The 55,717-nt window shown below is 60.5% G+C and carries 56 protein-coding genes (1 of these 56 cut by a window edge); 40 read left to right on the top strand and 16 right to left on the bottom strand.

Going from position 1 to position 55,717, the window contains the following annotated elements:
• Both HMPREF2807_RS00270 and HMPREF2807_RS13795 read right to left on the bottom strand, forming a co-directional pair.
• On the bottom strand, positions 1-204 hold the 5' portion of the coding sequence (locus tag HMPREF2807_RS00270) for an ASCH domain-containing protein (RefSeq protein WP_070509538.1). 264 nt of this gene lie to the left of the window's left edge; the window shows 204 of its 468 coding nt (coding positions 1-204); the start codon lies at positions 202-204; its stop codon lies off the left edge, out of view.
• Positions 205-611: 407 nt separating this feature from the next.
• Positions 612-755 (bottom strand): hypothetical protein, encoded by a 144-nt coding sequence (locus HMPREF2807_RS13795; protein ID WP_158010511.1) that lies wholly within the window; start codon positions 753-755, stop codon positions 612-614.
• A gap of 171 nt (positions 756-926) precedes the next feature.
• Here HMPREF2807_RS13795 and HMPREF2807_RS00265 point away from each other — a divergent pair, with 171 nt between their 5' ends.
• From HMPREF2807_RS00265 to HMPREF2807_RS00240, 6 genes are all read left to right on the top strand, one after another.
• Positions 927-2,174 (top strand): arginine deiminase, encoded by a 1,248-nt coding sequence (locus tag HMPREF2807_RS00265; protein WP_070509537.1) that lies wholly within the window; start codon positions 927-929, stop codon positions 2,172-2,174.
• A gap of 505 nt (positions 2,175-2,679) precedes the next feature.
• Complete coding sequence (locus HMPREF2807_RS00260) at positions 2,680-3,918, top strand: hypothetical protein (RefSeq protein WP_198531353.1); 1,239 nt, start codon at positions 2,680-2,682, stop codon at positions 3,916-3,918.
• A 30-nt stretch (positions 3,919-3,948) separates the two neighbouring features.
• The gene (locus HMPREF2807_RS00255; RefSeq protein ID WP_049155910.1) at positions 3,949-4,521 is read left to right on the top strand and encodes a hypothetical protein; all 573 of its coding nucleotides are present in this window, start codon (positions 3,949-3,951) and stop codon (positions 4,519-4,521) included.
• Positions 4,522-4,524: 3 nt separating this feature from the next.
• A complete protein-coding gene (locus HMPREF2807_RS00250) occupies positions 4,525-5,106 on the top strand; it encodes a hypothetical protein (protein WP_049155907.1) in 582 nt (193 codons plus the stop codon).
• 210 nt (positions 5,107-5,316) lie between these two features.
• Positions 5,317-6,570 (top strand): ATP-binding protein, encoded by a 1,254-nt coding sequence (locus HMPREF2807_RS00245; RefSeq protein ID WP_049155904.1) that lies wholly within the window; start codon positions 5,317-5,319, stop codon positions 6,568-6,570.
• Between the two features lie 56 nt (positions 6,571-6,626).
• Complete coding sequence (locus HMPREF2807_RS00240) at positions 6,627-6,974, top strand: DUF2200 domain-containing protein (protein ID WP_070509534.1); 348 nt, start codon at positions 6,627-6,629, stop codon at positions 6,972-6,974.
• A 34-nt stretch (positions 6,975-7,008) separates the two neighbouring features.
• On the opposite strand, the gene HMPREF2807_RS00235 is transcribed toward HMPREF2807_RS00240, so the two are convergent.
• The gene (locus tag HMPREF2807_RS00235; protein ID WP_039674063.1) at positions 7,009-7,239 is read right to left on the bottom strand and encodes a hypothetical protein; all 231 of its coding nucleotides are present in this window, start codon (positions 7,237-7,239) and stop codon (positions 7,009-7,011) included.
• Between the two features lies 1 nt (position 7,240).
• Positions 7,241-8,038 (bottom strand): nucleotidyltransferase family protein, encoded by a 798-nt coding sequence (locus tag HMPREF2807_RS00230; protein WP_070509533.1) that lies wholly within the window; start codon positions 8,036-8,038, stop codon positions 7,241-7,243.
• A 293-nt stretch (positions 8,039-8,331) separates the two neighbouring features.
• Here HMPREF2807_RS00230 and HMPREF2807_RS00225 point away from each other — a divergent pair, with 293 nt between their 5' ends.
• From HMPREF2807_RS00225 to HMPREF2807_RS00210, 4 genes are all read left to right on the top strand, one after another.
• The gene (locus tag HMPREF2807_RS00225; RefSeq protein WP_070509531.1) at positions 8,332-9,285 is read left to right on the top strand and encodes a DUF2891 family protein; all 954 of its coding nucleotides are present in this window, start codon (positions 8,332-8,334) and stop codon (positions 9,283-9,285) included.
• Between the two features lie 40 nt (positions 9,286-9,325).
• On the top strand, positions 9,326-10,183 hold the full coding sequence (locus HMPREF2807_RS00220; protein WP_070509529.1) for a sortase family protein: 858 nt from the start codon (positions 9,326-9,328) through the stop codon (positions 10,181-10,183).
• Between the two features lie 290 nt (positions 10,184-10,473).
• Positions 10,474-11,382, top strand: coding sequence for a hypothetical protein (locus HMPREF2807_RS00215; RefSeq protein WP_070509527.1), 909 nt, complete (start codon positions 10,474-10,476; stop codon positions 11,380-11,382).
• 177 nt (positions 11,383-11,559) lie between these two features.
• On the top strand, positions 11,560-12,162 hold the full coding sequence (locus HMPREF2807_RS00210) for a hypothetical protein (RefSeq protein WP_070509526.1): 603 nt from the start codon (positions 11,560-11,562) through the stop codon (positions 12,160-12,162).
• 80 nt (positions 12,163-12,242) lie between these two features.
• On the opposite strand, the gene HMPREF2807_RS00205 is transcribed toward HMPREF2807_RS00210, so the two are convergent.
• Complete coding sequence (locus tag HMPREF2807_RS00205) at positions 12,243-13,823, bottom strand: peptide ABC transporter substrate-binding protein (protein ID WP_070509524.1); 1,581 nt, start codon at positions 13,821-13,823, stop codon at positions 12,243-12,245.
• Between the two features lie 413 nt (positions 13,824-14,236).
• Here HMPREF2807_RS00205 and HMPREF2807_RS00200 point away from each other — a divergent pair, with 413 nt between their 5' ends.
• From HMPREF2807_RS00200 to HMPREF2807_RS00170, 7 genes are all read left to right on the top strand, one after another.
• Positions 14,237-14,737, top strand: coding sequence for a hypothetical protein (locus HMPREF2807_RS00200; protein ID WP_070509522.1), 501 nt, complete (start codon positions 14,237-14,239; stop codon positions 14,735-14,737).
• Between the two features lie 246 nt (positions 14,738-14,983).
• On the top strand, positions 14,984-15,679 hold the full coding sequence (locus HMPREF2807_RS14080) for a hypothetical protein (RefSeq protein ID WP_070509521.1): 696 nt from the start codon (positions 14,984-14,986) through the stop codon (positions 15,677-15,679).
• A 266-nt stretch (positions 15,680-15,945) separates the two neighbouring features.
• Complete coding sequence (locus HMPREF2807_RS00190) at positions 15,946-16,509, top strand: hypothetical protein (RefSeq protein WP_070509519.1); 564 nt, start codon at positions 15,946-15,948, stop codon at positions 16,507-16,509.
• Positions 16,510-16,703: 194 nt separating this feature from the next.
• Entirely contained in the window at positions 16,704-17,465 is a 762-nt protein-coding gene (locus tag HMPREF2807_RS00185) for a 5-oxoprolinase subunit PxpA (protein ID WP_070509517.1), read from the top strand.
• Positions 17,465-19,012, top strand: a complete 1,548-nt coding sequence (locus HMPREF2807_RS00180) for a 5-oxoprolinase subunit B/C family protein (protein ID WP_070509515.1) — start codon at positions 17,465-17,467, stop codon at positions 19,010-19,012. Before HMPREF2807_RS00185 ends, HMPREF2807_RS00180 begins: the two co-directional genes overlap by 1 nt.
• A gap of 24 nt (positions 19,013-19,036) precedes the next feature.
• Entirely contained in the window at positions 19,037-20,794 is a 1,758-nt protein-coding gene (locus HMPREF2807_RS00175; RefSeq protein WP_070509514.1) for an acetyl/propionyl/methylcrotonyl-CoA carboxylase subunit alpha, read from the top strand.
• A gap of 22 nt (positions 20,795-20,816) precedes the next feature.
• Complete coding sequence (locus tag HMPREF2807_RS00170; RefSeq protein ID WP_070509513.1) at positions 20,817-21,416, top strand: GntR family transcriptional regulator; 600 nt, start codon at positions 20,817-20,819, stop codon at positions 21,414-21,416.
• Between the two features lie 226 nt (positions 21,417-21,642).
• On the opposite strand, the gene HMPREF2807_RS00165 is transcribed toward HMPREF2807_RS00170, so the two are convergent.
• Together HMPREF2807_RS00165 and HMPREF2807_RS00160 are read right to left on the bottom strand one after the other, a co-directional pair.
• Entirely contained in the window at positions 21,643-22,422 is a 780-nt protein-coding gene (locus HMPREF2807_RS00165) for a putative hydro-lyase (RefSeq protein ID WP_369816128.1), read from the bottom strand.
• Positions 22,413-23,666 carry an NRAMP family divalent metal transporter gene (locus tag HMPREF2807_RS00160; protein ID WP_070509512.1) on the bottom strand — a complete coding sequence of 418 codons (1,254 nt, stop codon included), beginning with the start codon at positions 23,664-23,666 and terminating at the stop codon, positions 22,413-22,415. The genes HMPREF2807_RS00165 and HMPREF2807_RS00160 overlap by 10 nt, the downstream gene beginning before the upstream one ends.
• A 217-nt stretch (positions 23,667-23,883) precedes the next feature.
• Between HMPREF2807_RS00160 and HMPREF2807_RS00155 the strand changes: the two genes are divergently transcribed.
• Both HMPREF2807_RS00155 and HMPREF2807_RS00150 read left to right on the top strand, forming a co-directional pair.
• A complete protein-coding gene (locus tag HMPREF2807_RS00155) occupies positions 23,884-25,044 on the top strand; it encodes an acetyl-CoA C-acyltransferase (RefSeq protein WP_070509554.1) in 1,161 nt (386 codons plus the stop codon).
• The gene (locus tag HMPREF2807_RS00150) at positions 25,045-27,291 is read left to right on the top strand and encodes a 3-hydroxyacyl-CoA dehydrogenase/enoyl-CoA hydratase family protein (protein WP_070509511.1); all 2,247 of its coding nucleotides are present in this window, start codon (positions 25,045-25,047) and stop codon (positions 27,289-27,291) included.
• 347 nt (positions 27,292-27,638) lie between these two features.
• Here HMPREF2807_RS00150 and HMPREF2807_RS13280 read toward each other — a convergent pair whose 3' ends face one another.
• Together HMPREF2807_RS13280 and HMPREF2807_RS00145 are read right to left on the bottom strand one after the other, a co-directional pair.
• Positions 27,639-28,553 carry a DUF559 domain-containing protein gene (locus tag HMPREF2807_RS13280; protein ID WP_083306644.1) on the bottom strand — a complete coding sequence of 305 codons (915 nt, stop codon included), beginning with the start codon at positions 28,551-28,553 and terminating at the stop codon, positions 27,639-27,641.
• Positions 28,554-29,001: 448 nt separating this feature from the next.
• Positions 29,002-30,177, bottom strand: coding sequence for an acyl-CoA dehydrogenase family protein (locus tag HMPREF2807_RS00145; protein ID WP_070509510.1), 1,176 nt, complete (start codon positions 30,175-30,177; stop codon positions 29,002-29,004).
• Positions 30,178-30,421: 244 nt separating this feature from the next.
• Here HMPREF2807_RS00145 and HMPREF2807_RS00140 point away from each other — a divergent pair, with 244 nt between their 5' ends.
• On the top strand, positions 30,422-30,979 hold the full coding sequence (locus tag HMPREF2807_RS00140; RefSeq protein ID WP_046647001.1) for a TetR/AcrR family transcriptional regulator: 558 nt from the start codon (positions 30,422-30,424) through the stop codon (positions 30,977-30,979).
• Here the strand turns inward: HMPREF2807_RS00140 and HMPREF2807_RS00135 are convergent.
• Together HMPREF2807_RS00135 and HMPREF2807_RS00130 are read right to left on the bottom strand one after the other, a co-directional pair.
• A complete protein-coding gene (locus HMPREF2807_RS00135) occupies positions 30,976-32,025 on the bottom strand; it encodes a hypothetical protein (RefSeq protein WP_070509508.1) in 1,050 nt (349 codons plus the stop codon). The two genes, HMPREF2807_RS00140 and HMPREF2807_RS00135, sit on opposite strands and share 4 nt — an antisense overlap.
• Positions 32,018-32,512 (bottom strand): RNA polymerase sigma factor, encoded by a 495-nt coding sequence (locus HMPREF2807_RS00130; RefSeq protein WP_046647003.1) that lies wholly within the window; start codon positions 32,510-32,512, stop codon positions 32,018-32,020. The genes HMPREF2807_RS00135 and HMPREF2807_RS00130 overlap by 8 nt, the downstream gene beginning before the upstream one ends.
• 95 nt (positions 32,513-32,607) lie before the next feature.
• On the opposite strand from HMPREF2807_RS00130, the gene HMPREF2807_RS00125 reads away from it, so the two are divergent.
• Entirely contained in the window at positions 32,608-33,648 is a 1,041-nt protein-coding gene (locus HMPREF2807_RS00125; protein WP_070509506.1) for a ribonuclease HI, read from the top strand.
• A 38-nt stretch (positions 33,649-33,686) separates the two neighbouring features.
• A complete protein-coding gene (locus tag HMPREF2807_RS00120; RefSeq protein ID WP_070509505.1) occupies positions 33,687-34,148 on the top strand; it encodes a hypothetical protein in 462 nt (153 codons plus the stop codon).
• On the opposite strand, the gene HMPREF2807_RS00115 is transcribed toward HMPREF2807_RS00120, so the two are convergent.
• The 3 genes from HMPREF2807_RS00115 to HMPREF2807_RS00105 all read right to left on the bottom strand — a co-directional run bounded on the left by HMPREF2807_RS00115 (position 34,129) and on the right by HMPREF2807_RS00105 (position 36,491).
• Entirely contained in the window at positions 34,129-34,599 is a 471-nt protein-coding gene (locus tag HMPREF2807_RS00115) for a YdcF family protein (RefSeq protein ID WP_070509553.1), read from the bottom strand. The two genes, HMPREF2807_RS00120 and HMPREF2807_RS00115, sit on opposite strands and share 20 nt — an antisense overlap.
• Before the next feature lie 86 nt (positions 34,600-34,685).
• Positions 34,686-35,186, bottom strand: a complete 501-nt coding sequence (purE, locus tag HMPREF2807_RS00110; RefSeq protein WP_046647007.1) for a 5-(carboxyamino)imidazole ribonucleotide mutase — start codon at positions 35,184-35,186, stop codon at positions 34,686-34,688.
• A gap of 42 nt (positions 35,187-35,228) precedes the next feature.
• Positions 35,229-36,491 (bottom strand): 5-(carboxyamino)imidazole ribonucleotide synthase, encoded by a 1,263-nt coding sequence (locus HMPREF2807_RS00105; RefSeq protein ID WP_070509503.1) that lies wholly within the window; start codon positions 36,489-36,491, stop codon positions 35,229-35,231.
• On the opposite strand from HMPREF2807_RS00105, the gene budA reads away from it, so the two are divergent.
• Positions 36,477-37,196 (top strand): acetolactate decarboxylase, encoded by a 720-nt coding sequence (budA, locus tag HMPREF2807_RS00100; protein WP_070509501.1) that lies wholly within the window; start codon positions 36,477-36,479, stop codon positions 37,194-37,196. The two genes, HMPREF2807_RS00105 and budA, sit on opposite strands and share 15 nt — an antisense overlap.
• Here budA and HMPREF2807_RS00095 read toward each other — a convergent pair.
• Positions 37,193-37,636 (bottom strand): hypothetical protein, encoded by a 444-nt coding sequence (locus tag HMPREF2807_RS00095; protein WP_049156384.1) that lies wholly within the window; start codon positions 37,634-37,636, stop codon positions 37,193-37,195. The two genes, budA and HMPREF2807_RS00095, sit on opposite strands and share 4 nt — an antisense overlap.
• Before the next feature lie 465 nt (positions 37,637-38,101).
• Between HMPREF2807_RS00095 and HMPREF2807_RS00090 the strand changes: the two genes are divergently transcribed.
• From HMPREF2807_RS00090 to rbsD, 6 genes are read left to right on the top strand one after another with little or no spacing between them, the layout of a single operon-like run.
• The gene (locus tag HMPREF2807_RS00090) at positions 38,102-39,091 is read left to right on the top strand and encodes a LacI family DNA-binding transcriptional regulator (RefSeq protein WP_046647010.1); all 990 of its coding nucleotides are present in this window, start codon (positions 38,102-38,104) and stop codon (positions 39,089-39,091) included.
• A complete protein-coding gene (locus HMPREF2807_RS00085) occupies positions 39,088-40,626 on the top strand; it encodes a sugar ABC transporter ATP-binding protein (protein WP_070509498.1) in 1,539 nt (512 codons plus the stop codon). Before HMPREF2807_RS00090 ends, HMPREF2807_RS00085 begins: the two co-directional genes overlap by 4 nt.
• Before the next feature lie 2 nt (positions 40,627-40,628).
• Positions 40,629-41,570: an ABC transporter permease gene (locus HMPREF2807_RS00080; protein WP_046647012.1), complete on the top strand. Its 942-nt coding sequence runs from the start codon at positions 40,629-40,631 to the stop codon at positions 41,568-41,570.
• 12 nt (positions 41,571-41,582) lie between these two features.
• Positions 41,583-42,497 (top strand): D-ribose ABC transporter substrate-binding protein, encoded by a 915-nt coding sequence (locus HMPREF2807_RS00075; protein ID WP_070509497.1) that lies wholly within the window; start codon positions 41,583-41,585, stop codon positions 42,495-42,497.
• The gene (locus tag HMPREF2807_RS00070) at positions 42,494-43,402 is read left to right on the top strand and encodes a ribokinase (protein WP_049156354.1); all 909 of its coding nucleotides are present in this window, start codon (positions 42,494-42,496) and stop codon (positions 43,400-43,402) included. Before HMPREF2807_RS00075 ends, HMPREF2807_RS00070 begins: the two co-directional genes overlap by 4 nt.
• Positions 43,395-43,769: a D-ribose pyranase gene (rbsD, locus tag HMPREF2807_RS00065; protein WP_049156355.1), complete on the top strand. Its 375-nt coding sequence runs from the start codon at positions 43,395-43,397 to the stop codon at positions 43,767-43,769. The genes HMPREF2807_RS00070 and rbsD overlap by 8 nt, the downstream gene beginning before the upstream one ends.
• Positions 43,770-43,811: 42 nt before the next feature.
• On the opposite strand, the gene HMPREF2807_RS00060 is transcribed toward rbsD, so the two are convergent.
• Positions 43,812-44,717, bottom strand: a complete 906-nt coding sequence (locus tag HMPREF2807_RS00060) for a biotin--[acetyl-CoA-carboxylase] ligase (protein WP_070509495.1) — start codon at positions 44,715-44,717, stop codon at positions 43,812-43,814.
• 71 nt (positions 44,718-44,788) lie between these two features.
• On the opposite strand from HMPREF2807_RS00060, the gene HMPREF2807_RS00055 reads away from it, so the two are divergent.
• The 11 genes from HMPREF2807_RS00055 (at position 44,789) to HMPREF2807_RS00005 (ending at position 55,296) form a co-directional block, all read left to right on the top strand.
• The gene (locus HMPREF2807_RS00055) at positions 44,789-45,778 is read left to right on the top strand and encodes an ABC transporter ATP-binding protein (protein WP_049156360.1); all 990 of its coding nucleotides are present in this window, start codon (positions 44,789-44,791) and stop codon (positions 45,776-45,778) included.
• Positions 45,779-45,897: 119 nt separating this feature from the next.
• Complete coding sequence (locus HMPREF2807_RS00050) at positions 45,898-47,187, top strand: ABC transporter substrate-binding protein (RefSeq protein WP_070509493.1); 1,290 nt, start codon at positions 45,898-45,900, stop codon at positions 47,185-47,187.
• A gap of 165 nt (positions 47,188-47,352) precedes the next feature.
• Entirely contained in the window at positions 47,353-48,330 is a 978-nt protein-coding gene (locus HMPREF2807_RS00045; protein WP_070509492.1) for a carbohydrate ABC transporter permease, read from the top strand.
• A complete protein-coding gene (locus HMPREF2807_RS00040) occupies positions 48,327-49,148 on the top strand; it encodes a carbohydrate ABC transporter permease (RefSeq protein WP_049156365.1) in 822 nt (273 codons plus the stop codon). Before HMPREF2807_RS00045 ends, HMPREF2807_RS00040 begins: the two co-directional genes overlap by 4 nt.
• Complete coding sequence (locus HMPREF2807_RS00035) at positions 49,148-49,333, top strand: hypothetical protein (protein WP_046647019.1); 186 nt, start codon at positions 49,148-49,150, stop codon at positions 49,331-49,333. Before HMPREF2807_RS00040 ends, HMPREF2807_RS00035 begins: the two co-directional genes overlap by 1 nt.
• Complete coding sequence (gene treS / locus HMPREF2807_RS00030) at positions 49,330-50,832, top strand: maltose alpha-D-glucosyltransferase (RefSeq protein WP_070509490.1); 1,503 nt, start codon at positions 49,330-49,332, stop codon at positions 50,830-50,832. The genes HMPREF2807_RS00035 and treS overlap by 4 nt, the downstream gene beginning before the upstream one ends.
• Positions 50,833-50,993: 161 nt before the next feature.
• Positions 50,994-51,257 carry a hypothetical protein gene (locus HMPREF2807_RS00025; protein WP_046647021.1) on the top strand — a complete coding sequence of 88 codons (264 nt, stop codon included), beginning with the start codon at positions 50,994-50,996 and terminating at the stop codon, positions 51,255-51,257.
• A gap of 235 nt (positions 51,258-51,492) precedes the next feature.
• Positions 51,493-53,106 (top strand): acyl-CoA carboxylase subunit beta, encoded by a 1,614-nt coding sequence (locus HMPREF2807_RS00020; protein WP_046647022.1) that lies wholly within the window; start codon positions 51,493-51,495, stop codon positions 53,104-53,106.
• A 59-nt stretch (positions 53,107-53,165) separates the two neighbouring features.
• Positions 53,166-54,497, top strand: coding sequence for a carboxyl transferase domain-containing protein (locus HMPREF2807_RS00015; protein WP_046647023.1), 1,332 nt, complete (start codon positions 53,166-53,168; stop codon positions 54,495-54,497).
• Positions 54,498-54,506: 9 nt separating this feature from the next.
• Complete coding sequence (locus HMPREF2807_RS00010) at positions 54,507-54,701, top strand: acyl-CoA carboxylase subunit epsilon (RefSeq protein ID WP_046647024.1); 195 nt, start codon at positions 54,507-54,509, stop codon at positions 54,699-54,701.
• Positions 54,702-54,705: 4 nt separating this feature from the next.
• A complete protein-coding gene (locus HMPREF2807_RS00005) occupies positions 54,706-55,296 on the top strand; it encodes a Maf family protein (protein WP_070509489.1) in 591 nt (196 codons plus the stop codon).
• Positions 55,297-55,717: the final 421 nt, after the last annotated feature.

The raw sequence follows: 55,717 nt of genomic DNA, 5'->3' as shown, positions 1-55,717 counted from the left end.
GTTGTCGTGTGAATCGAGGACGGCCTCAAGGGTACCCACATCCTCCTGCGGGTCGTGGTCACGCGGGTGCTCAACCAGCAAAGACGTCGTAGTGGTCTTGACGCCGTCAAGGATGGCGGTGACGAGGGCGTCGCGAAGCGGGCCGGGAAAGGCAAACTCGCCGCGGGGCAACTCCGATATAGGTTCCAAAGCATCCTGAGTCATACGTTTACAGTACGTGGCTCATGAATGCTGCTGACCGAGCACGTGCTTGCTTCCTGTTTCGCCCGACTGGACGTTCGATCCGCGTGTTCGAATCATTCGCAGCGATGTCCGGCCCCTCTCCTAATGTCAACGATGCCCCTACACGAAAAGACTGGGATTCAAGGCTGAGATTCCGCCCTTCTTCCCTATCACTCCGGGGCCGTGCTGCCACTTCCCATTGCCTAGCGGCGCGGCCCCTCTTTCAAACTTCAAAGCTCTTCATAAACTTCAAAGAATTCACAAAATTCATAAACTTCACAAGTCTTCAAAAGCTCTTTGGTTGGATTCGCGCAACGGGTCGTGGGAGGGCATGAGAAAATCTCCCCTTTCTACTATTCGCGCAGAGTTTTCATTCCCTCCGTCTTTATTCATTCGACTTCCGGTTGGGGCACGATGACCTTCGGCGTCGGTGTTGCCGCAGTGATGGAGGGATGGGCGTCGGCAAGCGCGGCGTGGAACCGCACCATGCGAGCGCCGGGACCGCGTGAATAAACGCGGATAATAGTATGCACACAGCCGCAAAACCTACTCTTACGTGGACTTTCCTCAGTGCCGGGGAGCTTGAAAAAGTTCAAACTTATCTTAGAATTGTCATCTGGTTCACAATCATCTCTTGCGGTGCTACCCCTCACTACACAAGTTGCGGACACGGTTCACCGCGCGCAAAGAAAGGTTCACGGCAGATGACAACTCCCCCGCTGGGCGTGTGGTCCGAGGTTGGCAAGCTCCACCAGGTTATGGTGTGCGCACCTGGGCTCGCACACGAAAGGCTGACTCCCCGCAACTGTGCGGAGCTGCTTTTCGATGACGTCCTCTGGGTCGACGAAGCCAAGAAGCATCACGCGGAGTTCGTCGCCCAGCTGCGCAGCTACGGCGTCGAGGTGCTGGAGATGCACAAACTCTTGAAGGAAACCCTGGACACCCCAGGCGGGCGGGATTTTATCCTCGACTTCAAGCTGCTGGATAAGAACGTCGGTGTCGGTATCGGCGGCGAGTTGCGCCACTGGTTCAACGAGATGTCCAACGCGCGCCTAGCCGAGCTCCTCATTGGCGGTCTGCCTTTCGCCGAAATCCCGAAGGGCCTCGGCCACGGCACCATCGACGCCATGCGCGAGGTCTACGGACCTGACGCTTTTGCGCTGCGCCCGCTGCCCAATACGCAGTACGCGCGCGATAACTCGGCGTGGATTTATGGCGGGGTCTCACTCAACCCTATGCGCATGCCGGCACGCCACCAGGAAACACTGCTGACCCGGGCTATCTACAACTATCACCCGCGGTTTGCGCAGGCGGATTTTAAGTTCTGGTACGGAAATACCGATGAGGAACCGGGACTCGCAGCACTGGAGGGCGGTGACATCATGCCGATTGGCAAGGGCATCGTCCTCGTCGGCATGGGTGAGCGCACCACGTGGCAAGGCGTAAGCCAGCTGGCCATGCGGCTCTTCGAGGAAGGCGCGGCCGAGAAGATCATCATCGCGGCGATGGCCGCCGACCGCGCCTCGATGCACCTCGACACCGTCCTGACCTTCCTGGATGCGGATAAAGTCACCGCCTACCCCAAGGTCGTGGACACTATCCGGCCCATCGTTTTGCACCCCTCCACGAGCACGGCGCCTTTCGACGTCGAACTGCCCACCGATTCCTTCCTCGATGTCGTCGCCCAGGCACTCGGCATCGGAAGCTTCGAGGTCATCGAAACCGGCGGGGATGTTTATACCGCCGCCCGCGAGCAGTGGGACGACGCCAATAATGTCGTAGCCATTGAGCCCGGCGTGGTGGTGGCTTATGACCGTAACAAGCACACCAACAAGAAACTGCGAGCTGCCGGCATCGAGGTCGTCGAGATCGGCTCCGCTGAGTTGGGCCGCGGCCGCGGCGGCGGGCACTGCATGACCTGCCCCATTGTTCGCGAGGCGGTGAATTACTAACAGCACGATGGGAATGCATTTTCGCATCGACCAACGCGCACCCCGCCCTGCATAAGAGAGGGCCACGAGGGAGACGAGGGGGGCGTCGCCAAGCACGGCCCCAATCCCACCACGGCGGCAGCCACACACCCCTCACCCCAGGGTGAGCAATGCGGACATGACAGGACCTTCAGCGCCCTCAGTCTCACGGTGGGAAACGGACTGAGTGAAGCCCGCTGCCAGCAGGTTTGACTGAAAACCGCAGATTTCGACTCCCCCACATAGGGTTAATCAAATTATGGTGCACGAAAGGTCAAAACACTGGCAGCCCCCATATTGACATCACTAACTTCCCGGCAGCCCTAGGAAATATTGTCCCTACTTTTCCTAGGAGTGCGCTTCTGACACCTAAGATTGTTTCAGGATTAAATTAGTTCCTCATCATTCTTTGAGTTTCTTTAAGGACGGTATCCAGGTGCACATCAAGGGACTCCGCGCACTCGCGCCGCTGGCCGCTACAGCTGCGATGGCGAGCGTGGCCTTCATCGCGCCCGTGGCACAGGCGGCCAGCATTCCGCCCATGCCGCAGGCCTACCCCATCACAAACCTTTACAAGAGCTGCAGCGCAGCAGGTGAAGATAACGCCACGCCCGAGTGGCACTTCGCAGAAACCGGCCGCCGTTATTTGAGCGACGGCACCCTGCAGTTCAAGAACACCACTGACCAGGAGGTGCCGTACACCGCTTCGGTGGAAACGGGCACCAACCACAAGATTTCGGCCAACTCCAAGGCCGCGATGCCTTCCGGGTGGGACACCACCGCCAAGTCCGATATCGGGTTGAAGCTGAGCAACGGCTGGCAGGAGAAGGAAACCTTCGGCCCCATCACGCTCAAGCCGGGCGAATCTTTCCGCGTGGAATACGGCGTGGTGGAAAAGGACTTCATCTCCATGTTCGTCGGCTGCAACGATGACCGCCTGGAGAACCTGCCGGGTGCCAACGTTATCCGCGGCAAGGGCCCGGCCGAGCGCTATGCCTTTGCCTACATCATCAAGGCTGATGGCTCCATTTCGGACCTGGCCATGGAGATTCCCTCCCGCTCCCCGGGCGCGAACTCCAAGCCCATCGAAGGCAACTACACCTCCGTGTCCGGCCCCAGCCTGGAGAAGATCGCGGACCCGAAGAAGGACGAAATCATGCAACCTTCCGAGGACCTGCAGCGCGATCCATCTTGGCCGAAGGAGGGCGAGACCTGCGAGGGCCGCGATAGCTCCTGGTATCCGCTGGATATCACTGCGGTTAAGCCCACCTTCCGCAAGCCGGGCTACTCCACGGACTTCCTCAACTGGTCCAAGGGCGACTACGAGTACGCACCGGTCACCGACTTCGTCGTCGGTGCGGAGCACTCCCCCTACACCAACTGGCAGGGCAACCGCGGCGATATCCCGAAGGGCTGGCTGGAGTCCGTCGGTGCGGTCAAGCGCGCCTACATGCCGGTAGGAACTGAGCTCGAGCACATCGACCTGGCTCCCGGCGAGCGCGTGCGCGTGGAGTACGGCACCACCATGACCCGCATCAACTACCGCGAGATCCACTGCGGTAAGGACGGAAAGTACAGCCTGACCTCCAACTACAAGCAGACCACCGCTCCCAGCGGTTTCTGGGCGGAGGCCACCATCACCAGCAAGGACGGCTCCACCCGCACCGAGGACGTCACCCCGGAGGAGTACCGCGAACTCCCAGTCCCGACCCAGACCATCTACTAATCCCCCTTTACTTCCCAAGGAGAGATCACCATGTTCAAGACCAAGATTGCTTCCACCACCGCTGCCGTGGCCATTGCCTGCGGCCTGATCGCTGCCCCGGCCGCCAACGCCCTCCCGGCACGTGACCTGGGCCCGGCCAACCCGACCACCATCGGCGAGCACTGCGCCAACCCGGGTGACACCGGCCAGACCGTTAAGATCAAGCGCACCTACTTCGACGGCTCCGCCGGTTCCTGGACCATCTCCAACTACAACGACGAGCCGCTGCCGGTCACCCGCTCCATCAAGGAAACCAAGACCAAGACCTGGAACGTTTCCGCCGGCGTTGACTTCAAGCTGCTGGATCTCATCAACTTCACCTTCTCTTCCAGCTACACCGATTCCCAGTCCTACGAGGTGGGCGAGCAGGTCGGCCCGTACAACATTGCTCCGGGCAAGACCGCCGTCATGCGCGCCGGCTGGGTGGTTTCCGACTTCGAGGGTCAGAAGACCATCTGCGGTTCCGATAACACCTGGCAGGCCAACGGCGAGACCTTCACTGCTACCCTGCCGAAGGAGCGCCACGTGGAGGTCTCCACCCGCGACAACAACGATTGGGGCTAAGACGTGCTGAAGAAGTCCATCGCGAGCGCTTTCGCCGCGCTCAGCCTATTGGCGGCCGCTCCTGTGGCCCACGCCGCTGACTTCGGCGGGGACTTCGAGCTGCCCCAGCGCTGGAATGATGATTTCAAGCCGGGCACGTACTGCTCGACGCCCGGTGAGAACGGCACCTATGTCACCGCCACCCGCCGGTGGTTCAAGCAGACGGATGCCACCAGCGTGGCCAACCGCAATGATGAGCCCGTGCCGGTCAGCCACACCGTGACCCAGGCCCGCACGCAGACCATCGAGGTCTCCGGCTCCATCAAGGGCGAGGGCGAGCTGGCCAAGGTTCTGACCCAGACCTACGGTTTCAACTACGTGCACGAGCAGCACTGGAAGCTGAACCAGGAGGTTGGCCCGTACACGTTGCCGGCGAACTCCCAGGGCAAGCTGGTGTGGGGCTTTACCATGCTCGACACCGACGGTCAGGACGTGCGTTGCAATACCGACCAGGAATGGGAGGCCGTGGGCAAGCCCTACTCCGCCACCGTTCCGGAGGCGCGCTACTCTGAGCTGCAGCTTGGCGACGCCCCCGTCTGGGACTAGCTCGCCTCCTCCAGGCCTCACAGAAGAGGGCACCCCAAGCCGTTTCACGACGGCTGCGGGTGCCCTCTTTTTGGCGTTCCACAGCGTGATCAAACGGCAGCGGGAGCATTGCAGAACGGCAACGAAGTCCTTGCAGAACAGCAGTGAGATCATTGCAGAACGGCAGTGTGAGCATTGCAGAACCGCAACAGTGCAGGTAGATTGACTGTCATGACTGATTCTTTTCTACATAGAAACGCACAAGATCTGGCGGAAGAAGTTCTGTCGGATACACCTGTGCTGACTATTTCCGGCGCGCGCCAAGTAGGAAAGAGTACCCTCGTCCATCAATTGCTCGAAGGTAGAGATCATAGGTTCTTTAACCTTGATGAGAGCGCTTCGCTGGCCTCTGCAAAAGCGGACCCAGACGGGTTTGTCAGACAGCTCCCCGAGGGGACACTAGCCATTGATGAAATTCAGCGCGCACCAGAGTTGTTTCGCGCGATTAAAGGCGCACTCGAAGAAGATCGACGGCCGGGGCGTTTTATCCTTACCGGATCATCCAACCTCCTCAGTCTCACGGGAGCTGAAGAATCTCTCGCTGGCCGCGCAGAAACTATTCGCCTTCACGGCCTCAGCGTGGGCGAACGTTTAGGCATCCACGAAGACTTTGCCGGCCTAATGTGGTCATTAAAAGATGCAGGCGTACAACCCACATCTACCCCTTCCCGGACCGACTACTTCCAGCTCTTCTGCACGCCGAGTTTTCCAGGGCTTAGGGATTCTACTCGGCGGCGGCAACACCGATGGTTCGATGCCTATATTGAGCGAGTCTTGTCAAAAGACGCTGCCGAGCTCTACGGCATTCAATTCCCTGACCGCTTACACAATCTTCTCGACAAGTTTGCTGCACAAGGGACCGCGGAACTTGTAGCGGCGCACATTGGGCGTGCACTCGACATTCCCGAACGCTCAGTCCCCACCTATGTAACTGCGCTGAGTGATGTTTTCTTGATTAACCAATTGCCATCATGGGGAACAAATCTTGAAAAGCGGGCTATTTCTAAGCCCAAGGTCTTCCTTTCAGATACGGCGCTTGCTACAAGCCTGGCAGGCCTCGAGCCAGAAGCATTGGAGATGAACATTTCCAGCACGCTTACCGGCGGGATCTGCGAAGCCTTCGTTGCCAACGAGCTTCTGAAGCAGAAGGCATGGTCATCGGTTGACTATCGCCTCTTCCACTTTCGGACCTCTACCGGCAAAGAGGTTGACCTTGTGCTGGAATCACGATCCCGGGACGTTGTTGGCGTGGAAGTCAAAGCCGCGATGTCGATCCAGCCGAAGGACTTTGCTGGCCTGCGCTATCTTCAGCAGGTAGCTGGTGATTCTTTCCGCGCAGGAATTGTCTTGTACACAGGCAAGGACGTCTTGCCGATGGGTGAAAACCTTTGGGCAATGCCAATTTCGACGCTCTGGCACGGCTAAATCCGCGACAACGAACGGCCTCCTCACACCATGAGGCTCACGGATATACTGCACCCATGTCTCACCGCATCTTTTCCGTCCCCTTCGCCGATATTTATCCGCACTACGTTAAGAAGGTAGAGCGCAAAGGCAGGACAGTCAGCGAGCTCCACGAGGTCATCACTTGGCTTACCGGCTACTCGGTTGAGGAGCTCGGACGGGTCCGGGAGCAAAAGGTCACCCTCGAGGATTTCTTCGAGCAGGCCCCGCACCTGAACCCATCCCGCTCCCTCATCACCGGCAGCATCTGCGGGCATCGTGTCCAGGACATCGAGGACCCGCTGATGCAAAATATTCGGTACATGGACAAGCTCGTTGACGAGCTAGCCAAAGGAAAGGCCATGGAGAAAATCCTTCGCGGCTAGCCTTCGCCAGCTGCGCCATTTAAAGCTTCCAGCTTTAAGCCACAAAAGGATACGGCGGCGCGGTCTTCTCACGGAAGAAGTAGCGCGCGTGCGTATGCCGGACGGACTCTAAGTTCTTTGCACCAATGGCAACGAGTTCAACGTCTGGGTCATCGTTGATTTGATCGAGATCATGGCGGGCCAGAGTTGCCTCAGTCAAGGTTTCAAACTCGGTGACATTCAATGCACCCGTCGGACGGTGATACTTGATGAGAAAAGCCGGCATTCTATTTACTCCCTTCCGACTCATTGTCTGCCCGTCTCTTGTCGAGCTCACTAATGAGCCTATCCAACATCGTAGAAGTCCTTTTCCGCAATAGGCGGGCTTCACGCAACTCCACCGTTTCAACAGGGTGCTCGACAAAAGGAGAAGAGAGCACATCGAAGTACTTCTCTACTCTATGCACCACTTCCGAAAGCTCATGGAGTGAGCGAACTTGGGTGTCGAATTGCAGCGGTACGCGCTCTCCAAATTCTAAGTATCGGATAGCGCGACCGTACAAGTCACCAGCAAGTTCGTAAAGGTTGGCCCATCGCGACTGGAGTGCCGTCCGGAGCTGAAACTCGGCGCGACCGGCTGGAGAATAGATGTGCAGATGTATCGCCCTATACCCAGAATGCGGCTGTTCTCTCATGTCCTGGATTCTGACGCGGTTGGCTCCCCTTTCTTCCAAATCCTGCGCAAGTAACTCCGCCAGCCTTGATTGTTCAGAGAGCGTCACATCGAAGTCCATTCGCACTCCCGAAAAGTCTTGGATACTCTCCAGCGGGAAGCTCGGCATTCTCCTCAGTTTCTCAACGAGCACTGGCCGAGTCTTGACCCTCGAACCTATAAAGAATCGATTCGAATCCGGTTCCACTACGGCATCTGTCGCGCGCTCCAGCGGCACGCCCAGTTCACTCAGTGTCGAAACTGCCAAAGACTCAAGATGATCACAGAGAGCAGACTGGTGAATCAGAATGTGCCGATAGAGCTCTTCATCGATCTCTTGCCCAGCGCGCAACGCGCTACCTAACTTGTGCACTTGTCTCTTACTAAACGCCGTCGGCTTGTGTTCTAAGAACCTCAAGGTTCCCCCTTAATAGTTGTGCGCAACCCCCACGACGAGGTGTTGCCTGTAGTTCCAGACACCCCTGCTAGACCGCGTGCGTACGGCCCGTGCATCCCCCACCTCATGGATGCCTGCCCCGAAGACTACAAGAGCGGCCGGACATCAGAGCTAGAAATCGCTCATTTGTTCGATTTCGTGTTGCGACGCACACCCCTCAGTGGCTAACAGCAGGCATCCTCCACCTTCGGCTCTGCCATACTTGACACATGACCACGCTAGAGACTTGGGCCAGAACCTGGGCGGAGACAATTGTGGACGCCCTCGAGCGCGAATTTCCCGCCGCAATGCACCACACGAGCAGCTCAACTGATGATTGCACTGTGCGCCCACGCGAGCTGCACCCCAGTTTCTACGGCTGTTTCGACTGGCATTCCAGCGTCCACATGCAGTACTCCGGGGTGCTGTTGTACACCATGCTCGGGCCCGAGTCTCCCGCCAGTCTTGCTGTGCTTCTCGACGATCGCCTCAGCCCCCAAGCCCTCACCGCCGAATACACCTACCTTGTCGAACACCCCGGGTATGAGATGCCCTACGGGCGCGCTTGGCTGTTGCAGCTAGCCTCAATCCGTCCCAGCGAAGCAATGGATAAGCTCGTCGAGCTCACCGCGCAGCACTGCCACGACTGGCTTGGTTCACTCAACCAGCCGGTGCGCCACGGCATGCACTCCAATACCGCCTTCAACCTTTTCCTCATCCTCGAGGCAGCGGAGAAACTTGGATTGGATTCACTAGCAGATTCGGTGCGCGATTCTGCGGTTCGCCTTTTCGGCGATGACCGTGACTATCCGCTGGAGTGGGAGCTGTCCGGGCACGATTTCCTCTCCAATGGATTATCAGAAGCTCTGCTCATGTCGCGCGTTCTCCCGGACTTCCCGCAGTGGTTCGACGGTTTCCTCCCCCACCGCGCCGAAGCACTGGATTTCCTTAGCGATATCCCAGAAGTACTCGACCCGACCGATGGCCGCTTAGCCCATCTCTACGGCCTGGCACTCACAAGGGCGTGGATGATTGTTGAGCTCGCCGAGCATTTCGACGCCTCGGCCCTGCCGCGTGCCGAAGCCTTGGTGGCCAGCGCGCGTCCGCAGCTTGTCGACGGCCACTTCATGTCCACCCACTGGCTTATCACCTATGCGCTGCGCTATCAGCTTGCCGTCGGGTAGTACTGTATTTTTCTAATCATCTATCTCTCAGGAGCACACCATGGATTCTCGCTACTCGGCGCGGCGCGATAGCTACCGCCTGCCGGAAGAGGGAATCCGCATCGATCTCCGCGCAGAACGCGCCCGCCGCCGAAGCCGCTCCTCATACGGCCGCGCGGGGGCCGTCGCCAAGCAGCAGCCCCACCGCCCACGACGACGGTCCAACCAGGTCACAGCGCGCCATCGCAAGCCCAGCGACAGCCGTGGCCTCCACCTCGTAGCCATTGTGGCGGTGGTGCTGGTCGGCATTATCGCCGCGCTCAAGCTCAATCAGGAACCAGACACACCCGCACCGCAGCCCACAGAAGTAGTAACGGAGCCTGCCGCCATCATCGAGCCTTCGCCTGCAGTCGAGATGTACATTCCGACTATTGACGTGCGCGCGGACTTCGAGGAAGGTTCCTGCCGGGTCAAGGACGATAAAATCAACCCGGACTCCATGAATAAGGCCTGCACCTATACCGCGGAGGACAAGCCCTATTCGCTGCCCGGAACGGACTCGCCGGACATCGTGGTCATTGCCGGTCACACGGGCGCGGGTGTGCCGGCGGTATTCAATAACCTCTACGACGGCCGCGCCGATGAGCACAAGGCCGCGGTCGGCGACAAGCTGTATCTGCGCACGCAGAACTCCGGCGAGCAGTGGCTGGTGTATACCGCAACAGATCTGCACGATCCCTCCAAGGAAGGCCTTGAGCAGGACGAGAGCATCTGGGGTGCCGATGCCAAACCCGGCCGCTTGCTCACCATCAGCTGCATTCAACCGGCCAACCCGCTAGCCGCCGCGGTACGCAACGCGGTGGTGGGCTGGCAGTTTGAGGGCGTAACAACCGCACCTGAGACTGCACCCCAGAACTAGGCTCCGCCTGTTTTTACCCCATAGCGGGGGGATGCCTGTTTACGCAGGTCATTGTCGAACATTCGCACAACCAGCAGGACCGCATTAGCCACGTCTCTTAGGCAATGACCAGCCGCTTTAACCCCCAGCACGATACCCCATAACGATCGAACACTCGGCATGCGTGGCGGGACTTCCATCCCAAAAGTTGCGAAATACCACATTGCAACCCCTGTGACTGATGTGAAAATTGTGACTATTGTGGTTCTGGTCTGATGAACTACCTCTCACAAACCCACTAGGAGACACATATGAAGCGCATCCACCGCACCCTGACCGCAGCCGCACTGGCTGGCTCCCTCGCACTGGGCGGCACCGCCGTTGCCTCTGCACAGATTCCGGCTCCAGCTGAGTTCGAGCTCGATGGCGTAATCTACCGCCAGCAGGCTGACGGTAACTACATGAGCGTCAACGAGTTTGGCGGTACCAAGCTAACCAAGGAACAGGCACAGGCTGCATGGGAGCGCATGCAAGAACAAGAAAAGGAAGCCCCCGCTGACAACCCCGCCGAGGATCCAGCAGCCCCGGTTGATGAGGACTCTCAGGACAACGCCCCTGCACCGGCCAACCCAGACCCGGCTCCGGCCGGCCCGTCCCAGGTTGACTACCCGATCGACAACGGCAGCGATGCTCCTAAGAATGACCCGGAGAAGCCGGAGGCTGGCGGCGAGAAGCCCGAGGCCGACAACGAGAATCCGGGGGCCGGTGAGGACAAGGACAAGCCTGTTACTCCTCCTTCTGGAGAGACCGGTCCGACGGGCGGCTCCCAGCCCCCGGCTGATTCCGCCGAGGATTCCGATTTCGACGCCAAGCAGCTGGCATGGCTGGCTCTGCCGGCCGCCCTCGTCATCGGTGGCGTGACCTGGTACCTGGCCAAGGACGGCAAGACCTACGTGAAGTCCCAGGAGGCAGCCCAGAACGACGCCCCGAGTGCCGAGGAGAAGGCCGCTTCCGAGCAGATGCTCAAGGAGAACAAGGACGAGGTCATCGCCCAGGGTGGTCAGGTTGCCGAAAGCACCGCCGAGAAGTCCCAGGTACAGTCGCGCGGTATCTCCGCTGAGACCGGTTCCAACACCGTTGCTCGTGGCCTTGCCGCACTGGCCATCGCAGCCATGATTGCAGCTGGTGCTTTCGCTGCCCGCCGCAAGTTCTTTATCTAAGAGTCCCTGCGCCGCGTTCCGCGTGCCTCCAGGCCTTACTTTTAAGAGCATGGAGGAACGCGGTTCTCGCAGTTTTGTGCTTAGAGCTTGAGGTAGCGTTAATATAGTTGGATAGCCCCTGCGCACCAAGGGTTTTCTATCTTTCACTTTCCCTCGCTCTATTTCTAGGAGAATTCCATGAAGAAGGCTTCACTCGCTCTCGCCACCACCGCCCTGGCAGGCTCTCTGTGTGTTATTGGCTCGACCATCGCCACCGCCGACGAGTCCACCACAAACGCCACCAACACTTCGGCTACCGAGATCAATTTCTGCTGGGCTCCAGCCGAAGAGTTCACCACCACCATCGAGGACACCGAGCACACCTTCAAGCAGGAGGAATTCGGACTCTGGCGCGCCACTGACAATGAAGAATTGACCCTGAACCGCGCCGAGGTCATGGCGATTGCCAAGGACGACGCCTCTGCCTGTGGCAAGCAGGACACCGCAGCCGCTGAAATCCAGGAATCCCTGGCCAAGAACCCGCCGAGCTCGACGACGTCCACGACGACAACGCCGACCACCCCGACGGAGAAGCCCGTGGAGCCAGCGGATGACCCTTCGCAGGCGCCGACCGGCACCAATGAATCCAGCTCCTTCGATGAAGCCCTCAGCTCCAAGGACGGTGAGCCGACCGATCTTGGCATCGCAGCCATCGTCACTGCTGTCCTGGGCGTCATCGGCGCCATCGCTGCTGTCGCTCCGAACGTGGCAAAGTCCCTGGGCATTAAGCTGCCTTTCTAACAGCTCCGCCCGCTTAAGAAAAGCGCTCCTCACCACCAATCGTTGAGGAGCGCTTTTCACGTAGCAGGACGTGTATCGATCTACTTCAGAGTTACCTTGTAATACAGCGGCTTCGACTTCCACGTAAAGATCACGTCATCGACACGCTCGGAGTAGCCACCAGTGGAGTTGGTGTACCAGAGCGGGATTGCTGGAAGGTCCTTCATGAGCACCGCTTGGGCATCATTGACCCGCTCAACACTCTCCTCTTCGTTAGCTGCCGCGGCGGCCTTCTTCAGAAGCGAATCGAACTCGGGGTTGGAATAGTCAGCGTCGTTAGTCGCAGCACCCGTGGCATACAACGGTTCCAAGAAACTCGACGGCGACGGGTATACCGACTGCCAGCCGGTGCGGAACGCACCCTCGATAGTCTTGTTCGTGACTTCATCGCGTAGCGATTTGAAATCCGGATACGGCGCTGGCTGCGCATCAATATCAAGGGTGTTTCGAATGAAGTTCACGACAGCATCGACCCACTCCTTGTGACTACCGTCGGAATTGTACGCCACGGTGAACGGCCCCTTGAATGGCTTCATCTCCTCCGCCTTGGCCCACAGCTCGCGCGCCTTGTCCGGGTTATAGGTCAGGACGTCGTTGCCGGGGATGTCTGTGGCACCGTCGTTAAGCACAGGCGATGTGAAATCCACCGCCGGAGTGTTCGTCCCTTGGAAAATGGTCTGGGTAATCTCGTCGCGGTCAATGGCCATGGACAGTGCTTGTCGACGCAACGCCCCCGCCTCCCCGCTAAAGTTCTCATCCCCGGCGGGGATAGTAATGGACTGGAAAATTGCAGCAGGCTCGTTCACTGCGCGCTCGCCGAGATCAGTTTCAAAGTTGGCCATGGCCGAGGACGGGACCGAGTCCAAAACATCGAGGTTCCCCGAAAGCAAGTCAGCATAGGCCGCACTGGCGTCGGCATAGAAAACGAAGTTCAGACCATCGTTCTGCGCCTTGCGGTCACCTTCATACTTCTCGTTGGGAACGAGTATCGCATTCTGGTTATGGTTCCATTCCTGCAGCTTATAAGGGCCACTTCCCACTGGGTTTTGGCCGTAGGCGTCGATGTCATCGAAGGCTGATTCGTGCATGGGGAAAAAGACGGAATAACCCAAACGCGTCTCGAAATCCGCCGTGGGCTCATCAAGTTCAATGGTGAACGTCTTCTCATCGACAACCTTGAGCCCTTCCATGCTCTCTGTTCCTTCTTCGTAGCCCTTGATGGGCTCGAAGAAATAGGCAGAGAGCATGCTGTTCTTTACGGCGTTGTTCCACGTATCGACATAGTCCTGGGCACGCACCGGGGAGCCATCGGAGAACACCGCGTCCTCCTTGAGCGTGACCTTGTACGTCACGTCATCGGTCTTCTCTATGCTCTCTGCTTGGTCGTTGTGCACCTCACCATTCTCATCGAAGTACACGAGTCCCGAGTAGATGAGGTCGATGAGCGTTGCGCCCGGCACATCGCTGGTATCTGCAGGGATGAGCGGCTTTTGGGGTTCGGTGGAGTTGGTACTGATGAAATCAACATCCGCCGCACCACCCGATCCGTCTCCTCCGCATGCAGTCAGGCCAGCTGCTGCGACGACAGCGGCGAGGCTCGCGCCGACTTTTGTCCCTTTCATGAGTTCTCCTTAGGGGTATCGTATGTGTGACTTCCCTCATAACAATACGGCGATATATCGTGCCCCACTCAATAAACGCACTCTCCGCCGCCGGAGACTTTCACAGATTCCCTGTGTAACGCCTGTCAACTTCCTCGGCGCCTCACCCACACCTCTCCCCGGCCGCACTACCGCCATACAGTCTTTTTCGCGTTTTCGTAGCACCATAATCGCGTCAGCAAACATTATTGCGCGCTGATAAGCCCTTGGCAGCTGTCGTGGAATACCCATATAACCTTTCACAGCTTGACCAATCCCTTTCCGACCTTCGTTAGCATGTGGGAGGTCGAAGTCAGTAAGCGATGACGAACATCGCCTGATGACGGCCTTTCACTTTCATAAGATGTCCCCGATCTATTCCCAGGAGAAATAATATGAAGCGCATTTCCCGCAACCTCACCGCTGCCGCTCTGGCGAGCTCCCTCGCACTGGCTGGCGCCACCGCCGCCAACGCGGAGGAGAACACCGAGCTCAACGGCGACAACCTCGTTGACGCCGTACTGACCACCAACGAGAACAACGACACCGTCAACGGCGAGGCTGAGGGCGACAACGCTGGCAAGACCGAGGGCGAGGCCGGCGACAACGCGGGCAAGACCGAGGGCGAGGCCGGCGACAACGCTGGCAAGACCGAGGGCGAGAAGCAACCGGGCAATGACAAGCAGCCAGGCAAGGGTGATACCAACAAGGAGCCAGGCAAGGGCGATACCAACAAGGAGAAGAGCTCCTTCGACGACATTAAGGCCAAGCTGTCTTCCGAGGAAGGCAAGCCGACCGATCTGGGCATCGCTGCCATCGTCCTCGGCGTCCTTGGCGCAATCGCTGCTGCCGTTCCGGCCGCTGCTAAGGCTCTGAACATCAAGCTTCCGTTCTAATCACTGAAGCTTGAACGTCCTAAGGGACGTCGTTAAGCGCACAGGCACCCCCACCACCATCGCGTGGATTGGGGGTGCCTTTGTGTGTTCATGGGGAGTACTCCCGAAAATCGAAGGTTTTTCGTCTTACATCAGCCGCACGCGTGGGATCTGGGTTACACTCCGAACCCAACCGATACCGGTTAACGGAATGATTCATTCCACTTTCCATCACCCTTTCACCTTCTACCTATTCTCGGAGTACTTATGTCTAACTTCTCTCGCGGCCTGCTTGCCGCAACCCTGACCAGTTCACTCGCATTCGCTGGGGCCACCGCCGCCTCTGCTGAGGAAGCTGCCACCACCAACTGCGGCTCCCCGAAGACCGAGTTCACTGCCACCGTTGATGGCAAGGAGCACACCTTCAAGAAGGTCAGCGAATTCCTGTGGCAGGCCACCGACGATGAAAAGGTTGAGCTAAGCCGCGCCGATATCTTCGACCTGGCTAAGGATGGCGAAGACGTATGCGATGCTGAATCTATCGATATCGACGACTGGGGCACCGGCAACGATGGCGGCGGTTCCGACAATGACGAGACCGACGGCGACGATGAGTCAGACGGCAACACCGGTGGCGACGATGACGCCGACAACGACGACGAGTCCGAGGGCGGCGACGATGACGCTGACAACGACGACGAGTCTGAGGGCGGCGACGGCGGCGACGACGCTGACAACGGCGACGACGAAGACTCCGAAAACGGCGACGGTGACGAGTCCGAGGGCGACAAGGATAAAAACAAGGACAAGAGCTCCTTTGATGGCATCAAGGATGCACTATCCTCCGAGGACGGCAAGCCGACCGACCTGGGCATCGCAGCAATCGTCATTGGCGTCCTTGGCGCACTGGCTGCAATCGTCCCGAATGCTGCACGCGCACTGGGCATCAAGCTTCCGTTCTAACCTGAAGCACTAAAACGCCATTTCTTCGGCGTTGACTAGTCACCCCCAATCACTTCGTTCAAGTGATTGGGGGTGTTTTCAATGTCCGGAAAACACCCGTTAGCTAAGGGGCAGATTAAAAATAGTCAAATTTATATTCAAAGCTGCGACATCCGCTGCACGAGCGACCTACACTCTTACCTCAGCCGATACCGGTTATCTGATTGGTTCTAAAACCTTTCCGATTCACTATTTTTCACTTCTATTTCATCTCTACTGGAGACAACATGAATAACTTCTCCCGCGGCCTGCTCGCCGCAACCCTGACTGGCTCTCTCGTATTCGCTGGCACCACCGTCGCCTCTGCTGAGGAAGCTGCCACCACTACCAACTGCGGTACCCCGAAGGCTGAGTTCACCGTCAAAATTGACGGCAAGGACCACACCTTCAAGAAGGTGAGCGAGTTCGCCTGGCAGGCCACCGACAATGCAGAGCTCACGTTGAGCCGCTTCGATGTCTTCCAAATGGCCAAGGAAGGCGCAGCAGTGTGCGACTCCGAATCGATCGACCTCGGCGATTGGGGCGCTTCCCAGGGCGGCCCGGGCAAGGTCGACTTCGATATCGTCGACGGCGAGCGCCAGGATCCTGCACCTGTCGAGGACGAAGACAAGGACAAGGACAAGAACGAGCAGGACAAGGACAAGAATAAGGACAAGAAGAGCTCCGTTAAGGATGAGCTCTCTTCCGAGGACAACAAGCCGACCCCGCTCGGCATCGCTGCTATCGTTGCCGGCGTTCTCGCCGTCATCGCAGCTGCCTTCCCGTTCGTCAAGAACGCCCTGAAGCTCTAAGTCTTTAACGCCTGTTGCACAGGCACCTAATACCAGCGCCTCCGCGCCACAGAACCTGTGGCACGGGGGCGCTTTCACTTACCCCCACAACGCAGTTGCGGGACACACTTCACAAACTGACGTGATGCGGACTACACTAGGCACCCATAGATTGTTCAACAATTCGAGAACTATAGAAGAGGTGTCCTCCTGTCATGAGCACGCTGCACATAGACCTCAACGCTGACCTCGGCGAAACCACCGCCGGCAACCCCGTGGCCGATGACGCCGCGATGCTCCAGCTCGTCTCCTCCGCCAACGTCGCCACCGGCTTCCACGCCGGCGATCCGCACTCCATCGCGGGCACCCTCAAGGCGGCCGCAGAAGCAGGCGTCACCGTCGGCGCGCACGTGGGCTATAACGACCCAGCAGCCTTCGGGCGCCGCTTCATCGATTACGATCCTGCCGAGCTTGCCGACGAAGTCACCTACCAAATCGGTGCCCTCCAAGCCTTAGCCCAGGCCAACGGAACCCGCGTGGTCTACGTCAAGCCGCACGGCGCGATGTACAACACCATCGTCCACCACGAGGCCCAGGCCCACGCAGTTATCGACGGCATTAAGGCCTTCGGAGATCTCCCCGTCATGCTGCTACCCGGCGGCATCGCCGTTGACATCGCCGAGAAGAAAGGACTCACCGTCATCCGTGAGGCCTTCGCTGACCGCAACTACAACCCCGATGGCACACTCGTCTCCCGGCGAGAAGCGAATGCGGTAATGGGTGATGAGGGGGACGTCGTCAAGCGCGTGCTCGAAGTCGCCGAAACCGGATCCATCACCGCCATCGACGGCTCCGTGCTCAACGTGGATGCTCAGTCGGTGTGCACGCACGGTGACTCGCCCGGCGCGGTGAAGCTGCTGCGCGGTGTAGTCAAGGAGCTGCAGGCGCGCGGGATTGAGATTCGGAGCGCTATCTGATGCATATTCACCCCGTAGGAACGCGCGCGCTGCTCGTAGAGCTGGAGGACTTGTCGCAGGTCATGGCGTGGCACGCGGCCCTCGACGCTAATCCGCTCAAGGACCAAGTCGACGCGATTGCTGCTGCCACCACCCTGCTGTTGACCTTTGCCACGCCGAACTCCGCCGCAGCTTCCGCCGAGAAACTGCAGGACTTCCACCCCACCGCGCAGGCGGGCGAGGATCCGCGCTTTGTGGAAATCGACGTTCTCTATGACGGCGAAGACCTCGACGAGGCCGCCGAGTTGATGGGGATGTCGCGCGAAGGCCTCATTGACTGGCACACGTCTACCGAGTGGCTCGCCGCCTTCGGCGGATTCGCGCCAGGCTTTACCTATTGCACCCCGGCGGACCCGGCGCAGAACTTCAACATCGAGCGCCGCGCCACCCCGCGCACCGCGGTGCCGGCGGGTGCCGTGGGTATTGCTGGCGGTTTCTCCGCTGTCTACCCGCGCGTCTCCCCCGGCGGCTGGCAGCTGCTGGGCACCACCTCGACCCCGATGTGGGAATCCGATGCCCACCCGCCAGCGCTGGTTCAGCCCGGTGACCGCGTACGCTACCGTGCGGTGAGCTCACTGCCAGAGGTGGTGTCCACCACGCCTTTCGGCCGCCGCACACCGGCACGCCTGCCGCGCTTGGAGGTCCTCGATGCGGGCCTGCTCACCCTCTTCCAGGATCAGGGTCGCCCGGGCCGCGGCAACTTGGGGGTCACGCCCTCGGGTGCGGCCGACCTGGCGGCGGCGGCCACGGCCAACGTCGCGGTGGGCAATCCGCGCGGCGCCACCGTGCTAGAGAATATCGGCGGCATTCGCCTGCGCGCGCTGACCGACGCCGTCGTGTGCGTCACCGGCGCCCAATCCCGCGTCCTGCTGGACGATATGCCGGTGCACCTCGCGCGCCCGGTGCTCGTCACCGCTGGCTCAACGGTGACCGTGGATCCCGCGACGGTGGGTCTGCGCAACTACATCGCTATCCGCGGCGGCATCGTGGCGGATGCGGAGCTGGGCTCGGCCTCCACCGATGTGCTCTCTGGGCTGGGCCCTGCGCCAGTGCGGCTGGGCGACGTCATCGGCGTCCTCCCCCGCTCCACCGCAATGACCGATGCCCAGCTAAGTAACCCGATGCGCGTTCGTGAAGGCGCGAATGGCCAGACCGAGGGCGTGCTGCGCTGCGTGCTCGGCCCGCGCGATGACTGGTTTACTCCCGAGAGCCTGGAGGCCTTCCTGGCCACCGAGTGGACTGTTACCGCGCAATCCAACCGCGTGGGCGTTCGCCTGGTCGGCCCGGAGGGTTCCGCAGCGTTGAGCCGCGCCCGCGAGGGCGAGCTGCCCTCGGAGGGCATGGTTGCCGGTTCGGTCCAGGTCCCGCCGAGTGGTGAGCCCGTGATTTTCCTCCGCGATCACGCCGTGACCGGTGGCTACCCGGTCATCGCCACTGTCCTTGAAGAAGATATTGATATTGCCGCGCAGCTCCCGCCGGGAGCGACGGTCCGCTTTGAACTCGCTTAAACACTAGTAAAGGAACACCCACTCATGATCTCTGCAGTCCTTATTGCTAACCGCGGCGAGATCGCCGTCCGTATTGCCCGCACCGCGCGTGACCTGGGCATCCGCTCCATCGCCATTTACTCCGAAGCCGATGCCGGCGCCCTGCACACCCAGGTGGCTGACGAAGCTTATGCGCTTCCCGGCAACTCCGCGGCGGATACCTACATGAACATCCCGGCGCTCCTCGATATCGCCGTGCGCGCCGGCGCTGACGCCATCCACCCCGGTTATGGCTTCCTCTCGGAGAACGCCGACTTTGCCCGCACCGTAGCGGAGGCCGGCCTGACGTGGATTGGCCCCTCACCGGAGTCCATCGAGCTGCTCGGTGACAAGATTGCTGCGCGCCGCGTGGCCGAGGAGGTCGGCGCCCCGCTGGCACCGGGTACCTCCGATCCCATCGATGACTGGCAGGAGGCCCGAGCCTTCGCTGAGGAGCACGGCCTGCCCATCGCCATCAAGGCGGCTTATGGCGGCGGCGGACGCGGCCTCAAGGTGGTGGAAAACCTCGAGGACATCGAGGCCGCCTTCAACTCCGCCGGCCGCGAGGCCAAGGAGGCTTTCGGGCGTGCGGAATGTTACGTGGAGAAGTTCCTGACCCACCCGCGCCACGTGGAGGCGCAGATTCTGGCCGATACGCACGGCAACGTCGCCGTGCTGGGCACCCGCGATTGCTCCACGCAGCGCCGCTTCCAGAAGCTCATCGAGGAGGCCCCGGCACCCGCGCTTAGCGACGAGCAGCGCACCGGCATCCACGAAGGCGCCCGCGCCATCTGCGCGAAGGTCGGCTACACCGGTGCAGGCACCGTCGAGTACATCGTCTCCGAGGATGGCACGATTTCCTTCCTCGAGGTCAATACCCGCGTGCAGGTGGAGCACCCGGTGACCGAGATGGTCACGGGCGTGGACATCATTGCGGAGCAGTTCCACATCGCCTCCGGCGAACCGTTGTCTTTCCTATCTGACGCTCCCGCGTCAGACCCCGTGTCCGACGGCCACGCCTTCGAGTTCCGCATCAACGCCGAGGACATCCTCAACGGCTTCGCGCCGTGCCCGGGCACCATCGTGCGCTTCGAGCCGCCGACGGGTCCCGGCATCCGCGTGGATTCCGGCGTGCGCTCCGGATCCATCGTGCCGCCCTACTACGACTCGCTCGTGGCCAAGCTCCTGGTGTGGGGGCCGACCCGCGAGATCGCGTTGAAGCGCGCGCAGCAGGCCCTCCAGGAATTCGACATCGACGGTGTTCGCACCGTGCTGCCCTTCCACCGCGATATGGTCTCCTCCCAGGTGCTCGTGGACCACGGCGACGCCGATGCCGCGGCCGGCATCTACACCGACTGGCTCGACCACAACTACCGCCCCTCCGCGGAAGCTACGAGCACTACCGTCCCTGTCGAGGCAATCTACGCGCAGCGCACCCGCGTTGCGCTGGAAATCGACGGCAAGCTGGTCAGCGTGGGCTTCCCCACGGAGATGTTGTCGCAGGGGCCGGCGAAGGGGGCGTCGGCAAGCGCGGCGTCTGGGGCCAGCGGCAGCGGCAACGAGGTGACCTGCCCCTACGAGGCCAACCTCGTGGCATGGAACGTAGAAGACGGCGAGACCGTCGAAGAAGGCCAGGCCATCGCCACGATCGAGGCAATGAAGATGGAATCCGCGGTCAAGGCCCCGTCCGCGGGCAAGCTAAGCCGTGTGGCAAAGGAAGGCTCGAGGCTGGAACCGGGCGCGGTGATCGCCACGATTTCCTAGCCGGCGGGCTACTGTAAGTCGCATGCTTGCAGATTCCGTCGCCTCCGCGCTCCGCGCCGCCATCTCTGAAGGCGAGTACATGCCCGGACAGCAGCTCAGTGAGGTCCGCGCGGCCGAGCGCTTTGAATGCTCCCGCAACACCCTGCGGGAGTCCTTCGCCATGCTCGCATCCGAGCGAATCGTGGAGCGCATTCCGCACAGGGGCGTCTTCATTGCCACCCCGGATGCCGACTTCGTGCGCGATCTTTATTTAGCGCGCGCCGCCATCGAGCCGGCCGCGGCGCGCTATGCCACCTTCGAGGACCCAGGCGAGCTGGTGCGGCTGACCGAATCCGCCGTGCTTGTCGACGCTCCCCGCCCCCTCATCAATCAGCGCTTCCACAAGAGGCTGGTCGCTGGTCTGGGCTCACCGACGCTGGACCGCTCAATGTCGCACCTGCTGGCGCGTATGCGACTCACCTTCTTGTTGACGCTGGAGCGCTACCCGCAGATTCACGATAACCACGTGCAGGCCAACATCGACTTGGCCCACCTCATCGCGCAGGGTGAGCGTGAGGCGGCGGCTGATGCCTGCCGTGCGGACTTGATGCGCGCGATGGACTCGATTCTTCGGGTCCTCTAACTGTGCCTGCGCTCCTGTTAGCCGGTTCCACCCGCGCGAAACTGCTCGGCCCACATGGTTCTAGTGAGATGGTTCGGGTCAAAAGGTTCGTTTACCCCCAAGTGAACCATGTACGCATTCACAGAAGGTTTGTTTGCCCCCAAACAAACCTTCTGACCAGAACCATCTGAGTAGAACCATGTATCGGCGTCATGAGAGCTAGAGGAAAACGCCACCGAACTGGGGCTCAGGGGATGAGGAAATCGCGGTCCGGGATGTCGGTGACCAACATCTTGCCCGGGGCGTGCGTGATGGCCAGGCTGGGCCGCGAGTTCATCACGATGGCCTGCGGGGTCACGCCACACGCCCAGAAGACCGGGATTGTGCCCTCAGGAATGTCGACGGCTTCGCCGAAATCGGGCTGCGATAGGTCTTCGATGCCGATGGCAGCCGGGTCGCCCACGTGGACCGGGGCGCCATGCACGGAGGGGTAGCGAGAGGTGACGCGGACGGCATCGGACACCTGGCTCGCGGGAATGGGACGCATGGAGACAACCATCGGCCCCGAGAAGACTCCCGCCGGGGTGCAGGGAATCGTCGTGCGATACATCGGTACGTTGCGGCCCTGCTCGATATGAGCGATGGAAATACCATCTTCCAGAAGGGCGTTCTCAAAGGTAAAGGAACAACCGATGAGGAAGGAGACGATATCTTCGGAGTAGAACGGGGAAGCGTCGTCAAGCGTCTGCGTAAGCTGGCCGTCCTCGTAGATGTTGTAGGCCGGGATGTCGGTGCGGATGTCCCCGCCCGGGATGAGGTCAGAGGTGAACTGCCCGGCCTCCAGCACGCCCACGATGGGGCACGGCTTGGGATTGCGCTGAGCGAAGAGGAGGAAATCAAAAGCGTACTCGCTCGGCAGCGCGATGAGGTTGGCCTGCATGAAGCCGCGGGCGTGGCCGGCGGTGGTGGTCATGTCGTGTGCGCGGGCAAAGGCGCGTACCTCTGATGGGGTCTGCATCATGCCCATAGGTTAACGATTCCGGAGATGGATTTGATGCCGATGAAGATTTCCAGCACGAGCGCTAACACGCCAGCGATGAGGAGCCACATCGGTTGCTTGACACCGTGGGTGAGGTCGTGGCGCTTGAACGCGACCCACATGATCATGGCGAAGGCGATAGGCAGGATGATGCCGTTGAAGGCGCCCGCGAAGATGAGGAGCTTCTGCGGCGCGGAGTTAAGAATGCCGAAGAGAATAGCGCAGACAACGATGAAGCCTACGGTGAGGAAATTGCGGGTGCGCGGGCTGACCTTCTGGGTGGTCACGAAGGTGATCGAGGTGTAGGAGGCACCGATAACGGAGGACAGGCCGGCAGCGAAGAGGACGACGCCGAAGGCGCGGAGACCAAATTCGCCGGCTGCGTGACGGAAGGCATCGGCGGCAGTGTTGTCTTCAGAGAGCGCAACGCCGGTGGCGACGACGCCCAGGACCGCGAGGAAGAGCAGCACGCGCATGATGCCGGTGACGATGATGCCGAGGACAGAAGTCTTGGTAATCGCGTTGACGTTTTCCGGTCCAGACAGGCCGGAGTCGATGAGGCGGTGCGCGCCGGCGAAGGTGATGTAGCCGCCCACGGTGCCGCCGATGAGGGTGGTGATGACGAAGAAATCGACGCTCTCCGGCATGACGGTATTCTTCAGCGCCTCACCCACTGGCGGCTGGGAGACAATCGCCACGTAGAGCATGAGCAGAATCATGATGGCGCCCAGCGCGGCGACGATGCGGTCGAGCGCTACGCCGGCTCGCTTGGACAGGAAGATGAAGATGGCGATAGCGGAGGCGATAAGGCCGCCGATGCGGGCATCGATGCCCAGCAGGGCGTTAAGACCCAAGCCAGAGCCAGCGATGTTACCGATATTAAAGACCATGCCACCGATGAAGACGAGAATGGCGAGGAACCATCCAAGGCCAGGCAGAACGGTATTACCCAGCTCGTTGGCACGCATGCCGGAGATAGCAAGCACGCGCCACACGTTGAGCTGGATGGCGATGTCGACGATGATCGACAGCGCAATGGCGAAGGCGAAGGCCGCGCCCATCTGCACGGTGAAGACGGAAGTCTGGGTCAAAAAGCCGGGGCCGATGGCGGAGGTAGCCATGAGGAACATGGCACCGGCCATGGCGCCGATGCCCTTGGGGGCCTGCGCTTCTTGCGGCGCGTTCTGGGCGGCTTCCTGGGAAGCGGAGGGGTTGGTGGGTTCCAAGCTCATTGTTGGGCACCTTTCGTGACGAAGGTCGCATTAAACGTTGGTGAAAGCATAGGGGTTGTTGAACAATCTGTAAACAGCGCGGGGGTGGCGCACGTTACACCCACGCCAAAGGTGCAGCCACCCCACACCCCTCGCCAGATTTCATTGCACGACAATAGAAAGTGACCTAGGATACAAGTTAACTAATGGTCATTCGCATAAATCTATGGAGGAACTCATGCCCCAGGACATCTACATCGCAGGAGCTGCGCGCCTGCCTATTGGCAAATTTGGCGGTAGCCTGGCCCGCCTTCCCCTCACTGAGCTCGGTTCACTCGCCGCCGAAGCAGCTATTGATCGTTCGGGGCTTTCCGGCGCCGACCTCGATACCGCCGTGGCTTCCAATGTCATGCCCGTTGTGCCGAAGGACCTCTACCTCTCCCGGGCGATTGCCAAGAACGTGGGCATGCCAGACTCCTCCACCGCCATGGGAGTCAACCGCCTCTGCGGCTCCGGTGTCCAGGCCGTCATCAGCGCGGCCCAGCTCCTGCAGACTGGCGACGGCTCCCTGGCGCTGGCCGTCGGCGCGGAATCCATGAGCAACGCGCCCTATTCCGTCGAAGGCGCGCGCTTTGGCAAGCGCATGGGTGACGGCAAACTCTACGACTGGCTCACCGGCGCACTCTCCTGTCCCTTCGGCACCGGGCATATGGGCGTAACCGCGGAGAACGTCGCCGCCGATAACAACATCTCCCGCGAGCGCCAGGACGAGTTCGCCGCCGAATCCCAGGCGCGCGCCGCGAAGGCCCGCACGGAAGGTATGCATGCCGAGGAAATCGTCCCCGTCGGCGAGCTGGATTTTGATGAGGGGGTGCGGGAGACGGACGTCGAGAAGCTGGCAAAGCTCAAGCCCGTCTTCGTTAAAGATGGAACCGTCACCGCCGGCAACGCCTCCGGCATCAACGATGGTGCCGCGGCCGCCGTGCTGGCCACCGCGGAGGAGGTGACCAAGCGTGGCCTGGACCCGCTGGCAAAGATTGTGTCCTGGTCCGTCGCGGGCGTGGACCCGACGCGCATGGGCATTGGCCCGGTCGCCGCCGTGCCGAAGGCTTTAGAGAAGGCCGGCCTGAGCCTAGACGATATCGACCTCATCGAATCCAACGAGGCCTTCGCCGCCCAGGCCATCGCCGTGCAGGATCATCTGGGTTTCGACCCGGCGAAGACGAATATCTATGGCGGTGCCGTCGCGCACGGCCACCCGGTTGGCGCCACGGGCATCATCCTGCTGACCAAGCTGGCTTATGCGCTGCGCCGTCAGGGTAAGCGCTATGGCCTGGTCACCATGTGCATCGGCGGCGGTCAAGGAATCGCCTTGATTATTGAGAATGGAGCGAAGTAAATGAGCATCACCAAGGTAGCCGTCATCGGCGCAGGGTCTATGGGTTCTGGCATCGCCGCGCTCTGCGCCTCCGCAGGCATGGACGTCGTGCTGCTGGACCAGAACGCGGAGGGCGCCCAGCGAGGCGTCGAGATCCAGCTCAAGCGCAAGGGCTTCCACCTGCCGGAATTTGCCGAGCGCGTTCGCGCCAGCGATGACTACGCCCTGCTGAAGGACCGCGAGTGGGTCATCGAGGCCATCTTCGAGGACTTGGGCGCCAAGCATTCGCTCTACCAGGCCATCGAGCCTCATTTGCCCGCGGACGCTCTGTTGAGCTCGAATACCTCAACCCTGCCGCTAGCCTCTCTTCTTGAGGGCGTGCCGGAGGCCCGCCGCGATAAGTTCGCCATCACGCACTTCTTCAATCCGCCGAAGATCATGCGCCTGGTAGAGCTCATTGCGTCTGGCCCGACGGAGGCTGCTCTGCGTACGACCATCGAGCAGACGCTGGGCAAGATTGCGCTCGAATGCCGCGATACCCCAGGGTTTATTGCCAACCGCGTGGGCTGCTACTGGATGGCTGCCGGCGTGGCCCGCGCCCGCGAGTTCGACGTGAGCTACGAGCTTGCCGACGCCTCCTTCGGCCGCGCCTTCGGCATCCCCCGCACCGGTATCTTCGGGCTGCTCGATTACATCGGCCTCCAGCTGGTCAAGCCGATCTGGAAGTCCCTGGAGACGGCCCTGCCGGCGGGCGATCCGCTTCTTGACGTCCCCCTCGGCGATGACCCCTTCATCGAGGGCCTCGTCTCCCGGGGGCTGACCGGCCGCACCGGTGAGGGTGGCTTCTACCGCGGCCGTAACGAGGTTATTTCTGAGTCCTACGAGTACGTGCCCCGCTCAACGTTGTCTGATCCTGTCGTGGGCCTCAAGGATCCCCGCGAGGTCATGGACACCGACTCCCCCGGCGGCCGCTTCGCCCGCGCGGTCTTCCTCGACACGCTGGCCTACTGCTGCGAGGTCGCGCCCTCCATCGCGGACCACGTGGGCCTCATCGATGAGGGCCTCACCTTGGGCTTCGGTTGGAAGAAGGGCATCTTCGCGCTTGCCGACGCCATCGGCATCGACCACGTCGCCTCCGCCTACGGCTCCGATGTTCCTGCATTGGTCTCGGCCGCTGCTTCGGCGGGTGGCTTTTATGGCGAGGGCTCGGTGCTCTCCTCGACTGGTTCGCGCCAGGAGCTCGCGCCGCGCGAGGGCGTCGTAACGCTGGCCTCTCTTGATACTGAGACCATCGTTTCTCTGGAGGCGGGCGCGGTCCACGCGGTGTCCACCTCTGCTGGACGCATCGGCATCATCGACCTGCACACACCGATGAACTCCATGCCAACCCCGGCCCTTTCAGTTATTCGCGCGGCCCTCGACGCTGTGTCCTCTTCCAACCTTGTCGCTCTGGTCATTGCTAACGACAAGCCGGTCTTCTGCGCGGGGGCGGACCTCGCTTCCATTGCGGCTGCGGGTGAATCGGGTTCCGCTTCGCGCGTCGAATCATTGATTTCGGATGGCTCCAAGACCCTGCGTGCGCTCAAGTTCGCCCCGGTTCCCGTGGTAGCGGCTGTGCGGGGTGTTGCCTTGGGTGGCGGCTTTGAAACTGCGCTGTCCTGCGACCGCATTGTTGCTCATGCCGATGCGCGCCTCGGTTTCCCGGAGCGCACCGTGGGTCTCTACCCAGGCTGGACGGGCACAATCTCCTCGCTGGAGCGCCTCAAGGCGGCCGGCGTTGAAGACTACCACCAGAAGGCCTTCGACTTCATCGCCTCGGCGCGCAACTTCTCTTCTGCTTTCGAAGCCCAGAAGGCTGGCTTCTTATCCTCGGATGACGTCGTGCTCATGTCCTTCGACCACGTCCTCGCTCACGCTTTGCTCGAGGCCGCGGACCTGGCTGCCTCCTACACCCCGCCTGCAGACGCTTCTATCGAGATGTACTCTGGCTCCCCCGCCTTGGACCGTGACTGGCCCATCGAGGGCACCACCGAGAACGACCACGTTATCGTGGCCAAACTCGCCGAGATGTACACCGCTCCTAGCTCCACCTCCGCTGCCTCCTCAACTGACGCCCCTGCTCCTGAATCCAGCTCGGACCCGGTTTCACTGAGCTTCACCGAGTTCTGTGAGCGCGAAGTGGAGTTCGACGTGCCGCTGGTCCTCATGCCGGCCAACGTGGAGCGCGCCAAGCACATGGCAGCCACCCGCAAGCCCCTCAACAACTAGCCCTGCTTTGTTGCCCGGCTCGCCGCTCTTTCTTCTAGCCGGCTGACACGCTATCTGGCACATCGTCGAGCACGCCACCGAGCGCACCGCCCCGCTCCTGTCTTCGGAGCGGGGCTTCGGTGTTCTCAGCTGCTCACAGCACGGAGCTTCACGGCTTTCCTGGCAGCGAAAGTCGGAGGTCTAGTCCAACTGCAAACGGCATCTTCTAGACGGCATCTCACAAAAGGCGTTTTTGGCTTCAAAAACGCCATTTGTCAACCAAAGAAGGCATTTTCAGGCCTGAAAACACCTTCTAACTGATGCCTTTTGACAGATGCCATTTGTGAGCAGACCCAGCCGGCATTCCGTTAAGCCGACTGGCGCCGCTGCAATCCCTCCAGGGCACTCCGAATCTCACTAACTACCCGACCTTTCTCTTGAAGCAATTCAGCGGGAGTAAACCGCAGGACTACAAAGCCCATGTTCTGAATATGTTTCTCGCGTTGTCGTTCTGCCCGGATAACTGCGTCAGTGGGCTTGCCGAACGTTTCGCCGTCATATTTCACGGCACCATCAATTTCGACGACAAGGTTGTCTCCAACAAGAAGGTCGGGGCGAAAACCACCGGGCAGTTCACACTGCAGTCGAATTTTGGTACCTAATCCAGCTTCAATAATGAGCGCACGAGCCCATGATTCATATGGAGCTTCTGGCAGAGAACTTGCATACTTAACCGCCTCCCTGGCAGCTGCAATTCCTTTAGCTCTGCCAAGTGCAACCGCCATTCTCCTTAGTTCATCGACACTCACGAGCCTTCGCCGCAACGCGCAGTCCATAGCCATAAGACCTTCAGCGAAAGACCATAAACGCGCAATATCAAGACACGTGCGTGCAACGGACGTGCACCTAACGCCCTCATTCGTCAGAATATGCTCAGAGGGAATTGCCATTTTGCGATAGCTAACTTTGTCTCCCCAAACCTGCCTCCTCGGAACCGACTTAGAAAGACGCGCTACCGACACCCGCTCACCGACTGGCGGAAGCGTCCAAAGCCCTAAGAGACGTGCCGCCGATACCCCGACTACCACGGCATTGTGTGCACTAAGTCCTACTGCCCTAATATCGATAAGCTGCTGGCGGTGTCGCGGGAGCTTCGCGTAGAAATCACGCGAAATTGCGTATCGGGAAGTTAGCCGAATGATGGAACCATTTGCTAAACCGCGCCACACCGGATGCTCATTGGGAAGTGAACGAAGGTAAATGAGCTTATCAAAATCATTCATGCATCTACTTTGTGCAAACTCTGCCTTGGAATGCCATAGCGGGTTCCTTATCTAGCAAAGATCTGTGGGATTCTAGTCCGGAGTCGCGCGACCGACACGATTAGTCGCATGGCTTACCAATGCTTGGCATCCTGTAGGCGGGAGCCGACAGCTCACAAAAGATGCCTACCAATAGACATCCCCAAAAGGCGCCCAACAAACGGCATCCCCCAAAAGGCATCTTTGCCTCTAAAAACGCCATTTAGAAAGCCCAAAAGGCGTTTTTGGACTTAAAAACGCCTTTTGACAGATGCCTTCTAGAAGATGCCAACTAAGATTGCGGCACCCGAGAGCATGCGGGCCTTCCACCCGGAAGCAACGAGTAGCCTCCCCACCAGGACTCGAACCTAGAGGGGCCGCGATAGTGGGGAAAAGATGGGCACGGTGAAATAGGGGCCACTTCGAATCGCTACTTGTAGGCCGAGAAGCCCGTAATCTTCTTGCCCATAATCAGGGACTGCACGGTATCAGTGCCTTCGTAGGTGTGCATGGCCTCGATGTCGGCGAAGTGGCGCGCGATGTCGTTTTCCAGCAGGATGCCCACCCCGCCGAGCATGTCGCGGGCATCGGCGGCGATGCGGCGCGCGGCCCGCGTGTTGTGGAGCTTCGCCGCCGAGGCTTGCTCCGGAGCCAAAGTCCCTGCGGTTTCGCGTAATGAGACCTCACGGCAGGTCAGCATCATCTGGCTCAAGTCAAGCACCATGTTGGCCAAGCGTTGCTGAATGATCTGTGCCTTCGCCAGCTCGCGACCAAACTGCACGCGCTCGAGCACATAGGAGCGGGCAATCTCATAGCAGGCCACCGCCGACCCCAGCGCCATCCAGGACACACCAATGCGTGTAGCAGTCAGCACGCGAGACACATCCTTGAAGCTGCGGCAGCCCGGTAGCTGGTTGGCGGCGGGGATTCGGCAATCAGTCAACGTGATGTGCGCCTGGTGGATAGCGCGAAGAGAAAGCTTGCCCTCAATAACGGAAGCCGAATAACCAGGAGCCTCCTGCGGCACGATGAAACCGCCAACATTGCCATCCTCCATGCGCGCATAGATGATCGTGATGCCGCCGGAAGCGCCATTACCAATCCACTTCTTCTCACCGTTGAGCACCCACTCATCGCCATCGCGCACCGCGGTCGTCTCCAAAGCAATCGAGTCCGAACCGTGAGCTGGCTCCGTCAGCCCGAAAGCGCCGAGCAGCGAACACGAAGCCATCTGCGGCAGGTACTCAGCCTGCTGTTCCGGAGAGCCCAGCATCGAAATTGAGCGCATGGCCAGCCCAGCCTGCACCGCAATCACCGTGCCCATCGAGGCATCCGCACGCGTGACCTCCATGAGTGCCAAGCCAGCACCAAGCGTCGACATCTGCTCGTGGCCTTCCACCGCCAAACCATCCGTCATCACGTCCAAGTCGCCCAAGCGCTGAACCAAGTCCAGCGGGTACTCCGCAGCCTGCCAGTGCTGGTTGATCACCGGGGCGGAGTACTCGCGAAACTGCGCCGCACGCTTCCACCCAGCAGCATCTGATGCAGAGAGGTCGTCAAAAACACCCAAGAAATCAGTGGTGGGCTCGAAAAGGTTGTGGGACATAGTAAATTCTCCAACAAACAGGCAATACGAATGGCGATTAGCCCCAATTGTGACCTGACTCTCCCCGGGCTGTCAAGTGCTCCACACATAATGCGATTGCCCCGCACATAACGCGGCCCGACCACACGCAATGCAGCACGACCACGCACGCACAGCCACCAGACAATCCAGTACCCCACCGTCCCCCGCAGCCCGTATCGCAGGTACACTAACCACCATTAGCTCATTGAGGAGGACGCCCACCATGGCCAACCAGAGACGCCGCGACCAAATCGCCGCCGCCGCACTCGACCTCTTTGACCAACGCGGCTATCACGCCACCGGCATGGAGGACATCGCCAAAGCCGTCGGCATGCGCGCCTCCAGCCTGTACAACCACTACTCCTCCAAACAAGAGCTTCTCGCCGAAGTCACCATCACCGCCATGGAGGACCTCCTGCGCGCCAACGCCGCCTGCCTCGCCGGGCTGAGCGATCCCCGCGACAAGCTCGTCGCCACCATGAAAGCCCACGTCATCTACCACGCCACCCACGCCCGGCGCGTCCGCGTGGTCAACAACGAGCTCACCAACCTCGAAGAGCCCCACAAGTCCGTCGTCCTGCAGCTGCGCCGCGATTATGTCGCCCGCTGGATGGCCGTGGTCAACGAGGGCGACTTCCACGCGGAGAACCTCAAAATCGCCTGCTGGGCGCTCATCGATATGGGCATCGGCGTGGCCCAATGGTTTAGCCCCGACGGTGACTACACCGCCGAGGCTTTAGGTGACATGTACGGCCAGTTCGCCCTGCGCCAGCTTACCTAGGGCGCACAACCAATCTGCTGCTCTTCCTCACGCCCATCCGGGTACTGCACGCGCACGCGGGAGTAGACCTCGGCGTGGTAGCCGCACGCCACGCGCTTGTCGACGACCACCTTTACCCGATCCTCATTGAATGTGCCTTCCGCGCAGTTGGGGTCACAGTTATTCTCGATGGCCACGCCGTCTGCCTCCGCGGCATCCGCGCCCCAGTGCTGCCATTCAAGCTGGTTGACCAAGTAGTTATTATCCGCACAGGCCAGCGAGATGCGGTCCGGGCCCTCCAGGCCCGTGACGGAGACACAGTCCAAAATGGCCGTGGCATCGATGGTGGTTTCCACGTCTGGGCCTACGAGTCCAACCACGCGCACCAACTGGCCGGTGGCGGGCAAGACAGAGAAAGAGACGCGGTCAGAATCGCGAATCACGGTGACCAGCTGGTCCTCGCCTTCGCCCTCAACAGTGCCGACCTCATTGCCCTCCGCGTCCGCCAGCATGTCATAGGCAATCTTCTGCTGCTCGCTACTCAGTCCCGGCTGGAGCAGCAGCTCCAGCGCGCCTAGTGCGCGATTCGGGGCGGAATCCGCCAGCTTCTCCAGCCCAGCACGATCCGTCGCAACGACGAGGTCCTCCGGGTTGATAGAAGGCTGCGGATCGAAGCCCGGCACCTCGCCCTGCGAGGACACCTCCACGGCACCGCCAGCATCCACCGCATATTCGGTGATTGCCGTGGCATCACCAAGCGTATCGACGCGCTTCATGTATTCCTTCGCGGTCACGCCTTTATCCACGGCATCGGGCTGAGTGGCTGCAGCTTCGCCGGCCTGGGTCAGGATCTCCGCAGCCGAGGCCACGGGCTCCGAGTGATTGAGCAGCGGGAAGGCACCGCCGATGAGCGCAAGCACCGCGACGGACGCCGCCGCAATGGTCCACGTGGGGCGGCCCTTCGTGATCTTTGCGAGGGTGTCTTCGGAGCGGGTGAGGGAGGCGTCGTCAAGCGCGGTGTCGGGAACGGGGTTGGCGGCGCGGAGTTTGTCGAGAGAGTTAGACATCGGTTTCTCCTGTGAGTTCGGAAAGGTGGGTGCGTGCGCGGTGCAGGCGAACACGCACGTTGTTGCGGGAAATGCCGAGGACCTCGGCGATATCGGGATGGTCGAGCCCCTCCCAGGCATGGAGAGTGAGAATTTCGCGCTCGGCGTGCGAGAGCTGCATCAGCGCGCGCGTGATGTCGAGGTTGGCATCGACAGCGTCATAGCCGGCGTAGGACTCCAGCTCGTGATCATCGAGGTTCTCCGTTTCCCGGCGGGTGCGGTAGAACTCGCGCATCACGTTGCGGGCGATGCCATACAGCCACGGCAGCGGCGTGCCGCGCAACGAGTCGAAGCCGGCCCACGCCCGCTCGAAAACGTCGGCCGCCAGCTCTTCCGCGTGACTCGGTGGGACGCGACGGCGCAAATAGGCCAGCACCGCCGGGTAATGCTCGCGAAACAGGCGGGAGAATTCCCGCTTGCGCGAACCAGGCAAGGTAAGGACAGACACTAAATAACTCCATATAGTTCGTGGGCTCACTGAGTATGTTGCATCAGACAGCCGAGCGTTACAGAAAAGTACTGAAATGGTTTACTAGTAGGGCTATGGAACCACTCGAGCTCTCCGCCCTGACGGGCACGCAGTCGCGCACCTACGGCACGCGCAAGATCACCAAGGACATGATCTCAGCACCCGTGCACGTGGCTATTGCGCTGTGGGATGAGCGCTGGGATTCCGCCGAGAACGGCACGATTGACGGCTGGGTCATCGCCGTCAACACCAAGAAAACGCGCTTCGTGCGCAAGGGCCAGATCATGAAAGGCGATATCGTTGAGGTAGCCGTCCGCGAGCTGGAGAAGGCCACGAAAAATATCCGAGGGCGCAAATGGATCGTCACTGGGCGCCGACAAGCGGCACTGCGCGCCGCCCTGGAGGAACGCGGCTATACCGTGACAGGGAGTTTTGCGGAGGAGAATAGGGCGTCGAAAAGCGCTAGCTCCGTACGCCGCAAGCAGGCCGGAATCACCGCGCGCCGCGCGAAGAAAGAAGGCGAGGCCCCGCGTAAAAAGCAGGTGGTAAAGGTAGAGACGCCAAAGGCGCACTGGTGGCCGAACTTCTCGACGGCCTCCTCCTGGCCGGAGGACGCTACCGTGCGCATCGCCACGGATGCCTCCTCGGACACGGTGTTTAAGGGCTCGATGTGCTTCGTGGCCAGCAATGGCGACTACCGGTTGCGCACGCGCAAGACGACGGCCAGCACCGATGAGCTTGAACTCGAATCCTTGACGCTCGCACTGAAATACCTGCTCAAGGTCGGCGCAACCAAGGCGATCATCGAGTCAGACTCCGTCGCCGCGTTGGAAGCGGTGGAGCAGATTCGGAAGAAGGGCTCGAAGGCGATGCGCTCGCGGGGCGTGTGGCGGGGGCTATCCTCGGGCTCGCGCTCGCGCTTCCAGCAAGCGTGGCATGACGTGGAGGGAGTCTGCGAGGTGACCATTCGCCGCGTGATGGGGCATGCGGGTGACCCGCTGAACCGCGCGGCGGACCAGATTGCGTACATGGGCCTGCGCGCAATTGCGCATCCGATGAAACAGTCGCGGGCAACGCTGAAAGAGGGCATTAGGAAGACGTTGGCCAAGCTCTAATTCGGGGTTCGGGGCATGGGTGGCCTAGGGTAAATCGCATGAGCAATCCCTTTGACTCCAATCCCTTCGAGGAGCCGGCCAAGCCTTTCAACGGCCGTGGAGCGAACCCCTTCGCGGAGCCCGCGCGTGAGGCGTATGCGGCGCCTTCTGAGACTCCGCCTGTGACGCCTTTCGCGGATCCTTTTGCTGAGCCTTTTGCCGAGTCTGAGCGCGCATACGCCCCGGCCCCGCTGCAGGACTATTCCCTCGAGCAGCACTCAACGGGCGGCAAGATTCACCGCTTTTCCGTCTTCAAGGGCCTGCTCAGCCTGTTCTCATTCTTGGTCGGCTTCACCGCGATTACCGATGGCGACGTAGCCTTCGGCCTCGGCTTCGCTTTGCCCGGCGCGTGGTACTTCATCAAAACGCTGCAGCAGAAAGCCAACCCGACCACGCCGCAGAAGCGCCACTGGTTTGTCATCTGGTTGGTTGCCCTCGTGCTCATCTTCTTCGGCGCCTAGCAACCACCCGCCTCCACACGATGCGCAGCAGCGAATGCGGAGTCGCCACCACCTCGCGCAGGTAGTTCCACGGGCGGTCTTTCCGCGGGGTGCCAACGCCGTGCATGCGGACCCGAATCCCTAGGTGCCAGGCCCACAGGCGGGTGCGCAGCACGTGGAAGTCATTGGTCACAACGCGAAAATAGCTATAGTCCGGGCACAGCGCATGCGCGCGCTCGAGGTTCTCGTTGGTGCTCGTAGCGAGTGGTTCGAGGCGAATCCGCTCCGGATTAACGCCCCGCTCGATGAGGTAGCGCGCCATCGGCTCCGCTTCCCCGTAACCGGATACGATGATCGGCTCCTCCGGCAGCACGCGCGCCATCACCACCGCGCGGTCCAAGCGGCTGCGCAGCAGCGAGCCCGGCTCGCCGCCCTCCACGCGCGCGCCCAACACCAGAAGCGGAAACTGCATGCCCGCTAGCTTAGCGTGCATACTGGTCAGCATGAGTATGTGCGTAGTCGGCTCTTAAGATCAATCTCCCCGGTCGACTTCCCGCTTTATTCGCCGAGGAGCTGGGAACGCAGGTTCTCGTCCTTCTTCTCTACCTCGGCGGCCATGTTCTCCTGGTAGGCCGCCATCTTCTCCACGAGGGCTGGGTCGCCCGCGGAGAGGATGCGCACGGCGAGCAAGCCGGCGTTCTTGGCACCACCGATGGATACGGTGGCCACCGGAACGCCACCCGGCATCTGCACGATGGAAAGCAGCGAATCGAGACCATCGAGATCCTTCAGCGCGCGCGGGATGCCGATGACCGGCAGCGGCGTGGCCGCGGCAACCATGCCCGGCAGGTGGGCCGCACCACCGGCACAAGCGATGATGGCTTTAAGCCCGCGCTCGTGGGCAGACTTGGCATAAGCCAGCATCTTTTCTGGGGTGCGGTGCGCGCTGACGACGCCCACCTCGAAGGGCACGCCGAACTCGGCGAGCACCTCGGCGGCGGGCTTGACGGTGGGCCAGTCGGAATCGGATCCCATGATCAGGCCGACGAGAGGTTCCATGAAAAATCTCCTTCTTTACTAAGGCTTAAGCTCGCTGCGGGCTTAAGCCCACTGCGCGTGGACGAGGAAGTGGGCAGCATCGTGAGCGATGCGGCGGGTTTCCTCCACATCCTCACCGACGACGTTGACGTGGCCGATCTTGCGGCCCGGCTGGTGGTCCTTGCCATAGAGGTGGACCTTCGCCTCTGGGTAGCGCTCCATGACTTCACGGACGCGCTGCGGCATGGGCATCTGCGGATCTTCTTCGGCACCCAGCACATTGGTCATGACGGTGACCGGCGCTAGGGCTGCGGTGGAGCCGAGCGGCAGGTCCAGCACGGCGCGCAAGTGCTGCTCGAACTGCGAGGTCACGCAACCATCCTGGGTCCAGTGGCCGGTATTGTGCGGGCGCATGGCCAGCTCGTTGACCGCGATATCTTCTTCCACGACCGCTCCTGGCGCGCCTGAAGCGGACGCGATGATGCAGCCGGCGTCTTGCTTCGTGGCGAAGGCGAAAAGCTCCACCGCCAACACGCCGGTAACGCCAAGCTCAGTGGCTACCTTGATGCCTACCTTCATAGCACGCTCTGCCAGCTCCGGCGAAAGGTTCGGGGCTGGGGCAAAGGCCTCGGCGCAGATGCCGTCCCGCTGCACGGACTCGGTGACCGGCCAGACCTTCACTTCGCCGGAGGGGCGGCGGGCAACGAGCACGGACAGCTCGCGGGTAAGGGCAACTTTTTCCTCTGCCATAAGCGGGGTGCCTGCTGCGAGAAGCTCCTCTACCAGCGGCTCCAGCTCCTCCGAGGAGGGGAACCACACGCCATGGCCGTCGTAGCCGCCGCGGCGGGCTTTGAGGCACACGTGATCGTCGACAAGCGCGGCGAAATCCCGTGCATCCTCCACCGATTCGATGGCGGCAAAGCGCGGCACTGGGGCGCCCAGCTCGGCCAGTTTCTGGCGCATGAGCAGCTTGTCCTGCGCGTAAAGGAGGGCGGAAGGCTGGGGCTGGACGTTGAGGCCGTCGGCGATGAGCGCCTGCACGTGTTCGGTGGGTACGTGCTCGTGCTCAAAAGTGATTGCATTCGCGCCTTCTGCGGCGGCGGTGAGCACGTCGAGATCGTGATAGTCACCGAGAACGACGTCTGGGATCACCTGTGCGGCGGACTTATCCGGCGCGGAGGCCAGCACGCGCAGGTGGATGTCGAGCTCAGCGGCGGCCGGCTGCATCATGCGTGCAAGCTGGCCGTCTCCATAAACAGTAACGAGGGGTTTGTGTTGTTCACTCACTCTTTCAATACTAGCCTTGGGGCCATGATCGTCCGGCATACCATCTTTCAGAACTCTCTCATGACCGCCCTGTTGGATGGTATTTACGACGGCGAAATGACCATCGGCGAGCTCTTGGGCAAGGGCAATTTCGGCATTGGTACCTTCGATGCGCTGGACGGAGAGATGATTATCCTCGACGGGGTGTGCTACCAGCTGCGCGGCGATGGCACCGCGACGGTGGCGGACTTGGACCAGGGAACTCCCTTCGCGGTGGCCACGAACTTTGTCCCCCGTATTAAGGTGGCCGCGCCCAAAGGATTGAAGCGCGAGGAGCTATCGGCCTTCATCGATGAGGTGGAGCCTTCCGCCAACTACATGTACGCGGTGCGTATCACCGGACGCTTCAGCAACGTGGTTACCCGCACGGTGGTCAAGCAGAGCAAGCCCTACCCGCCGATGGCGCAGGCGGTGGGCGGTGACAAGGAGCTGCGCTTTGACGACGTCGAGGGCATCATCGGTGGTTTCCGCACGCCGGTCTTTGAGAAGGGAATCTCCGTGCCCGGATGCCACGTGCACTTCATCGACGCTGCGCGTACCTCCGGCGGGCACGTGCTGGACTACACGGTGGATGAGGCCACGATTGAACTGTGCCCCGGCACGGACCTCGACCTGCGCTTGCCTTTGACACACGAGTTCCGCTCCGCCAACCTGGCACCTGATGACTTAGACCAGCAGCTGCACACGACGGAGATTAAGGACTAACCCCAGACCGGTTGCTCGTTGAGGATGTCTTCGACTCGTTTGGCTTTGGGGATGGACGGAAAATACATCGGCTTCTCATAGCCATGGAGTGCCAGCGAAATCCCGCCGCGGCGGCGACGCGCGCCGCGGATATCGGTGAGCGGGATGGAATCAACGCGCTTGCCCTCGCGGGCGATGACACGCAGGTTGGTCACGATGAAGCGCTTGCGGCGGGCTTTAACGAGGGGCACGATGAAGCGCCAGGCAGCAAGCAGGGCCCATATAGCTACTAAACCATTGCGAATCGACAGGTCAATACCGTTATAGTCACACCAGCCGATGGCAATCCAGCACACGCCCGTGACGACGACGAGCTCTAAAAAAGGAAAGAGCAGCGTCCGAAACGGGGCGGTCATGTCCGCGCGCACAACCTCGCCGCGGCCCATCTGCATGAGGTTCATGGGGCACATGGTACCTACCTTCCCACTCGTTCCACGGTCTTCCCCCGCTACCCGAGCGTGAGGGGTGAGCGCCTCCTAGCCTCGGCAGTCCGGCGGCCCGGCGGTCCGGCGCGGCATCGCACATGGCATTTCCTAAAAGGCATCAGTCGAAGGGCGTCTTTGCCCCTGAAAACACCATCTGTCGGCCTGTAAAAGGCGTCTTTGGGAGTAAAGACGCCTTTTGACTAATGCCTTCTGATAGACGCCTTGTGAAAAGCGCCATGCGGGATTGTGACAACCTAGCGCGTTCCACCGGGGTTACCTCTCCTCGCAGATGGGGCCAGTGCACGGAAATTTCTAGACCTCACGACTAGCGCACGACGACTAGCGCACGACACAAAACCCTTGACAGCGGGAAAGGCCGGCAGTAGGTTGAGAAACACCTATGCAATCGATTGCACTAGAGGCCACAGGAAGGAGGATTTCATGACTGGAGCCACATTAAAAGATATTGCCGCTGCGGCCGGGGTTTCAGTTTCCACCGCCTCGCGTTCCCTTGCCGGAAATCCTGCTATCTCCGAGAAAACACGGGCAAAGGTAATGAGCATTGCGCAACAGCTCAATTATTTGCCCAACGCTCAGGCACGAGCCTTGAGAAACTCTCGGTCCGACGCCATAGGGCTTATCATCCCCAACTTGGACAATGCCTATTTTGCTGCCATGGCCGCTGCAGTGGAAGAAGAAGCGAATAAGCGCAAACTCTCGACCATAATTACCAGTTGCGGAGAAGACCCAGAGCGCCTAACCAAGGCCCTCGACACCCTCTCCCAACGCCAGGTAGACGGAATCATCAGTGTCCCGCTCGAAGGTGCAGAAGATGCACTGCAGCGCGCGGCGGAATCTCGCCCACTGATACTCATCGATCGTTCTCTTAAAAACCTCCCAGCCGTGGTCTCAAACCCAATTACCGGGATACATGCGGCCGTGGCCCAGCTCAAGAGCAAGGGACACACGTCAATTGGGTATCTCTCTGGCCCCCAAGAAACGTCCACCGGACGCGAGCGCCTCAACGCATTCAAGGACGCAACAACCGGAATGGATATCCACATCCATCACGGCAGCTTCCGCCACCGATCTGGATACAAGGGCGCCATCGCGCTTCTTCAAGAAGGCGTCACAGCCATAGTCGCAGGCGATTCCATGATGACCGCAGGCGCGCTAGAAGCTTGCCATAACGCTGGCAAAAGAATTGGTGAAGAAATCGCACTAGTTGGCTTCGATGACTTCATCTTTTTACGTTTCCAACCAGCGCCAATCTCTGTCATAGACCAGAACGTTACGCGCATGGGAGAAGAAGCTACCGCTCGCTTGGTTGACGCAATTGATAACAAGCGGCAGCCCGAATCGACGGTCATCGATACCCGCTATATCCCACGAATGTCCACCGCCTACCGATTCCCTGGAGAACTCACATGAGTGAAACCGTCCTAAAACTTGAAGGCGTAACCAAGTCCTTCGGCCCCGTTGATGTCATTAAAGGGGTCGACCTCAGCGTTCGGCGAGGCCAAGTTCAAGCCCTTTTGGGCGAAAACGGCGCCGGTAAGTCCACGCTCATCAAAATGATTGCGGGCGTACACGAACCGGACTCTGGCCGCATACTAGTAGATGGCAAAGAAGTTAGAATCCCCGATACTAAGGCCTCCGAGGCCCTCGGTATCGCCACTATTCACCAAGAACTCAACTTGGTGCCGACTATGTCGGTAGCTGAAAACATTGTGCTCGGTCGCACTCCGCAACGCTACGGACTTGTCAACCGCAAGCATCTCAAGGCTCAAGCGCAAGCAGCCCTACACCTCATCGGACTTGATGTTGACTTGGATACTCCGGTGGGTGAGTTGGGCGTCGCCAAGCAGCAGCTGATTGAGATCGCCAAAGCCCTTTCCATGAATGCGCGCATCCTTATCTTGGATGAACCCACAGCCGCGTTGACCGGCAAAGAAGTCGATGCGCTCTTTACAGTTCTCGAAGGACTCAAAGCAAAAGGCGTGGCGATGGTGTTTATCAGCCACCACCTGGATGAACTGGCACGGATCGCGGAGACCATTTGCGTACTGCGCGATGGTGCCTTCATCGCCGAGGTCCCTTCCGATACAGATGAGGATGAACTGGTCCGGCTGATGGTCGGTCGCAGTATCGAAAACCAGTACCCGCGCGACACTCCGCCCGAGCGCGGCGAGGTCTTGCTTGAAGTTGCAGGCCTGACTACACAAGGTTCGTTTCAGGACATCTCCTTCGAGGTCCACTCCGGCGAAGTTGTCGGTCTCGCCGGACTTGTCGGCGCTGGCCGCACGGAGATCATTCGTGCCATCGCTGGCGCAGACACCTACGATTCAGGATCCATTCGTGTGAATGGCCAAGAACTTCGAGGCGGCGACATCGGCGCCGCAATTCGCGCCGGGGTGGGACATATCCCCGAGGACCGGAAAGCACAGGCGCTAGTCCTGGATGCTTCGGTAGCAGACAATCTCGGTTTCGCGACGCTCTACCCCACCGCTAGAGCTGGGATTGCGGACCGTTCTGGCCAACATCGGCGTGCGGGAGAAGTGGCAGAAAAACTTCGTATACGCATGTCCGGGCTTGACCAGGCTATCCGCAATCTCTCCGGCGGAAACCAGCAAAAGGCAGTCTTCGGCCGGTGGGTCCTCGCCAACTCAAAAGTTCTCTTACTCGATGAGCCAACCCGCGGCGTCGACGTAGGCGCCAAGGTCGAAATCTACAACATCATTAACGAGGTTACGGCAGCCGGTGGCGCGGTCCTCATGGCTTCCTCTGATCTACCAGAGGTACTTGGAATGTCTGACCGGATCCTCGTCATGTCGGGGGGCCAACTTGCCGGGCAACTGCCAAAAGACTCCACTCAAGACGAGGTCATGACCCTCGCCGTAGCCAACGTAACTTCAGCAACCTCCGCTGCCGCTACTAACTCCGCTAGCCACGACCCCAAGGATTAATTATGACCAAGAATCGTGTAACCAACTGGGCTCTGAACAATGGCGCTCTCGTCGGCCTCATCGCGCTGTGCATAGCGCTTTTCATCGCCACCCCGTATTTTTTAACCGTAACGAATCTACTTAATGTAGGCATCCAGGCAGCTACCGTGGCCATCCTGGCTTTCGGCATGACCTTCGTTATTGTTACCGCGGGAATCGACCTTTCTGTCGGTTCTGTAGCCGCACTTGGCGCTATGGTGTCGGCCTATATGTTCTCCACTGCTGGGCTTCCGGGCTGGCTGACTCTCCTCATTGGTCTCGGTGTGGGTGCCTTGGCGGGCGCTATCTGTGGAATGGCCACTGCGTGGGGAAAGATTCCCTCCTTCATTGCAACACTGGCAATGATGTCTATTGCGCGTGGCCTAACCCTCGTCATCTCGCAAGGCTCTCCCATTGAGACCGCGCCTTCGGTCAACTTCTTTGGCAGCGACGTAGCCGGCCTCCCAGTGCCCATCATCATGATGGTGATTGCTGGGCTCCTCTGTTGGTTCATCCTCGAGCGCACTGTGCTCGGCCGTTCCATGTACGCGATCGGAGGAAATCTCGAAGCAGCTCGCCTCTCCGGTCTCCCAGTCAAGCGCATCCAGATCGCAGTTTTCGCGCTCTCTGGGTTCTTCGCAGCGTGGGCGGGCATGGTTATGGCGGGCCGACTCGAATCTGCACAACCGCAAGCAGGCACCGGTTATGAGCTGGATGCCATCGCCGCAGTCGTCATCGGTGGTGCCTCGCTGTCTGGTGGACAAGGCAAAGCAACGGGGACTCTGGTTGGCGCTATTTTGCTGGCGGTCATCCGAAACGGCCTCAACCTCCTCAATGTTTCCTCCTTCTGGCAGCAGATTGTCATCGGTTTAGTCATCGCGTTGGCCGTGGGCTTCGACGTCTTCCGCAATAAGACGGCTAACTAAAAGGAGTGCCTCATGAAAAAGATCATTTCTGCAGTTCTCGTTGCCGTTCTTGCTTTGGGTTTGGTCTCATGCAACCGCTCTGAGGAAGACCGTCAGCGCATAACTCTTGCGCTATCAACCCAGACAAACCCCTTCTTCGTTGAGCTACGCCATGGCGCACAGGACAAGGCCAAAGAACTCGGAGTCCCCCTCGATATCCAAGACGCCTCGGATGATCCTGCTCAGCAAGTCAATCAACTCGGCAACGCTACGTCGATGGGCGCGAAAGTGGTGGTTGTTAACCCCACAGACTCCGATGCTGTAGCTCCAGCAGTACGCGGAATCAAGAACCATGGTGTCCCTGTGGTCGGTGTAGACCGCGACGTTAACGGCGTAGATTTGGATTCCATGGTTGCCTCCGACAATGTCGCCGGCGGTGCCCAAGCAGCAGATCAACTGGCCAAATCCATCGGCGAAGAAGGTGACATCCTCATCCTGCAGGGCACCGCAGGTACGTCGGCCTCGCGCGAACGTGGCAAGGGCTTCGAGTCACAGATTGCCAAGTACCCGGGCATCAAGGTGGTTGCTAAACAGTCAGCAAATTTTGATCGTACAGAGGGACTCAATGTAGCCACCAACCTTTTGCAAGCCAACCCGAACATCAAGGCCATCTTTGCGGAGAACGATGAAATGGCCCTTGGCGCCGTCGAAGCCCTGGGATCGCGCGCTGGTTCCGAGGTCAAGATCGTGGCCTTTGACGGTACTTTCGACGGACTTAAGGCTGTCAAGGACGGCAAGCTGGAAGCTACTATCGCTCAGCAACCAGCCGAGCTCGGTGCCCGCGCCATCGAGCAAGCCGCACAACTCCTGCATGGTGAAAAGGCACAGAAATCTGTCCCCGTAGAAGTCATCACCGTTACCCGCGACAACGTAGAGGAATTCCAATGAGCAAGTTAACTGTCGTCGGTTCTATCAATGCCGATCTCATCGTCCACGCAGAGCGCCACCCTCAGCCCGGAGAGACCCTGCTGGGTTCTGGCGGTGAAATCCTAGCCGGGGGCAAGGGCGCAAACCAGGCAGTGGCCGCGGCCCAACTTGGTGCGCATGTCGCTTTCGTCGGTGCCGTAGGATCTGATCCCTATGCCGAACCCGCTATGCATTACATGCGGACCTCGGGTATCGATCTCAGTGCAGTAGAGCAGGTAGACACCAATACTGGCCTCGCTGTCATCACTGTTTCCGCCGACGGCGAGAACACCATCGTCATTTCCCCCGGCGCTAACGCTCAAGTCGACTCAGATTTTGTCGCCGCTCGCGCCTCCACCATCGCCGATGCCGACATTGTTCTCCTACAAGGTGAAATCCCTGCTTCCGGTTTTCAAGCCGCAGTAGAACACAGCAATGGACGCGTCGTGGTTAACCTCGCCCCTGTTGTCCAAGTCGACCGTGAAAGCCTGCTGCAAGCCAATCCGCTTCTTGCCAATGAGCACGAGGCTGGTCTCATTTTAGAGCAGCTCGGTCTTCCCTCCGATGGCACCCCTCACGAGCTTGCTCACCGACTTATTGAGGCTGGCTTCCGCTCCGTAGTCTTAACCCTTGGCGCGCGTGGAGCGTACGTAGCCACCCCAGAAGGCGGCACGGATATACCTACCCCACGCGTGACCACCATAGATACCACCGGTGCTGGCGACGCCTTCGCCGGCGCGTTGTGCTCCCGACTCTTGCAGGGCGACTCACTCATCGATGCGGCCTCATTCGCTGCCCGCGTCGGAGCTTTCGCTACAACCGGCAATGGAGCACAGCCTTCTTACCCAACTACTTCTTCACGCTTACCGGAGGTGGACAATGCGTAAATCTGGAATCCTCAACCCTGCACTCGCCAGCGCCGTTGCGCGCCTTGGGCACACCGATACTTTCGTCATCGCGGATTGCGGGCTTCCCATACCGCAGGATGTGACAGTTATTGATTTGACGTTAACCTTTGGCATCCCTTCCTTCGGCGATACGCTTTCCGCGTTACTCGCCGAAGTAGTAGTAGAGGCAGCCACGATTGCGGATTCCACTCCGCCAGAGGTTCGGACGCTGCTTCCCAGCATCCCACTTACGGAAGTCGCGCACGAGGAGCTCAAACGTCAAGTCGCCGACGCCTCTTTCGTGGTGCGCACTGGGTCAACAACGCCGTTTTCCAATGTGATCTTTCGCTCCGGCGTGCCCTTTTAAAACACCTTTCGATCCTTCCAAAAAGCACGCACTCCCAACTCGCTACTGACCAGCTGGGCGCAGGTGGATGACATCACCCGCGGAGTAGTACTCACCGCCGACGTTGATGCGGCCGTCGTCCGCCACGCCCTCAACAGTGCCGGTCACATCGCCCGTCGGGGCTTCGAGGCGGACTTCCTGACCAATCGAAGAACAAACCTTGCGGTAATCAGCCATGAGCTGCGGATCCTGCTGCTCCCACTGGGTGATGCGGTGGCGCAGGTTCTTCAGCACGGTGATGGCCAGCTCGGTGCGGTCGGTATCAAGCCCCTCGAGTGAGAGGGAGGTTGCGGCCTCGATGGGCAGTTCCTCCCTCGTCAACGTCACGTTGATGCCCATGCCCACGACCACGCGGGCTGAAGGCGGATTAGCGGCCTCGGTCTTCGGGGCGATTTCGGCCTTATTCACTTCAGCCTTGTTGATTTCAGCCTTGTTAATCTCCGCTTTGTTTATTTCAGCCTTATTGATCTCTGCCTTGTTGACTTCTGCCTTGGAGACCTCCGTCTTAGGTGCAGACTTGAAGGCCTCACCCACCGGACCGGCCTCCGCGAGGATGCCGCAGAGCTTCTTGCCGTCGATCTGCACGTCATTCGGCCACTTGAGTACCGCTCCCTCGACGGTATCCGTCACGGCCAAACCTGCGGCTAGAGGCAGGGTGCCCAAGTGGTCGAGCGAATCCGGAAGGATGAGCACGGAGAAAATGAGCTGGGATCCAGCCGGGCTCACCCACTGACGGCCCAAGCGGCCTTTGCCGGATACCTGCTCGTTGGCGAGCAGCACGGTGCCATCGGCAACCTTCTCCGCCTCCATGAGATCGGTATTGGTCGAGCCAGTGGACTCGGTGTAATCGATGACGGAAAAATCACCGTCGAGAGCTTCGCGGATGCGGTCAAGATTTAGAGCTGTCATACTGCCAACCCTCCCCGCCGTTAGTACTCGACCACGCGCACTGTGTCCGCAGCGGGTGCTAGTGTATGTGCATGGCAAAGGTCACTTTTGAGAACGTCGGCATCACCTATCCCCGCGCCGAGAACCCCACGGTCAAAGACCTCAATCTGGAGATCGCGGATGGCGAGTTTCTAGTCCTCGTCGGCCCGTCCGGCTGCGGTAAGTCCACTACCCTGCGCGCCCTCGCAGGACTTGAACCGGTCTCCAGCGGCCGCATCCTCATCGATGGCAAAGACGTCACGGGGCTCGAGCCCGGCGAGCGCGATATCGCCATGGTCTTCCAGAACTACGCCCTCTACCCGCACCTCACCGTGGCCCAGAACATGGGCTTCGCCCTCAAGCTGGCCAAGATGCCCAAGGCTGAAATCAAAGCCAAGGTAGAGGAAGCCGCGAAGACTCTAGGGTTAACGGAGTACCTGGAGCGTAAGCCGAAGGATCTATCCGGTGGCCAGCGCCAGCGCGTCGCCATGGGCCGCGCCATCGTGCGCGAGCCCAAGGCATTCCTCATGGATGAGCCGCTATCTAACCTGGATGCCAAGCTGCGTGTGCAAACCCGTGCGGAGCTGGCCAGCCTCCAGCAGCGCCTCGGCACCACCACCGTCTACGTCACCCACGACCAAGTGGAGGCCATGACCATGGGGGACCGCGTCGCCGTGCTCAAGGACGGTGTCCTGCAGCAGGTTGCACCGCCGCGCGAGCTGTACGACGCCCCCGCTAACGAATTCGTCGCAGGCTTCATTGGCTCCCCCGCGATGAACATCTTCGACTACAACGGCGGCCGCGTCGGCGTTCGCCCAGAGAAGATGTTCATCAACAAGGGACCGGTGGGCTTCCAAGGCACCGTGGAATTCGTAGAAGAGCTAGGCTCCGAGTCCTTCGTCTACGTCATGGTGGGTGAGCAGCGCTTCGTTGCCCGCGCGAGCGATAACGTTCCACAGCGCGGGGACAACGTCGTCCTCACCTTCAACCCCCGGGAGGCGCACCGCTTTGATCCGGAAACCGGACAGCGCATCGAGGTTTAAGAAGAATCAGGGGTAGTTTTACCCCCATTTTGAGTGAATTAAACGTCAAAACCACGTGCACTGTGGGGGTGATCCCCTATTTTGAAGTCACCAGAAGTTTTCCGAAAGGTGAATACTCCATGAAGAAGCCGTTCCTCCCTAGCTCGCTGCGCTCTGTCCGCCGCGGCGTAGTCGTTACCACCGCTGCCCTTGCTCTGACCTTGGCGGGTTGCTCGTCGAGCGACGAGGGATCGTCGTCAAGCGCTGGCTCCGATGCCTCCTCGACCGATGGTGACGGCCGCGGCCCCATCACCTTTGCCATGGGCAAGAACGATACCGACAAGATCACGCCCATCATCGAGGCATGGAACGCCGAGCACCCAGATGAGAAGGTCGAGCTCAAGGAGCTCGCCGGCGAGGCCGACGCTCAGCGCGAGACCCTCGTGCAGTCCCTGCAGGCGGGCAACTCTGACTACGATGTCATGGCGCTGGACGTGGTCTGGACCGCGGACTTCGCCGCTAACCAGTGGCTGGCACCGTTGACCGGTGACCTCGAGGTGGATACCTCCGGACTGCTGGAGCCCACCGTGGAATCCGCCACCTACAACGACACTCTCTACGCGCTGCCGCAGAACACCAACGGCCAGCTGCTCTTCCGCAACACCGAGTTGGCGGACAAGGCTCCGGAGAAGTTCGACGACATCGCTTCTGCTTGTGAGGCCATCAAGGATGATGCTTCCTGCCTGACCACCCAGCTCAAGCAGTACGAGGGTCTCACCGTGAACACCGCCGGCTTCATCGAGGGCTGGGGCGGCTCCATCCTGGATGACGAGGGCAACGTCGCCGTTGACTCGGACGAGGCGAAGGAAGGCCTGCAGGCGCTTGTCGACGCCTACGAGGACGGCACCATCTCCAAGGACTCCACCGCCACAACGGAGGAGGAGACCAACCTTGCTTTCACTGAGGGCAAGACCGCTTTTGCCATCAACTGGCCGTACATGTACACCAACGCCGAAGAGGCTGGCGTGAAGTTTGAGGTCCAGCCGCTGGTGGGCAAGGACGGCGTCGGTGTGTCTACCCTCGGTGGCTACAACAACGGCATCAATATCAACTCCGAGCACAAGGCTACGGCCCTGGACTTCATGAAGTTCATCATCAACGAGGAGAACCAGAAGTCCTTCGCCGAGGCTTCCTTCCCGCCGGTGCTGGCTTCCATCTACGACGATGACTCCCTCGTCGAAGAGTTCCCGTACCTGCCGGCTCTGAAGGAATCCCTAGAGAACGCCGCACCGCGTCCGGTCTCCCCGTTCTACACCGCCATCTCCAAGGCGGTTCAGGATAACGCCTACGCGGCGCTCACCGCAGGCAAGTCCGTCGATGACGCCACGAAGGATATGAAGGCAGCCATCGAAGCCGCTTCGCAGGGTTAATTTCCCAGCGTGCATGGGGGCGCGAGTAAGTCCACGTGACTTGCCCGCGCCTCCTTCTGCGATCCGGGCTCTTTTCGCCCAGAGGAAGTCCAGGCTACCCGCTATGATTTCCCCAACCCCCGTTAAACCCCTTCTCCCCCTATGAATTAGAAAGGCAGGCACCGCATGGCTGGAGCACCGCCTACCGTGCAGCCCCGCAGACAGTACCTGCGTGTGGCCGCGCTCATCGCACCGGCGCTGATAGCGCTGGCTGTGGTCATCGGCTACCCCATTGTGCGCGCTGTGATGTTGTCCTTCCAGGGCAACAAACGGCTTAACCCCACCACGGGAGTGTTCGAGGAAGGCTCCTTCGCCGGTCTTGAAAACTACCTGTACTGGATTACCAATCGCTGCATGTCTGCCACTGGCCAGGCCACCGCGTGCCCTGATGGTGTCATCGCCACCGATTTCTGGCCGGCTGTGAAGATCACTCTCTTTTTCACCGTGGTCACGGTTGCCCTGGAGACCATCCTGGGCATGTTCATGGCGCTGGTGATGAACGGCGAGTACCGCGGTCGCGGCCTCGTGCGCGCAGCGGTGCTGGTTCCCTGGGCCATTCCCACCGCAGTCACCGCGAAGCTGTGGCAGTTCATGTTCGCGCCGGATGGCATCGTCAACGCGCTCGTCGGCACGCGCATCGCGTGGACCACAGACCCGTTCTATGCCCGTCTCGCGGTGATTATCGCCGACGTGTGGAAGACCGCCCCCTTCATGGCGTTGCTCATCCTGGCTGGTTTGCAGATGATTCCGCGCGATGTCTACGATGCCGCCCGCGTGGACGGCGCTTCGCGCATCCAAACCTTCTTCACCATCACCCTGCCGCTGGTACGCCCGGCGCTCATGGTGGCGATCCTCTTCCGCACGCTGGATGCACTGCGCATGTACGACCTGCCGGTCATCATGATCTCGGCCTCCTCCAACTCCCCGACAGCGACCATTTCCCAGCTCGTCGTGGAGGACATGCGCCAGGGCCACTTCAACTCGGCCTCCGCGTTGTCCACGCTCATCTTCCTGCTTATCTTCACCGTCGCGTTCATCTTGGTGCGCTTCCTCGGCGCTGATGTCTCCGGTACTGCCCGCCAGAAGAAGGAGAAGAAGTCATGAAAAAGATCGGCCATTACCTAGGCATCCTCTTCATCATGTTCTGGGGGCTAGCGCCCTTCTACTGGATGGTTGTCACCGCCCTGCGGCACAAGTCCCACACCTTCGACACCACCCCGTGGCCCACGCATGTGACCCTCGATAATTTCCGGGATGCATTAGCCACGGACAAGGGCAATGACTTCCTCAATGCCTTAGGGAACTCTTTGCTCATCTCCCTGGCCACGACCGCGGTGGCGGTCCTCATCGGCGTGTTTACCGCCTATGCCTTGGCGCGCTATGACTTCCCGGGTAAGGGCGTTGTCACCGGCATCATTCTGGCCGCCTCGATGTTCCCGGCCATCGCGCTGGTAACCCCGCTATTCCAGCTCTTCGGCAACCTCGAATGGATCGGTACCTACCGCGCGATGATCATCCCGAATATCTCCTTCGCGCTGCCCCTGACGGTCTACACGCTGCTGAGCTTCTTCCGCCAGCTGCCCTGGGAACTGGAGGAGGCCGCTCGCGTGGACGGTGCTTCCCGCGGTCAGGCCTTCCGCCTGGTGCTCCTGCCCTTGGCTGCGCCGGCACTGTTTACTACGGCTATCATCGCCTTCATCACCACGTGGAACGAGTTCATGCTGGCCAAGCAGCTCTCCACCACCGCCACCGAGCCGGTGACCGTGGCCATCGCGCGCTTCTCCGGCCCCTCAGCCTTCGAGTACCCCTACGCCGCCACCATGGCTGCGGGCGCGCTGGTGACGGTTCCGCTGATCATCATGGTGCTCATCTTCCAGCACCGCATCGTCGCCGGCCTCACCGCCGGAGGTGTTAAGGCCTAATGCGCCGCGCACTGCTGTGGGACACCGCGCTGGGATTCGTTGGCTTCTTCGCCTTCCTGGCGCTGGTGCAGGCAGTTCTGAATCTTTTTCACCCCTCCCCCGCCATCTGGCCGGGGCTCCTCGCGGGCGCACTATGCCTGACGGAGTATCTGCTGTGGCGGGCTAAACGGAAGGATCTCCGATGAGCTGGCACGACAACGCCATTTTCTACCAGGCCCTCGTGGGCTCGTACAAGGACACCACCGGCGAAGGCGTGGGCACGCTGCGCGGGGTTATTGAGAAGCTCGACTACCTCAAGTGGCTCGGCGTCGACTGCCTGTGGCTTTCCCCGTTCTATGCTTCCCCGCTGCGCGATGACGGCTATGACATCGCCGATTACTACTCCATCCACCCTGACTACGGCACGATGGAGGACTTTGACGAGCTCGTCGCCGAGCTCCACGCGCGCGGCATGCGCCTCATGACGGATCTCGCGTTCAACCACACCTCCACCGATCACCCGTGGTTCCAGGCCTCCCGCACCGATCCGGAAGGGCCCTATGGGGACTATTACGTGTGGGGCGACGATCCGCTGCGCTACCCGGAGATCCGCATCATCTTCACTGACACGGAAACCTCGAATTGGGCATGGGACCCGGAGCGCAAGCAGTTTTACTTCCACCGCTTCTACTCCCACCAGCCGGACCTGAACTACGACAACCCGAAGGTCCACGAGGAAGTATTCAAAATCCTCTCCTTCTGGCTGGGCAAAGGCGTGGACGGCTTCCGCCTCGATGCCATTGCATACCTCTACGAACGCGATGGACTGGGCGGCGAGTCCCTGCCGGAGACGGTCGAATTTGTGGAGAAGATCCGCGCCTTCATCGACGAGAATTACCCCGAGGCCATCATGATCGCGGAAGCCAACCAGCCACCGGCGGAAACCATGGAGTTCTACGGCACGGGCAACCGCTTCCACATGGTCTTCAACTTCCCGGTGATGCCGCGGCTTTACCAGGCGCTGGCGCTGGGGGATGCCACACCGGTCTACGACATCATGGCGGAGCTTCCAGAGCTTCCCCAGGGCTGCCAGTGGGGCACCTTCCTGCGCAACCACGACGAGCTGACCCTGGAGATGGTCGACGAGGACCAGCGCGCGATCATGTACGAGCACTACCTGCCCGACGATCAGATGCGCGCCCACGTGGGCATCGCGCGGCGCCTTGCCCCGCTGCTGGGCAATGATTACCGCAAGATTGAGCTTTTTTATTCACTACTCATGACCCTGCCGGGCGCCCCCTTCCTGTACTACGGCGATGAGATTGGGATGAACGATGCCCCCGAGTTGCCTGACCGCGATGCCGTGCGGACACCCATGCAGTGGGAGCCCGGCGAGGGCGCAGGGTTCAGCACCTCCGCCCAGACGCGCCGGCCCATCGTCGGCGGCGTAGGGGTTTCGGTAGAGGAGCAGCTTGCCGACGATGACTCGCTCCTCCACCGCCTCCGCAGCCTGATCCAGCAGCGTAAAGCGCATCCGGAACTCGGCACCGCTCCTTTCGAAGCCGTGGAAACCGGCCAAACGGGAGTTCTGGGATTCCAGCGCGGTGAGTTGTTGTGCCTGCACAACTTCACGGATCAGACCGTCGACTTAGGCCCTGTGGAGCTGGGCCCCTATGGCTACGCTTGGCTGCCTGTAGAGGCCTAAAGGACGCTTCGTAACACACCTCACATTTCCCGCTAGGTTAACTAAAAGTTAACTCGCCGTGAACGAAAGCTAGCTTTTGGGAGATTTTACCTATATAGTTGGTTCAACCCCATGATGCGGACAGCCGCATCATTACGACAAGAAATAGAGAGGTGAGCCAAATGAATACCCTGACCGGATTCCTTTCCGCCATCACTAACGAATTCAAGAGTGCCACCGGAATCAACCTTGACACGGTGCACCCGGCACCGCTGGTGTCACACATCGCTGAAGATCTGCTCAAGCACGGTCTCATCCCAGCCACCCACACGGACATCGAAGAGTCCTACGCCACACTTACGGGCACCTTCCCCAAGGAAGAGGATCTCGTAGATGCCGAACTCTTCCTCTACAGCCTCGGTTGGCTGGCAGACACCCCCGAATAAAACCACATAACCTAAGCCTCGCCCCCTTTTACGGGGCGAGGCTTTTTCATTGAGTCACCTTTCGACGCCCCTCACTACACACCCACTACACTGACCCACATGCACCCGACGCGCCGTATGCGAGGATTCCCTCACCTTTTACACCACCATTCACCTGCGCAAACGTGAACTGTGAGAGAAATCACCCGCGTGCCGCTATACATTCCTATACAAAACTTCTCTACACTGTCGAAACATGACTATTTCCTCACATTTGTCGGAGCTTGACTCCCTGAGCGCCGACACCACCGCAGGCAAGATCGCTGAACTGAAGAGGCGTCGCGAAGCAGCGGCGCAGCCCATGGGCGAACAGGCCCACGAAAAGGTCCGCGCCCAGGGCCGCCTCACCGCCCGGGATCGCTTGGACTACCTCCTCGATGAAGGTTCCTTCGTCGAGACTGACATGCTCGCCGTGCACCGCACCACGGACTTCGGTATGGGCAAGAAGCGCCCGGTCACTGACGGCATCGTCACCGGCTGGGGCACCATCGACGGCCGCGAGGTCTGCATCTTCTCCCAGGACGGAACCGTCTTCGGAGGCGCCCTCGGCGAGGTCTACGGCGAGAAGATGATCAAGATCATGGAGCTGTCCATCACTACCGGTCGTCCACTCATCGGCCTGTACGAAGGCGCCGGCGCCCGCATCCAGGACGGTGCCGTCTCCCTGGACTGGATTGCCAAGACCTTCTACCAAAACGTCAAGGCCTCCGGCGTCGTCCCGCAGATCTCCGTCATCATGGGCGCCTGCGCCGGCGGCAACGCCTACTCCCCTGCGCTGACCGACTTCGTCGTGATGGTGGATGAGAAGTCCAAGATGTTCGTCACCGGGCCCGACGTCATCAAGACCGTCACCGGCGAGGAGATCTCCCAAGAGGAACTCGGCGGCGCCGGAGTCCACATGCACAAGTCGGGCACCTCGCACTACACCGCTTCTAGCGACGAGGAAGCACTGGATTGGGTCCACGACCTGCTGACCTACCTGCCTTCCAATAACCGCCAGCTGACACCGGCTGAGCCCTACGAGGAGCTGGGCGAAGAGACTGCCAATGACCTCCTGCTGGATGAAATCATCCCGGACTCCCCGAACCAGCCCTATGACGTCAAGGAAGTCATCGAAACCCTCACCGATGACGGCGATTACCTGGAGATCCAGGCTGATCGCGCCGATAACGTGGTGACCGCCTTCGGCCGCATCGAGGGCCAGACCGTGGGCTTTGTGGCCAACCAACCGCAGGTTTTCGCCGGCTGCCTCGACATTGATTCCTCCGAGAAGGCCGCCCGCTTCGTGCGCACCTGCGATGCCTTTAACATCCCGATCATCATGCTGGTCGACGTTCCCGGCTTCCTCCCCGGCGCCGATCAGGAACACGATGGCATCCTGCGCCGCGGCGCCAAGCTTCTCTACGCCTACGCCGAGGCCACGGTTCCGAAGATCACCGTCACCCTGCGCAAGGCCTACGGTGGTGCCTACTGCGTGATGGGTTCCAAGGGCCTCGGCGCGGACGTCAACCTGGCGTGGCCCACCGCCCAGATCGCCGTCATGGGCGCAGCCGGCGCCGTCGGCTTCATCTACCGCAAGGAGATCAAGGCAGCCCACGAAAAGGGCCTCGACGTGGCTGAGCTGACCAAGTCCTTCGAGCGCGAGTATGAAGACCACATGCTCAACCCGTATAAGGCAGCGGAGCGCGGGCTTATCGACGCCGTCATTCTCCCCTCCGAAACCCGCAGTGCAATTGCCAAAAACTTGCGCTTCTTCGCCGACAAGAACGTCGCGCGCCCGGCGCGTAAGCACGGCAACATCCCGCTCTAACGCGCACTCGGATCGGCACAGATTAGTACAGAAGACGCACTGTATTACACTAGTGTCCCATGACTGACTTGAAGACGACCGCTGGCAAGATCGAGGACCTCAGCGCCAAGCTCACCGAGTCCCGTGCGCCGCAGGGAGAGGTCCCTGCGGCTCGCAGCGCCATCGAGGCGCTCTTCGATGCCGGATCCTTCGTAGAGACCGACGCGCTTGCTCGCCACCGCTCCACCGAGTTCGGCCGCGAGCACGTCCGGCCCTACACCGACGGTGTCGTCACCGGTTTCGGCACCGTGGACGGCCGCAAGGTCTGCGCTTATGCGCAGGACGCCTCGCTGTTCGACGGCACCATGGGCGAGGTCTACGGCGAAAAGGTCACCAAGCTCTACGACCTCGCCATTAAGACCGGCGTGCCCATCGTCGCACTCGTCGCCAGCGACAAGCCCCGCGCCCAGGAAGGCATTGTCTCCTCCGCCATGCAGGCCCGCATCCTTGCCCGCGCCACCACCGCTTCCGGCCTCATCCCGCAGGTCACAGCGGTCTACGCGGACTCGAAGGAGGCCTCGCTCGTGGCTGCGTTGTCCGATGTCGTTATCGCTCCGGACGGTGACCTGCAGGCGGATGGGGAGCACGAGGTGAGCGTCGCCAAGCGCGTGCTCTCCTACCTGCCCTCGAATAACCGTGCCGCCGCTCCCCGCACCGAGGCCACCATCGTTGCGGGCTCTGTGGAGGAGAACATCACCGACGCCGACCATGTCCTCGATACCCTCGTGGGCGATGACGGCGCCGTCGATCTCGCCGACGTGGTCACCGCCACCTGTGAGGATGTCTTTGAACTCGGCGCCCAGGTGCGCGGTGTCTTCACTGGTTTCGGTCGCGTCGAGGGACGCACGGTGGGCATCATCGCCAACCGCGACACCCTCGATGCGGAAGCTGCCGCTAAGGCCGCGCGTTTCATCCGACTGTGCGATGCCTTCAATACTCCCATCATCGAGTTCGTCGATACTCCGGCACTGGACGTGGAGAAGGCGGCGCTGGCCAAGCTGGTGCACGCCTACTCCGCGGCGAGCGTGGGCAAGATCAGCGTCATCGTCCGCCGCGCGCACGGTACCGGATACATCGCCTTCGGCTCCAAGGAGCTCGGCGCGGATCTGTCCTATGCGTGGCCGACGGCCGAGATCGCCGTGGCCGATGCCCCCGCACTGGCCTCCGAGCTAGAGCTGAGCGAGGAGGAGGCCGCCGCCTACCTGACCCCGTACCAGGCCGCTGAGCGCGGTCTCGTCGATTCCGTTATTACCCCGGCAGCCACGCGTGGCTCCCTCATTGAGGGCCTGCGCCTGCTGGATCGCAAGATTATTCCGACCCTGCCGAAGAAGCACGGCAATATCGTTTTGTAGAGGTGTCCAATGACCGCTTCCCTGTTTACCGTTCTGCGCGGCAACCCCACCGACGCTGAGGTGGCGGCCCTATCCACGGTGCTCAGCCAGCTCGACTCTGAGGCGCGCGCCAAGGCCGCCGATACCCGCTCTGAGCGCGACCTGTGGGGACAGCCGGGTGACGTATTCAACCCGTCCGCCTTCCGCAACGTCCGCTACTACTAAGCGCATGCGCCTGGTTCTGGCCTCCCAGTCCCCCTCCCGCCTGTCCATCCTGCGGGGTGCGGGCGTGGAACCCGTCATCGCCCCGGCTCACGTGGACGAGCGCGCCATCGAGGAGCGCCTGGCGGGTGCTGAGCCCGCCGAAATCGTCTGTGCCTTGGCTACTGCTAAGGCGGAGGCCATTGCTGCCGACTATCCCGAGGACGTCGTGGTGGGTGGGGATTCAATGCTGCTTCTCGACGGCTCCCTCCAAGGCAAACCCCACACCCCCGAGGCCACCGTGGAACGCTGGCACGCGCAGGCCGGGCGTACCGCGGAACTCATCACCGGACATTGCGTGCTCTACGGCGAGGAGCGCTTCGTTGAAGCCTCACGCACCACGGTGCACTTTGCCCAGGCCTCGGACGCCGATATCGAGGCCTACGCCCGCACCGGCGAGCCGCTGGAATGCGCCGGCGCCTTTACCTTGGAAGCCCTCGGCGGCTGGTTCATCGACCGCATTGAGGGCGATCCTTCCTCCGTCATCGGGCTTTCGCTGCCGGTGCTGCGCCGCGCGCTGTATTCCTTTGGGCTCAACGTTTCCGGCTTCTGGGTTTAATCAAACCTATTGACTGGATTTTTAATCACCGATATTATGTGATTCACATTTCACTGCATGCGAGAGAGCGGAATTAGATCCTGCAATCTACAGGTTTTAAATCGCTTCAGGAACTCGCACAGAGCTTAAGTAAGGAATTTGGAGTACACCATGTCCTCATTGCTGCATCAGTAATTTCTATTTGACACACCGCTGCTTTCGACGGGTCAATATTTCACCGCCGAGAGAATTGTCTACCTCGAAAATCCGACGCTGGGTTCATGCTGCGCGCATGAGTTTCCAGTCGCGGTTGTCAAAACATAGAGAGAACCGATGCAAGATCACAATACTACTGGTGGAAATTTTTGGACTATTGTACGCAAGAGTCATCCCGATTACTGGCCCTTCCCGTTTTAGAGTGCGTTGATTTTGTCCTGTAGTT

The sequence above is a fragment of the Corynebacterium sp. HMSC074A09 genome (genome assembly GCF_001811545.1).
In the GTDB taxonomy this organism is placed as follows: domain Bacteria; phylum Actinomycetota; class Actinomycetes; order Mycobacteriales; family Mycobacteriaceae; genus Corynebacterium; species Corynebacterium hiratae.
The sequence above is the reverse complement of the archived record's forward strand: the minus strand, read 5'-3'. Positions and strand labels throughout refer to the sequence as shown.

Coding starts and splice junctions, on each gene's coding strand:
- HMPREF2807_RS00070 (WP_049156354.1), top strand. CDS start 42,494: ATGAGCAAGTTAACTGTCGTCGGTTCTATCAATGCCGATCTCATCGTC.
- HMPREF2807_RS00240 (WP_070509534.1), top strand. CDS start 6,627: ATGTCTCACCGCATCTTTTCCGTCCCCTTCGCCGATATTTATCCGCAC.
- HMPREF2807_RS00170 (WP_070509513.1), top strand. CDS start 20,817: ATGCTTGCAGATTCCGTCGCCTCCGCGCTCCGCGCCGCCATCTCTGAA.
- HMPREF2807_RS00120 (WP_070509505.1), top strand. CDS start 33,687: ATGAGCAATCCCTTTGACTCCAATCCCTTCGAGGAGCCGGCCAAGCCT.
- HMPREF2807_RS00185 (WP_070509517.1), top strand. CDS start 16,704: ATGAGCACGCTGCACATAGACCTCAACGCTGACCTCGGCGAAACCACC.
- HMPREF2807_RS00140 (WP_046647001.1), top strand. CDS start 30,422: ATGGCCAACCAGAGACGCCGCGACCAAATCGCCGCCGCCGCACTCGAC.
- purE (WP_046647007.1), bottom strand. CDS start 35,186: ATGGAACCTCTCGTCGGCCTGATCATGGGATCCGATTCCGACTGGCCC.
- HMPREF2807_RS00005 (WP_070509489.1), top strand. CDS start 54,706: ATGCGCCTGGTTCTGGCCTCCCAGTCCCCCTCCCGCCTGTCCATCCTG.
- HMPREF2807_RS00215 (WP_070509527.1), top strand. CDS start 10,474: ATGAAGCGCATCCACCGCACCCTGACCGCAGCCGCACTGGCTGGCTCC.
- HMPREF2807_RS00045 (WP_070509492.1), top strand. CDS start 47,353: ATGGCTGGAGCACCGCCTACCGTGCAGCCCCGCAGACAGTACCTGCGT.
- HMPREF2807_RS00020 (WP_046647022.1), top strand. CDS start 51,493: ATGACTATTTCCTCACATTTGTCGGAGCTTGACTCCCTGAGCGCCGAC.
- HMPREF2807_RS00085 (WP_070509498.1), top strand. CDS start 39,088: ATGAGTGAAACCGTCCTAAAACTTGAAGGCGTAACCAAGTCCTTCGGC.
- HMPREF2807_RS00225 (WP_070509531.1), top strand. CDS start 8,332: ATGACCACGCTAGAGACTTGGGCCAGAACCTGGGCGGAGACAATTGTG.
- HMPREF2807_RS00255 (WP_049155910.1), top strand. CDS start 3,949: ATGTTCAAGACCAAGATTGCTTCCACCACCGCTGCCGTGGCCATTGCC.
- HMPREF2807_RS00105 (WP_070509503.1), bottom strand. CDS start 36,491: ATGCCGGACGATCATGGCCCCAAGGCTAGTATTGAAAGAGTGAGTGAA.
- HMPREF2807_RS00265 (WP_070509537.1), top strand. CDS start 927: ATGACAACTCCCCCGCTGGGCGTGTGGTCCGAGGTTGGCAAGCTCCAC.
- HMPREF2807_RS00015 (WP_046647023.1), top strand. CDS start 53,166: ATGACTGACTTGAAGACGACCGCTGGCAAGATCGAGGACCTCAGCGCC.
- HMPREF2807_RS00220 (WP_070509529.1), top strand. CDS start 9,326: ATGGATTCTCGCTACTCGGCGCGGCGCGATAGCTACCGCCTGCCGGAA.
- HMPREF2807_RS00090 (WP_046647010.1), top strand. CDS start 38,102: ATGACTGGAGCCACATTAAAAGATATTGCCGCTGCGGCCGGGGTTTCA.
- HMPREF2807_RS00075 (WP_070509497.1), top strand. CDS start 41,583: ATGAAAAAGATCATTTCTGCAGTTCTCGTTGCCGTTCTTGCTTTGGGT.
- HMPREF2807_RS00135 (WP_070509508.1), bottom strand. CDS start 32,025: ATGTCTAACTCTCTCGACAAACTCCGCGCCGCCAACCCCGTTCCCGAC.
- HMPREF2807_RS00145 (WP_070509510.1), bottom strand. CDS start 30,177: ATGTCCCACAACCTTTTCGAGCCCACCACTGATTTCTTGGGTGTTTTT.
- HMPREF2807_RS00175 (WP_070509514.1), top strand. CDS start 19,037: ATGATCTCTGCAGTCCTTATTGCTAACCGCGGCGAGATCGCCGTCCGT.
- HMPREF2807_RS00260 (WP_198531353.1), top strand. CDS start 2,680: ATGGCGAGCGTGGCCTTCATCGCGCCCGTGGCACAGGCGGCCAGCATT.
- HMPREF2807_RS00010 (WP_046647024.1), top strand. CDS start 54,507: ATGACCGCTTCCCTGTTTACCGTTCTGCGCGGCAACCCCACCGACGCT.
- treS (WP_070509490.1), top strand. CDS start 49,330: ATGAGCTGGCACGACAACGCCATTTTCTACCAGGCCCTCGTGGGCTCG.
- HMPREF2807_RS00180 (WP_070509515.1), top strand. CDS start 17,465: ATGCATATTCACCCCGTAGGAACGCGCGCGCTGCTCGTAGAGCTGGAG.
- HMPREF2807_RS00035 (WP_046647019.1), top strand. CDS start 49,148: ATGCGCCGCGCACTGCTGTGGGACACCGCGCTGGGATTCGTTGGCTTC.
- HMPREF2807_RS00235 (WP_039674063.1), bottom strand. CDS start 7,239: ATGCCGGCTTTTCTCATCAAGTATCACCGTCCGACGGGTGCATTGAAT.
- HMPREF2807_RS00080 (WP_046647012.1), top strand. CDS start 40,629: ATGACCAAGAATCGTGTAACCAACTGGGCTCTGAACAATGGCGCTCTC.
- HMPREF2807_RS00060 (WP_070509495.1), bottom strand. CDS start 44,717: ATGACAGCTCTAAATCTTGACCGCATCCGCGAAGCTCTCGACGGTGAT.
- HMPREF2807_RS00205 (WP_070509524.1), bottom strand. CDS start 13,823: ATGAAAGGGACAAAAGTCGGCGCGAGCCTCGCCGCTGTCGTCGCAGCA.
- HMPREF2807_RS00245 (WP_049155904.1), top strand. CDS start 5,317: ATGACTGATTCTTTTCTACATAGAAACGCACAAGATCTGGCGGAAGAA.
- HMPREF2807_RS00210 (WP_070509526.1), top strand. CDS start 11,560: ATGAAGAAGGCTTCACTCGCTCTCGCCACCACCGCCCTGGCAGGCTCT.
- HMPREF2807_RS00050 (WP_070509493.1), top strand. CDS start 45,898: ATGAAGAAGCCGTTCCTCCCTAGCTCGCTGCGCTCTGTCCGCCGCGGC.
- HMPREF2807_RS00200 (WP_070509522.1), top strand. CDS start 14,237: ATGAAGCGCATTTCCCGCAACCTCACCGCTGCCGCTCTGGCGAGCTCC.
- HMPREF2807_RS00150 (WP_070509511.1), top strand. CDS start 25,045: ATGAGCATCACCAAGGTAGCCGTCATCGGCGCAGGGTCTATGGGTTCT.
- HMPREF2807_RS00160 (WP_070509512.1), bottom strand. CDS start 23,666: ATGAGCTTGGAACCCACCAACCCCTCCGCTTCCCAGGAAGCCGCCCAG.
- HMPREF2807_RS00040 (WP_049156365.1), top strand. CDS start 48,327: ATGAAAAAGATCGGCCATTACCTAGGCATCCTCTTCATCATGTTCTGG.
- rbsD (WP_049156355.1), top strand. CDS start 43,395: ATGCGTAAATCTGGAATCCTCAACCCTGCACTCGCCAGCGCCGTTGCG.
- budA (WP_070509501.1), top strand. CDS start 36,477: ATGATCGTCCGGCATACCATCTTTCAGAACTCTCTCATGACCGCCCTG.
- HMPREF2807_RS13280 (WP_083306644.1), bottom strand. CDS start 28,553: ATGAATGATTTTGATAAGCTCATTTACCTTCGTTCACTTCCCAATGAG.
- HMPREF2807_RS14080 (WP_070509521.1), top strand. CDS start 14,984: ATGTCTAACTTCTCTCGCGGCCTGCTTGCCGCAACCCTGACCAGTTCA.
- HMPREF2807_RS00125 (WP_070509506.1), top strand. CDS start 32,608: ATGGAACCACTCGAGCTCTCCGCCCTGACGGGCACGCAGTCGCGCACC.
- HMPREF2807_RS00115 (WP_070509553.1), bottom strand. CDS start 34,599: ATGCAGTTTCCGCTTCTGGTGTTGGGCGCGCGCGTGGAGGGCGGCGAG.
- HMPREF2807_RS00155 (WP_070509554.1), top strand. CDS start 23,884: ATGCCCCAGGACATCTACATCGCAGGAGCTGCGCGCCTGCCTATTGGC.
- HMPREF2807_RS00190 (WP_070509519.1), top strand. CDS start 15,946: ATGAATAACTTCTCCCGCGGCCTGCTCGCCGCAACCCTGACTGGCTCT.
- HMPREF2807_RS00055 (WP_049156360.1), top strand. CDS start 44,789: ATGGCAAAGGTCACTTTTGAGAACGTCGGCATCACCTATCCCCGCGCC.
- HMPREF2807_RS00025 (WP_046647021.1), top strand. CDS start 50,994: ATGAATACCCTGACCGGATTCCTTTCCGCCATCACTAACGAATTCAAG.
- HMPREF2807_RS00095 (WP_049156384.1), bottom strand. CDS start 37,636: ATGAACCTCATGCAGATGGGCCGCGGCGAGGTTGTGCGCGCGGACATG.
- HMPREF2807_RS00165 (WP_369816128.1), bottom strand. CDS start 22,422: ATGGGCATGATGCAGACCCCATCAGAGGTACGCGCCTTTGCCCGCGCA.